The sequence below is a fragment of the Reyranella sp. genome (assembly GCF_004296935.1).
Classification (GTDB): domain Bacteria; phylum Pseudomonadota; class Alphaproteobacteria; order Reyranellales; family Reyranellaceae; genus Reyranella.
The window spans coordinates 1-43801 of sequence record NZ_SCVH01000001.1 but is presented as its reverse complement, the minus strand read 5'-3'; the positions used below and the strand labels follow the sequence as shown (position 1 = coordinate 43801).

The window sequence follows — 43801 nt, the reverse complement described above, 5'->3', positions numbered from 1 at the left end:
CCGCGAGGGGTCGTGCCAAAATGGAAAAGGCCCGCGCGGTCCTCGCGCCAGCCTATAGAAATTATAGGCATATTCTTGCTGAACTTGCAACTTTCATCCGAGAATTTCACCGACCGTCGTCACCGCGGCGTATTCTCCGTCCAGCAGCGCAAGCGTCAATTGATGGACGTCCTCCGCCGGCCACAGCCGGCCCGTGAGATCGCGCTTGTCGCAGGACCAGCAGGCATCGCCCGGCAGGCGGATCGAAAAACCGAGATTGGCGCCCACCCGCACGGTCGCCTCGACCGAGTTGGCCAGCAGCACGCCGCAGATCACCAGCTTCGGCCGGCCCATCGCCTCGAGACGCTGGGCGAGGTCGGTGCCGATGAAGGCACTGTGCACTTTCTTTGCGATCACGGTTTCACCGGGCAGCGGCGCGGTGAGCGGCAGGAAGTCGTTGCCCTCCTGGCCCGGCGCGAAGGGCGAGCCCGGGCTGGTCGAATCGTGCTTCACATGGATGATCGGCCGGCCGCCATTGCGCCAGGCCGCCAGGAGCCGGGCGATATTGGATTCCGCAGAGACATTGTTGCGCGGACCCCACTTCGGGTGCCGCATCGCCTTCTGCTGGTCGATGAGGATCAGAACGTCGTCAGCCATGCATTTTCGGCCCCTTGCGCCATCCGCCCGATGGTAGTGGACTTTCCCCAACAACCCAGGAGGAAACGATGCAATTCGGTTATTTCACCATGCCGTCGCATCCGCCGGAGCGTCCCCTCAAGGACGGCCACGAATGGGACCTTCAGGTGATCCGCTGGCTCGATGAACTCGGCTTCACCGAGGCCTGGATCGGCGAGCACCACACCGCACCCTGGGAGCCGCACCCCTCGCCTGACCTGCTGGTGGCACAGGCGTTGATGCAGACCAAGAATATCCGCCTCGGCCCCGGCGGCTTCCTGCTGCCCTACCATCACCCGGCCGAGCTCGCGAACCGCGTCGCCATGCTCGACCACATCTCGGGCGGCCGACTCAATTTCGGCATCGCCGCCTCGGGCCTGCCCAGCGACTGGGCGATGTTCAACGTCGACGGCATGTCGGGCGTCAACCGCGACATGACCCGCGAAGCGCTCGACATCATCCTGAAGCTGTGGAGCTCACCCGAGCCGTTCGACTACAAGGGCAAGTTCTGGCACGTGACCAAGCCCGACACGATGTTCGGGTTCCTGAAGCCGCACATCAAGCCGCTGCAGAGCCCGCACCCGCCGATCGGCGTCGCCGGCCTCTCCAAGGGTTCCGACACGCTGAAGCTCGCCGGCGAAAAGGGCTATATCCCGATGAGCCTCAACCTCAATCCGGCCTATGTGAGCAGCCACTGGGAGTCGGTCGAGATCGGCGCCGCCAAGTCCGGCCGCACGCCCGACCGCGGCCAGTGGCGCATGGTGCGCGAGGTCTTCGTGGCCGACACCGACGAGGAGGCGATGCGTCTCTCGGTCGGCAGCAGCATGGGCCGGATGATGCGGGAGTATTTCCTGCCGCTGCTCGCACAGTTCGGCTTCCTCGAATATCTCAAGGTCGACCAGAGCGTGGCCGATTCGGACGTGACGCCGGAATATTGCGCCAAGCACAACTGGATCGTGGGCTCGCCCAGGACCGTCATCGAGAAGATCGAGAAGATCTATCACGAGGTCGGCGGCTTCGGGCAGCTCCTGGTGTTCGGCTTCGATTACGTCGAGAATCCGAAAGCGTGGCGGCACTCGCTCGAGCTCTTGTCGAAGGAAGTGATGCCCAAGGTGCAGCACCTCAAACCCAAGGCCGCGCGGCTGGCGGCGGAGTAGCCATCGGCATGAAGGTCGCCCTGTCGACAGTGGTGTGGCCGCACAATCTCTTCGGCCGCGCCTATCTCTTCACCATCCTGCCGTTCCACCGCTTCGGGGCGAGGACGATCCTCGCCAACGCCTTATCAGCAGGCCGGATCTAGCGGCGCGACCAGCCATCAGTTCAGCTTCTTGAGATGATCGGCCAACCGCACGGTAAGGGCGATGATGGTCAGCGTCGGATTCGCCCAACCGCCGCGTGAAAACACCGATCCGCCCGCCAGATAAAGATTGTCGACGCTCAGCAGCCGGCTATCGGGATTGACGACGGCCCACTTGTCCTTGGCCGCCATTCGGGTCGTGCCCAGCGCATGCTGGCCGGACAGGATGGTCGGCGGATTCAGGATGAGTTTGAAGCTGCCCTTCTCGATGTATCCGGCGTCCTTATCTTCCAGCTCGCTGCCAACGAGCTTGAGGGCCATGTCCCTCATCTCAATGTCAAGTTGGGCGAGCTTCAGGTTCACTTCCGCCACTGGATCGAAAAGGATCGGATCCTTGACGGTGCTGCTCAAGCCGACATTGCTGTCATTGTCCCTACTGGGCGTTTGTTCCCACAGGAAATTGACGGTGCCTCGCCCTGGCTTCTCGGGGAACTGCATCCATGCCCGGAAGTTTGCCATTTGCCTGGCAGTCAGCGATGCCGGCGTGGGCTCGAGCACCGCAAGAATATTCGGGGGATGGTTCGTGCGGCCGATCCGGGTGAACTGCGTATAGTACTGCCGGATGGCCGTCGACACCTTGGCCGTCGAGGTGAACTCCGCCGCCTCGAAGATCAAGGGATGAGTGAAGAACGCTTTTCCCAGGGCCGGTGGCGCGTTGCAGGCGATATCGGGCGAATTGAGCAGCAACCTTGCATTCTCGACCGCGCCCGCCGCCAGGACGTATCGACGGGCATTGACGTAGAAATCGTGAGTCACCCTGCCATCAACGGTGTCGCTGGCGTCGCTGGTAATGGCCGTGGCCCAGACGCCCGTCACCGACTTGCCGTCCGGCGTGGTTTCAAATTTGCGGACGTTGGCGTTGCGGTAGATGGTGATGTTGGGGGAGGCCTCGATGTCAGGACCCCAAACGTGCTGGAAATCCAGCCGACCGTCGATCTCCCTGATATTGGCATTTTCGATCTGCAGGATCACGGAAGTCTGGAGCTCCGACTTCTCCTTCAGCTTCATGACTTCGATCGTGTAGTCGGCTCTGTTCTCCTTCGTCCAGTATGATGCGTCGCCATACTTGTCGACATCCCAGTCATAGTCAGGAAGCGTAGGACTGCCGATCGAGCAGTACCCCATGGCCCTCTTGAAGTATTTCTTCGCTGGGTCCTGGGTATCGAGCAGGTCTGCGGCGACCACGTCGGGCCAGGCGAATTCGGAAGGTCGCGTGAGATCGGTCCGCGTCAGCGGCGTCGTCCACCCTCCCCAGCAATTCGTCGTGCCGCCATAGCAGCGAATGCGCGAACTGGCGAAAAAGTCGTGCTCGTCCTCGGGAGCGGTCTTGAGGACGCCCGTGCAGATCTGCTGGACGATGGGATCCTCGTAGCGATGATGCGCCGGATTGGGAACGCCGGGTCCGCGGAGCTCGAGCGAAACGTTGTGCGGCAAGGCCGGCTGCCGCACGTTGATGCGACTGCTTTCGAGGACGATCACCCGGGCGCTCGTCTGCACGAATTCGTGGGCGAGCGTAAGACCCGCAGCTCCCGTCCCGATGATGCAGACATCGGCGTGCAGGACGGTGTTGGGCCGGACATCGACCCCGGCATCGTATTTCATGGCTTCATCCCCTAAGTGAGCCGCAGAGCCAGGCCGCAGCTGTATTGCCTGCGAACGCGACCGATCAGAGAAAGCCTCCGAGTCATACGCGGATAGCGTGCATCACCGAAGTCAAAAAGATGCAGATCTCAGAAGTGCAAAAGTCGGTTCGAGGGTTGGCGGCCCGGCTCAGCTCACTGGCTGGAGCGCCTTGCCCGTCACGATTGCCGCTTCGACAGCCGCGCTGCGGCGGCAAAGCCCAGCGCGGCGACCAGCATGATGCCGGCCAGGCCCCACAGCACCGGCGTGTAGCCGCCGAAGGCACCCCAGGCGAGCGAGGCCGCGAGCGGGCCGACGGCGCGCATGACGTTGGTCGGCATGGTCAGCGCGCCCGAGACCACGCCGTAGCCTTCGGGGCCGATGAACTCCGGCACCGACATGCCGCGCAGGATGGTGACGAGGCCGTTGGCGACGCCGTAGATGATGGCGAACAGGATCAGGCCGTAGACGTCGCTTACGCCCATCGCCAGCATCGTCATCGCGACGGGGAAGGCGAAATAGACCAGCGCCCCCAGCTGGATGGTAGTGATGTGGCGCTGCCCCGCCATCAACAGCACCCGGCCCACGACCTGCATCGGGCCGATCAAGGCAATGATGGCCATCACCACGGCGATCGGCACGCCGCGGTCGTCGAGCAGCGGGATCAGGTGGAAGCTCATGGCCGAAAAGGCGAGCCCGTAGCCGGCGAAGGCCACGACCAAGCCCCAGAAGGCGGGTACGCGCACCGCCGCGGCCAGCGGGTTTTTCTTCGTCGTTCCTTCGGCAGGCAGCGTCGGCGCGGCAATCGGCACGGCCTCCTCGCGCGGTCCCGGGACGAACAGCCAGTGCATGAGGGCGACGCCGAAATTGATCGCAGCCATCACCTCGAGCGTCGGCCGCCAGCCGATGCGTTCGATCAGCAGTTGGGCGAACGGGATGCCGAAGGTGCTGGCGAGGCCGCCGAGGAAGGTCATCAGTAGGATGGCCTGCTTGTAGCGCGGCCCATAGACCCGCGTGATCACCGCGAAGGCGGGCTCATAGAGGATGACCGCCTGGCTGACGCCGAGACCGATCCACAGCGTATAAAACACCGGCAGCGAGTCGACGCGCGCCCATACCAGCAGAAGCACGGCGGCAAGCAGCGAGCCGCCCGTCATCAGCTTGCGGCCATGCCCACGGTCGATCCAGGCGCCGACCGGGATCGAGCAGAGGCCGGCCACCAGCAGGCCGGCCGACAGGGCCCCGAACATCGAACTGCGCGACCAGCCAAGCTCCTGCGTCATCGGCACGACGAACAGCGGGAAGGTGTAGTAGATGAGGCCCCAGGAAATGAGCTGTCCGATCGAGAGCATCCAGAGGATGGTCGCCGGGCGCTTTCGCCACGGTCCGCCCGCTCCACTCTTCGCCATAATGACGCCGGTTCCCGCTTTAATTCAGGATGATGACTCTAGAGCCAATTTCAGCGTCGCGGAATGTCGTTCTCGGTGTCATCCCGAGCGAAGCGAGGGACCTTTCCTGTGGCCTGAAAGGCCCCTCGCTTCGCTCGGGGTGACAAGTGGCAGAGACCAAGCGCATCAATCTCGCCCTGCAGGGCGGCGGCTCACATGGCGCCTTCACCTGGGGCGTGCTCGACGCGCTGATCGAGGACGGAAGACTGGAATTCGAGGCGGTGAGCGGCACCAGCGCCGGCGCCATGAACGCTGCCATCCTGCTGCAGGGCTGGGCGAACGGCGGCCCTGAGGGCGCGCGCACGGCATTGCGCGCCTTCTGGAGCGAGCTCGGCTCGATGTCCGTCACAAGCCCGATCCAGCGCACGCCGCTCGACCGCCTGCAGGGCAACTGGAACCTCGACGATTCCCCCGGAGCGTTGTGGGCCGACCTGATCCAGCGCACGCTTTCGCCCTGGCAACGCAATCCGCTGAAGTACGATCCGTTGCGCGAGCTGCTGCGCCGGCACTTCGACGAAAAGTCCGTGCGCGCCTGCCACCAGGTCAAGGCCTTCATCGCCGCGACCAACGTACGAACGGGCAAGGTCAGGATCTTCACCCGCGACGAGCTGTCGATCGACGCGCTGCTCGCCTCGGCTTGCCTGCCCAACGTCCATGACGCCGTGGTGATCGAGGGCGAGGCCTACTGGGATGGCGGCTTCCGTGGCAATCCGCCGATCTGGCCGTTCATCTACAACAGCGACAGCGCCGACGTGGTGATCGTCGAGGTCGATCCGCCGAGCCGCGAGGTCGTGCCGCACTCCAATGCCGAGATCGCCGACCGGCTGAACGAGATCACCTTTGGCGGCGCGCTGATGGCCGAGATGCGCGCCATCGCCTTCGTGCAGGAGCTGATCGACAAGGGCGCCATCACCGGTGAGTTCGGCAACCGCCTGAAGAAGCTGCTCATCCACTCGATCGCGGATCCGGCGACGCTGTCACCGCTGGGTGCCGTCAGCAAGTTCAACATCGAACCGGAGTTCCTCGAATTCCTCTTCGCGGCCGGACGAAAAGCTGCGACGCGGTGGCTGGCCGCAACGTTCGACAGGATCGGCGTCGAGAACAGCATCGACATACGCGCGCGTTTCCTGTGAGATCGCCACCCTGACAGCAAAGGAGAAGACCATGACGCCGCATCGCTCGAAGCTGACGGCTCTCGCGCTCTCCGCCCTTCTGCTTTCCTCATCGGCGATTGGCGCGGCATTGGCCTGCACGCGCACGCTCTATGTCGGCGCCGACAATGTGGTGATCACCGGGCGCAACATGGACTGGCAGGAGGACATGTTCTCCAACCTCTGGATCTTTCCGGCCGGCATGAAGCGCAATGGTGCCACCGGGCCGAAATCCATCGAGTGGACGTCGAAGCATGGCAGTGTCGTGGTCTCGGGTTACGAAGTCGGCAGCACCGATGGCATGAACGAGAAGGGCCTGGTCGCCAACATGCTCTATCTCGCCGAATCCAATTACGGCAAGCCGGTCGAAAGCCGGCCCAATCTTTCCGTCGCCGCATGGCCGCAGTTCGTGCTCGACAACTACGCCACTGTCTCCGAGGCGGTCGAGGCGCTGCGCAAGGAGCCGTTCAACCTGCTGGCACCCACCCTGCCGAACGGCTCGCCCGCGGCGCTGCATCTCGCGATCTCCGATTCCTCCGGCGACTCGGCCATCTTCGAGTATGTCGGCGGCAAGCTGGTGATCCATCACGGCAAGCAATACGCGGTGATGACCAATTCGCCCGTCTACGACCAGCAACTGGCGCTCGACGAATACTGGAAGGGGATCGGCGGCACGACCTTCCTGCCCGGCACCGCACGCGCCGCCGACCGTTTCGTGCGCGCCTCGTTCCTGCTCGGTGCGATCCCCCGGAAGATCGACAAGAATTTCATCAAGAGCGTGCCGGAGCAATCCTTCGCCTACCAGGCGGTGGCGAGCGTGATGAGCGTGCAACGCGCCGTCAGCGTGCCGCTCGGCTTGACCACGCCCAACGAACCCAACATCTCCTCGACGCTGTGGCGCACCGTCTCTGACCAGAAGAACCTGGTCTACTATTTCGACTCGGCGACCCGCCCGAACACCTTCTGGGTGTCGCTGGCCAAGCTCAATCTGAAGCCGGGCGCGCCGGTCAGGAAACTCACCATCCAGAACGGCGAAGTATTCTCGGGCGAGGTCGCCGGCGCCTTCAAGGACGCCGAACCCTTCAAGTTCCTGCCGGCGACGCCGCAATAGGCCAATGCGGATCGGCATCGACCTCGGCGGCACGAAGATTGAAGGCATCGTGCTCGGCGACGGCGGCATCGAGCAGGCGCGCCTGCGCGTGCCGACGCCGCAGGAGAGCTACGCGGCCACGGTCGATGCAGTGGCTGGCGTGGTACACGCCCTCGAGGCGCAGGCCGGCGGGCGCTGCCGGGTCGGCGTCGGCCATCCCGGCGCGCTGTCGCCGGCCACGGGCCTGATCAAGAACGCCAATTCCACCCACCTGAACGGCCATTCGCTCGACCAAGACCTGAAAGGCGCGATCGGCCATGACGACGTGCGCCTGGCCAACGACGCCAATTGCCTCGCCGTGTCCGAGGCCTCCGACGGTGCGGCGGCGGGCTGCAAGGTCGTATTCGGCGTGATCCTGGGCACCGGCGTGGGCGGCGGCATCGTGATCGACGGCAGGCCGATCACCGGCGCCCAGGCGATCGCCGGCGAATGGGGCCACAATGCCCTGCCCCTGCCGCGCGACGACGAACGGCCGGGCGTGCGCTGCTACTGCGGCGCCACGGGCTGCATCGAAACCTGGCTGAGCGGCCCCGCGCTGCAACGCCGCTTCACAGAGCGCACCGGCCGGCCCCTGCGGGCCACCGAGATCGCCGAGGCGGCGCTGGCCGGCGACGCCGGCGCGGCGGCCGAGATCGAACTCTACTGTGACCGCTTCGCCCGCGCGTCCGCCACCGTCATCAACATTCTCGACCCCGACGCCATCGTGCTGGGTGGGGGCCTGTCCCGCATCGCGCAACTCTATGCCCGCGTGCCCGAGTTGTGGAAGTCCTACGTGTTCTCGGAGCGCAACAGCATCGTCACCCGCCTGCTGCCGCCCCGCTATGGCGACTCGAGCGGCGTGCGCGGCGCGGCTTGGCTGTGGCCGGAGAGCGTCTAGTTGCAGACGGGCTTGGGCAGCGCCTCGAGGCGGGTGATCCGGTATTCGATGCCGTTCTCACCTTGCTCGTGGGTGCCAAAGAGCTCGATGCCGTTGTCGAGAGTGATGCTGCTCATCTCGAAAGCGGGTTCGCCCTGCCCCTTCACCTGGGCATCGAAGAAGCCGGCGCGGTAGTAGATCCGCGCGCGGCCGTCGACCAGTGCCTCGGCTCCCTCGGGAATCTTCAACTCGGCCAGCCGCCTCGGCACCTTGCCGATCAGGGCATTGACGGTCTGCGGCGGCTTCACCTTGTCGCCGAAGAAGAACAGCGCATCAAGGTCGCCCTCGTTGGCCTTGGCCTGGCGGATCGCGGCGCGCGCAAGCGCGACCGGGAACAACGTACCGGCCGGCAAAGCCGCCGTCTGGCCCTCGGGATCGACGAAGCGGGCCTGGCCGCTGCCGTCGTCGCCGATCATGGCCTCGCCCTTGAACAGGCTGGTCTGCTTGCCGTTGGCGGTCGAGCGGTGCTCGAAGGAGAGCTTCTTGCCGTCCCGGCTCTCCGTAATCTGCGACTGCTGCTCGCTCACGATGGGCGAGCGGCCGCCGGCGATTTCCAGCTTCAGGCGCTGATTGACCACATAACCGTCGCACGTGAGCTTGAGTTCGAAGGCGTAGGTCCCGGGTGCACCGCCGTCGGGCTTGCCCTTTTCCAGGGTCGTGACCGCGTAGACGGCGCGGTGGGGCGCGAACTCCTGCGCCGCCGATGGCGAAGCCACAGCGACAAGGATTGCGAGGAGGACGGGCGTGACCTGGCGAATGTTCAACATTTGGGCCTCGGCAGCGCTTGAAGTTGGACGAGACGAGCATCGACTGCGAAATCGCCGTAGTCGAGCAGCATCGACCGGGCGACACCGTTGCCCAGCAGGTCGAGCGCCAGCTCGTACTCGGGATTGGCGCCGTGGTCACCGGTCGCGAAGAAGGCGAAGCGGACACCCCACGCCGGTTGATTGCGCAGCAGCCCGACGTCGCCGCGAACCGCCGGCGCTCCCGTGGCACGGGGCGGGCGGCCGATCACGGCATTGACCTGGAAGGCGCCGTCCAGCCGGGCGCCGTCGAACACGCTGTAGGACGCCGATTGGTCGCCGTCGCGGGCGTGCCGGATGATGAGCGCGAGATGGGTGGTCGGGAACAGGGTACCGGCCGGAAGCTCGAAGCTGCGCGCCTCGGGCAGGGTGAAGGTGGCGCGGCCCTTGCCGCCCGTGGCGACGAGATCGGCATGGCCGCGCAATTCCTCCTCGACCTCGTCGTCCTGGATGTTGCGGACGCTGAAGCGCAGGCCCAGCCCATCCTTGGTCTCGTAGCTCGTAAAACTCGAATCGGTGCTGAACTCCTCGCTGTCGTTGCGCAGGAACTTGAGCTTGATCCGCTGCTTGACCTCCCAGGCATCGCACGAATCGACGTTCTCGATGACCATGCGACCGCTGACTTCGATGATCCCGCTGTTGGGTCGGGCGACCGACAGCTTCATGTCGTAGGTGGCGCGATGAGGTACCAGCACGACATCCTGCTGCTGGGCGTCGGCGACGCTTATCCACAGGCCGAGCAGCAGCACGGCGCCGACGGCGGCAAGAAGGGCCGCTGTTTGGACGCGAGGACGGCGAAAACTATACGTGGTCAACGGACAATGGCTGGGGGCTAGGCCTTGTAGCCGGGCGGCCAAGCGTAATATCCATGCGCGCGGAATACCAGAATGATCGCCTGCGGCAGGGCTGCACAGGGAGGATAGCGACCATGACCAATCGCAAACCCAGGGTACTGGCCACCCGCCACTTCCCGCCCGACGTCGAAACCCGGCTCGCGGCCAGCTTCGACGCCGTCCTCAACCCCGAGGACCGGCTTTATGACGGTCCCGCGCTGGTCAAGGCATCGGCCGGCTGCGACGGCATCATGTGCGCCGCGGGCGACGCCCTCAACGCCGAGACGATCGCCGCCCTGCCGGCTTCGGTCCGCATCATCTCCACCTTCTCGGTGGGCTACGAGCATGTCGACGTCGCCGCGGCGACCAAGCGCAACATTGCCGTCAGCAACACGCCGGATGTGCTGACCGACGCCACCGCCGACATCACCCTGCTCTGCCTGCTGGGGGCTGCCCGCCGCGCCCACGAGGGCACGACCATGCTGCGCACCCACAACTGGGTCGGTTGGAACCCCAACCAGCTCACCGGCGTGCATGTCACCGGCAAGAGACTCGGTATCCTGGGCATGGGCCGCATCGGCCAGGCCGTCGCCGACCGGGCCCGCGCCTTTCGTATGCAGATCCACTACAGCAACCGCAGCCGTCTGCCGCCCGATCTCGAAAAGGGCGCCACCTTCCACGCCAATGCCGACGACATGCTGCCCTACTGCGACTTCCTGTCGATCAACGCGCCGATGACGCCGGCCACCCACAAATGGGTCAATGCCGAGCGCATCGGCAAGCTGCCCAAGGGCGCGGTCGTCGTGAACACCGCGCGCGGCGGCGTCGTCGACGACGATGCGCTGATCGCCGCGCTCAAGAGCGGCCGGATCGCCTCGGCGGGCCTCGACGTGTTCGACGGCGAACCCAAGATCCACCGGGGCTACTACGATCTCGAGAATGCATTCCTGCTGCCGCATATGGGCTCGGCCACGGTCGAGACGCGCAATGCGATGGGCTTCAAGGCGCTCGACAATCTCGAGGCCTTCCTGCTCAAGGGGCAGGCGCCGCCCGACCTCGTGAAGGCTTCTTAGCCGAGCGCGCGACCTTGGCCTTCCTGGCCTTGGGCGCGGCAGGGGCCGCGGCGACGGGCTGAGCCGGCGTCGCATCGGCGACGGCCGTCACCGGTTCGGCCGGCGCGGGCGACGGTGTCGGACTGGACTTGTAGGCGGCCGCATCCCAGCTGGCGGCCGGCGCGTCGGGCGCAGGGCGCAGCGGCGGCCCGTACGTCGTGCCATCCTCGCTTACCGACCGTTGGGGCTCGTTGTAGTCGACGGCGTAGGGATCCTTGGCGCCCTCTTCCCGCTCCTTGCAGACCTCGCGGCCGCGGAACACCCGCCACAGGGCGCAGTCCTTCTTGGACACCATCGAGGCGAGATGATCGGTGGAACTCTTGTCGCTGGCCACCATCAGGCCGCCGTCCGCAGCATAACTTCCCGCCGTGATGGCGAGCGGCGCACCACAGGCTCCGGTCAAAAGGGCCAAGCCCACGACCAGCGGCAGAAATGAAATGGGGAGCCGAAAAGAGCTCATAATCTTCTTTATAAAAAGACTATAACTCTTTGAATATAATTGATTTTGTTGATTCAGTCAATTTGCACGAACAACACCACCCCTAGTCCTTCCTGGGGGGCGGCAGCCGCAAGCCGATGTGCAGTTCACGCAGCTTTTCGGCCGGCAGTTCGGCCGGCGCATCCATCATCAGGTCGACCGCCTGCTGGTTCATCGGGAAGCAGATGACTTCGCGGATGTTGGGTTCGTCGGCCAGCAGCATGACGATACGGTCGACACCCGGCGCGGCGCCACCATGCGGCGGGGCGCCGAACTTGAAGGCGTTCAGCATGCCGCCGAAGCGCGCCTCGACCTCTTCGCGGCTGTAACCGGCAATCCCGAACGCCTTGTACATGATCTCAGGCTTGTGGTTGCGGATGGCGCCCGAGCAGAGCTCGATGCCGTTGCAGACGATGTCGTACTGCCAGGCATTGATGGTGAGCGGATCCTGCGTTTCCAGCGCCTCGAGCCCACCCTGGGGCATCGAGAACGGGTTGTGGCTGAAATCGATCTTCTTGGCCTTCTCGTCGTACTCGAACATCGGGAAGTCGACGATCCAGCAGAAGCGGAACTCGTCCTCGGCAATGACGCCCAGTTCCTGCGCAACCTTGGTGCGCGCCTGTCCGGCGAATTTCCACGCCTGCTCCGGCTTGTCGGCGACGAAGAACACCGCATCGCCATCCTCGGCCCCGGTCAGCGCCTTCAGCCTGTCGAGGCGCTCGCCGGCGACGAACTTGGCGATCGGACCCTTGCCCGCGCCGCCTTCGAGACCGATGTAGCCCAGGCCCGGCTTGCCCTCGCCCTGGGCCCAGGAATTGAGCTTGTCGAAGAAGCTGCGCGGCTGGCTGGCGGCCTTGGGCGCACGCAGCGCCCGCACGACTCCCCCCGCGGCCACGATGCCGGCGAAGACCTTGAAGTCGGATCCGGCAAAGACCTCGGCCACGTCGACGATGCGCAGCGGATTGCGCAGGTCGGGCTTGTCGGTGCCATAGGTCAGCAGCGCCTCGGCGTAGGGAATGCGCGGGAACGGGAACGGCGTCACCTTGCGCGGGGCTTCGCGGCCGAAGCCCGCGAATTCCTCGAACACGCCGCCCAGTACCGGCTCGATGGCGGCGAAGACGTCCTCCTGCGTGACGAAGCTCATCTCGAAGTCGAGCTGGTAGAACTCGCCCGGCGCGCGGTCGGCGCGCGCATCCTCGTCGCGGAAGCAGGGCGCGATCTGGAAGTAGCGGTCGAAGCCCGACACCATCAGGAGCTGCTTGAACATCTGCGGCGCCTGCGGCAGCGCGTAGAACTTGCCGGGATGGAGCCTGCTCGGCACGACGTAGGAACGCGCGCCTTCCGGGCTGTCGGCGGTCAGGATCGGCGTCTGGAATTCGATGAAGTCCTGCTCGATCATGCGCCGCCTAAGCGAGGAGATGACCTGGCTGCGCAGCACGATGTTCTTGTGCAGCTTGTCCTTGCGCAGGTCGAGGAAGCGGTATTTCAGCCGCAGTTCCTCGGGCGTCGTGTCGTTCTCGATGTGGACCGGAATCGGCAGGGGCTCGGCCATCGACTGCACGACCATCTCGGCGGCGTCGAGTTCGACCTGCCCGGTGGCCAGTCGCGGGTTGACAGTGGCGGCGTCGCGGGCGACCACCTTGCCGCTGACCGTGATCACGCTCTCGCTGCGCACCGCCTCGGCGGTCTTGAAGACCGGGCTGCTTGCGTCCACCACCACCTGGGTCACGCCATAGTGATCGCGCAGGTCGATGAACAGCAGATTGCCGTGGTCACGCTTCCGCTGGACCCAGCCCGACAGGCGGGCTTCCTGGCCGACATTCTGCGGCCGGAGTGCGCCGCACGTATGGGTTCGGTAGACTGAAGACATTACATATTTTCCGGGTTTTATCGGCCCGGCAAAAGGCACGGATTGTCGTGCCAAGTCAAGGGAACGGCCCCCCTCCCGTGGGGTTGGCTTTGCCGGCAGCGGCCCCGCCCGCTATAGATCGCCTCCAATGAAGCTCATCACCACGACCGCCGAACTCGCCGCCTTCTGCAAGCCCTTGGCCGAGGCCGAATTCATCGCCGTCGACACCGAATTCATGCGCGAGCGCACCTACTGGCCCAAACTCTGCCTGGCGCAGGTGGCGGGGCCCGAGGATGCGGCCGCGATCGACGCGCTGGCCGACGGCATCGACCTCGCGCCGCTCGACGAGTTGATGGCCAACCCCAGGGTGTTGAAGGTCTTTCACGCCGCCCGCCAGGATCTCGAAATCTTCTACCTGCGCATGACGCAGGTGCCGCAGCCTCTGTTCGACACCCAGGTCGCGGCCATGGTGTGCGGCCATGGCGAGGCCGCGTCCTACGAATCGCTCGCCACCAAGCTCGCCAAGGCCAAGATCGACAAGTCGAGCCGCTTCACCGACTGGAGCCGCCGGCCGCTGAGCGAACGGCAGATCACTTACGCGCTGTCGGACGTCACCCATCTGCGCGTGGTCTACGAGAAGCTGAAGCACCAGCTCGAGAAGTCTGGGCGGCTGCCGTGGATCACCGAGGAGATGGCCGTCCTCAACGACCCGGCGACCTACCGGGCCGATCCCGAGCAGGCCTGGCGCCGGCTCAAGCCGCGCGGCTCCTCGCCCCGGCTGCTGGCGATCCTGAAGGAGGCCGCGGCGTGGCGCGAACGCACCGCGCAGCGCATCGACATTCCACGCCAGCGCCTGCTGCGCGACGAACAGCTGCTCGAAATCTCAAGCCACGCCCCCAAGACGATCGAGGAACTCGGCCTGACCCGCGGGCTCGGTCGCGGCTTCGCCGAGGGGTGGCAGGGTCGCGAACTCATGGAGGCCATCGAGCGGGCCCGCAGCCTGCCCGAGTCCGACCTGCCGACGCGCGACAAGCCCACCGAACAGCTCCGCGCGCCGGGCGCCGTCGTCGACCTGCTGCGTACCCTGCTCCGGCTGAAGGCCGAGCAGGCCGGCGTCGCCGGGCGCCTGGTGGCCAGCGCCGACGAGCTCGATCGCCTGGCCGCTGGCAAGCGCGACCTGCCGGTACTCAAGGGTTGGCGACGTGAGGTATTTGGTGCCGACGCCGTCAACCTGATCGAGGGCCGCGTGTCGCTGGCGCTCGCGGGCGACCAGGCGCGGCTGATCCCAGTGACACCAGCGACCTAGGTCGCGCCCTAGGCCGAGACGATCGTCGACTTGAGATCGAACGCTTCGGCGGCTGTCTGCAGGCGCCGGGCCGTGACATCACCCAACGCACGCTTCAGTTCCGCCGGCACGATCAGCCTCAGATCGCGATCGGTGCGCCTAAGCGAGATCTGCGGCAGCAGCCCGGGCGCGCCGCCCGAGAGGTTGTAGGCGAGCCTGAGGCAGGCGCCCAGCCGGCGCGCAAAGGCCTTGCCCTTGTTGTCTGAAAGCCGGAGCGCGGTATCCATCGTGGCCGACTTGGGATCGCTCTTGTAGCGATATGTCAGCGCCATCGCGAGAACGGCGCGATCGCGGTGGCTCATGCCTGGCGCCGGAAGATGCAGCACCCGGACATAGGCCTGCTCGGCGCGATAGTCGGGATGGTCGTTCCACGAGATGTCGCTCAAATGGCAGGCAGCGGTTCGCAGGATGCGGTCGGCCGGGCTCTCGTCGGCAAAGGCCGGGCTCAGCCAGTCGAAGATCTCGGCCGGCGACAGGTCGAAGCGCCGCCAGCCGGCCCCCTGCTCCTCGGCGAAGGCAATCAGTGGATGACGCGCCCGCTCCGTCTCGCTCAGACGTTCGTGATAGAAGCCCTCGCGCAGACCGAATGCCGAGAAGACGACCGTCTTCGGCTTCAGCGCCACCAGCAAGCGATCAAGCGCGAGACAAGCGAGCGGCAGGGTGTCGACGCGGCGGCGCGACACGCCCGGCATCTTCTCCAGCGACTTGGCGCTCTGCACGGCGATCAGCCGGGCGACCGCGCGTGCCTCTTCGGCCGCGATCTCGTAATGGTGGATGATATGCAGCGGGTAACCCGCCTGCTCCATGTGCAGGCGCGCGAAGGAACGCCAGGCGCCGCCCACGGCGTAGAAAGTCTTGCCGGTTTCATCGCGCAGCCAGCGCACGCTCTCGACGGCATCGACCACGGCGCGCTTGGGGTCACCCTTGCCCGAGGACATCAGGCGTAACGGTCCGACCGGCAGCGTGCTCGACTCGCCCAATTTGCCGTCGGCCAGCGCCACCAGTTCGAGGCTGCCGCCGCCCAGGTCGCCCATCACGCCACTGGCGTCGGGCATGCCGCAGATCACGCCCAGGCCGGAAAAGCGCGCCTCGTCCCGGCCGCTCACGATGTGGGCCTTGATTCCCGGCCGCCGCTCCAGCTCGCGCATGAAGTCGGCGCCGTCGGCGGCGTCGCGAACGGCCGCCGTCGCCAGCAGGTCGAGCGACGTCACCTTCATGTTGTGCGCGAGCGTGGTGAATCGGTCGATGTTGGCCAGCGCCATCTCGACGCCTTCCGGGTTGAGCCGGCCGGTGGCGTCGAGACCACGGGCGAGGCCGCACAGCACCTTTTCATTGAACACCGGCAGCGGGGCACGGCTCGCCCGCTCGTAGACGACGAGACGGATCGAATTCGAGCCAACGTCGATGATTCCAACGCGGCCCTTTTCAGGCGGGTGAGGCTGAAGTGGCGCGCCCGCGGTCGGTTCACCGTCCATGCGCGCTCCCTCTACCCCAAACCGGACAGGATTGCAGCGGCGATACGGGCGCGACGCGGCGACGCGGACGGCGCCGGAGACGCCGCTGGCGGGATCAGGACTTGAGAACCAGTCGCGGGACCGCTCCGCTCAGCTTGAGGGCGCTGCCACGGCCCGACAGCGACGGATTGGTCATGAAATAATGGTGCGCGATGAACGGCTCCTTGCCCGGATGGGGCCGGATGTAGGTGCCGTCCGGCGTCATGATCCAACTCTGGCCGTCGTCCTTGAGGTTGGCGACCATGATCTGGTCGAGCACCTGTTCGTGGACCGTCGCGTTTTCAACCGGGCAGAGAAGCTCGACGCGGCGATCGAGGTTGCGCGGCATCCAGTCGGCCGATGAGAGAAAGACATTGGCTTTCGGCGATGGCAGCGCCTTGCCGTTGCCGAAGCACATGATGCGGGCGTGCTCCAGAAAGCGGCCGATCATGCTGCGCACGCGGATGTTGTCGCTCAGGCCCTTCACGCCGGGGCGCAGGCAGCAAATGCCACGGACTACCAGGTCGACCTGCACCCCCGCCTGCGAGGCCGCATAGAGGCGGTCGATCAGGCCGGAATCGACCAGCGAATTCAGCTTGATCCACATACCCGCGGGCTTGCCTGCCCGGGCGTTGGCGATCTCGGCGTCGATCTGGCTGTAGAGCTTGGGCCGGAGCGTCACCGGCGCGAAGGCGATCTTCTCCATCTGCTCGGGGCGGGCGTAGCCGGTCATGTAGTTGAACAGGCGCGCGGCGTCACGGCACATCGCCGGATCGCAAGTGAAGAACGACAGGTCGGTATAGATGCGCGCCGTGATCGGATGGTAATTGCCGGTACCGAAATGGACGTAGGTGCGAATCGCCTGGGCCTCGCGGCGCACCACCATCGACACCTTGGCGTGGGTCTTCAGGTCGATGAAGCCGTAGACCACCTGCACGCCGGCGCGCTCGAGATCGCGCGCCCAGCGGATGTTGGCCTCCTCGTCGAAGCGCGCCTTGAGCTCGACCAGCGCCGTCACGGTCTTGCCCGCCTCGGCCGCCGAGATCAGCTCCTTGACGATCGGCGAGTCGTGGCTGGTGCGGTAGAGCGTCTGCTTGATCGCCACCACCGCCGGATCGCGCGACGCCTGGCGCAGGAACTGCACCACGACGTCGAAACTTTCGTAGGGATGGTGCACGACAATGTCCTTGGCGCGGATGGCAGCGAAGCAATCGCCGCCAAAATCGCGGATGCGCTCGGGGAAGCGGGCATTGTAGGGCACGAACTTGAGGTCGGGCCGGTCGTCGACGATCACCGCCTTGACGTCGCCAATGTTCAGCATGCGATCGAGATGGAAGACGTGCACGGTCGGGGTCTGATCCGGAATCTCGAGCTGGTCGAACAGGAAGTCGCGCAGCTCGGCCGGCATGGCGCTGTTGATCGAGATCGAGATCAGGTCGCCACGTCGGCGACGCTTGAGTGCGCTCTCGTAGAGCAGGACGAGATCCTCGGCTTCCTCGTTGATCTCGACGTCGCTGTCACGGATCACGCGGAAGAAGGCCTGCTCGATGACCTCATAGCCGGGGAAGAGCCGCGGCAGGTAGATGTCGACCAGATCCTCAAGCGACAGGAACCGGATTGAAGTCCCCGGCAACCGAACAAACCGGTCGACCTGCGACGGCAACGGCAGCAGCGCCATCAGAGGTCGGCGGTCATCCTTGCGCTGCAGCTTGAGGATGGCGGAAAAACCGCCGTTGACGATGAACGGAAACGGGTGAGCCGGATCGATGGCAAGCGGCGTCAGGATCGGGAAGACCTGGTCGATGAAGTACTGGTCGAGCCAGGCGCGCTCGGTGGCGGACAGTTCGTCGGACCCGACGACCGCGATGCCGGCCTCCCGCAGTTCGTCCCGGAGGGTTGCCCAAACGTCCTGCTGGTGAGCCATCAGGTGCGAGGCCTGGTCGCGGATCGCCAGGAGCTGCTCGGCAGGCGTCATGCCATCATCGCTCAGCAGCGTCGACCTTGTCTGCAGCATGTCGACCAGACCGGCGACACGGACCATGTAGAATTCATCGAGATTGTCGGCCGAAATCGACAGAAACCGGACGCGCTCGAGCAATGGATGGCGCTTGTTGCTGGCCTCTTCGAGCACCCGCATGTTGAAGGCGAGCCACGACAGCTCCCGATTGATGAAGCGCCGCGGGCTGTCCGGGGTTATGTCCAGCGCCGAGACTGGCTCGGCTGTCGTTTCGAGGGCGTCCATCATTGCCCGGAGCGGGGCGTCTCCCAAAAATTGTTCACAGAAACGGTAACGCCTCTACATGACGGTGTCATGGCAATTCACTAAATACTTGTTTTCAAAGCGTTTTCCGGGACAAAGACAGTGAAGACAATTCTCCTCCTGCGACATGCAAAATCGGCCTGGAACGATGCCGGATTAAGCGACCATGAACGTCCGCTCAATCGCCGCGGCGAACGGGCCGCCAAGGCTGTCGCCGACCATCTGGCCCAGCACGGCCCGCGCCCCGATCTGGTCCTGTGTTCCACGGCCACACGAGCCCGCCAGACCCTCGCGCCTCTGGTCAAGCAGCTCGGCAGCCCGGCCCCGCCGCTGTCGCTGGAGGACGCGCTTTACCTGGCCTCCGAGGGCAGTCTGCTGGCGCGCCTGCAGGCGCTGGCCGACGACGTCGCCACCGTTCTGCTGGTGGGCCACAACGACGGCATCTGGCAGCTTGCCGAGACGCTGGCCGGACGCGGCGCCCCTGCCCGCCTTGCCGCCCTGCGTGAGAAATACCCGACCGGCACCCTCGCCATGATCCACGTCACGGTCGGGTCGTGGCGCGACCTCGCGGCCGGCTCAGGCGAACTCCTCGCCTTCGTCCGGCCGCGCGATCTCACGGGGCGGTGATACTAGTAGGTACCCGGATACTGACCGCCGTCCATCAGGACATTCTGGCCGGTCATGTAGCTCGCGTGCACACTGCAAAGGAACGCGCACATGGCGCCGAATTCCTCGGCCGTGCCGAAGCGGCCGGCGGGATGCGCCTTGGCCGCCGCCTTGTACTCGTCGTCGAAGCTGCGCCCGGCCTTGGCGGCACGCGCCTTCATGGTGCCGCGCAGGCGGTCGGTATCGAACGGCCCGGGCAGCAGACCGTTGATGGTGACACCATGCCTGATCGTCGTGCGCGAAACGCCGGCGACGAAGCCGGTAAGGCCGCTGCGCGCCCCGTTGCTGAGGCCCAGGATGTCGATCGGCGCCTTCACCGAGCTCGAAGTGATGTTCACGATGCGCCCGAAGCCGCGCTTCATCATGCCGTCGACCGATGCCTTGATGAATTCGATCGGCGTCAGCATGTTGGCATCGATCGCCTTGATCCAGTCGTCGCGCTTCCAGTCGCGGAAGTCGCCCGGCGGCGGCCCGCCGGCGTTGTTGACGATGATGTCCGGTTCGGGACAGGCGGCGAGGACGGCGTTGCGCCCCGCCTCGGTCGTGACGTCGACCGCGATCGCGGTCACCTTCACGCCGGTCGCCTTGCGGATCTCCTCCGCCGTCGCGTCCAGTTCGGACTTGGTGCGGGCATTGATGACGAGATCGACGCCCTCCCGCGCCAGAGCCATGGCGCAGCCCTTGCCCAAGCCCTTGCTTGCCGCGCAGACGATCGCCTTGCGACCCTTGATGCCCATATCCATTTTTCTGCTCCCTACTTCGCGCGTGTCCATATCTGGGTCTCGCCGAACATCGGCGAGCCGACGTAGCCACGCAGGCGGAGCGTGCCGTCCGGTTGCAGGCTGATGTTGGCCGAGTAAGTCTTGCCGTTCTCGCCGTTGTAGATCTGGCCGCTCTCAAAAGCGTTGGGATCCGACGTCTTCTTGAAACCCCAGATCAGCGGCATGCCCAGTACCTTGCGGCTGCGCAGCGCCGGGTTCTCGTTGCGATAGTCGGTCGCCACGTCGGGCGCGACCACGACGCCGTCCGGCCCCTTGGGATTGATCAGGCCAACGATGAAGCCGCAGAGCGCGCCGCTCGCAGGGTTCGCGCACGGTTCGATCTTGACCTGTGCCACACCCGAAGCCGTCAGCCATGTGCCCATGACAGACTGCGCTTGGGCGGAGGCCGCCGGAGCAATTGCCGCGAACAGCGCGGCCAGGAACAGCTTTCTCATACTTCCTCCCTACGTCGTCGGCGACATGCCGGACAATTCTCCCAGGACGTCGGCGGCCAACCGCCGATCGATCTCCCGCTGCTCGATCAATCCACGGCGATCGAGCGCCGCCACGACACGCCGCGCAGCTTCTGCCGACCGTTCCATGTGCGACACCAGATACTGCACGACGCCGGCACCAGCATGCAATTGCCTGTCGCCGAGCTGCTTCAGGATGATCGAACCCAGCAGTTCGTCGTCGGGAGGCGCCACAGCCACGGCCGGTGCGGCCCGCAGCCGGGACGCCAGATCGGGCAGCGCGATTGACCAATGAGCCGGCGGCAAGGCGGACGTCAGCAGCAGGTGGCCTCCGCGTTCGCGCAGCAGATTGTAGAGATGGAGCAGCCCCCGCTCCGGGGCGCGCTCCGCGCCCTCGACGACGATCGCGGGCGAGGCCGTTGCCATATCGGACAGGTCGGCCACGCTCTTGCCCTCGAGGGCGGTGCCATCGACCACGACGGCGCCTGAGCGCGCCGCCCAGATGCGGGCGAGATGGGTCTTGCCGCAGCCGGTCGGGCCGCTCAGCGCCAGCGCAGGCGCCGGCCAGTCGGGCCAGCGATCGATCCACGCCAGAGCCTCGCGATTGCCGCCGGCGACGACAAAGTCCTCGCGGGCATAGGTGGGCGGCGGCAACGCGAGTTCGAGGGTGAGTTGATTGGGCATCGGCCGATCAGCCGGATGAGTTGCCGCGATAGATCGCACTCTCGCGGTAGCGGCCGAGCAAGTGGCGCACGATCACGCCGATCACCGCCGCCGTCGGCACCGCGACCAGGATGCCGACGAATCCGAACAGCGAGCCACCCGCCAGCAGGGCGAACATGATCCACACCGGATGCAGCCCAACCCTGTCGCCGACGAGCTTGGGCGACAGCACATTGCCTTCCATGGTCTGGCCGAAAAGAAACACGGCCGCGACTTTCACAACGCCGATCCAATCCGGTGGAAACTGGACCAGCGCCATGCCGATCGCCATCACGGCGCCGACGAAGGTCCCGACGAACGGAATGAACGATATGGCGCCGGCGATCAGGCCGATGACCAAGCCGAACTGCAGCCCGGCCAGCGACAGGCCGATGGCGTAGATCGAGCCGAGGCAGAGGCAGACCAGCGCCTGGCCACGCACGTATCCCGCGATGGCGGCGTTCGACTCGCGGGCAAGCTTGCGGACGGTGTCGGCATGGTCGAGCGGCAAGCCACTGTCGATCGCGGCAACGACCTTCTCCCAGTCGCGCAGCATGTAGAACGTCACGACCGGCGTGATGAACAGCAGACCGAGAAGATTGATGAGTGCCACGCCCCGTTGCGCGACCTGGCCGGCAACGCCCCCCACCATGGCAAGCGCCCTGCCGGCCCACTGGCCGGCCTCTGCCTGCAGATCCTGGATGCTGAGAGGCTGCAACCCGAGCTTCTCGCGCAGAGGCTCGATCAGCGGCTGGATGCGCATGGATGCCTTCGCCACGTACTCGGGCGCCTTCACGATCAGCGCTTCCACCTGGCCGAGCAGCGGCGGCAGGATGGCCATGGCGATGCCGACGGTAAGCAACACGGCCACGATGGTCACGGCAGTCGTGGCCATCGTGCGCGAAAGGCCGAGCCGCTGCAGGCGCGCGACGACGGGGTCGAGGAAATAAGCGACGACCACGCCGACCACGAACGGCAGCAGGATGTCGTTCAGGAGCCAGAGGATGAGCAGGAAGACGGCCGCCGCCGCCAGCCAGAACCGCCAGCGGCCACCAATCGCCGGCTGAGTCACGTCGCTGCTGCCACTTTCGGTCGTCACCGCGGCTGCAGCCGCCACTGATCGGCTTCCTTGTCCAGCCGAAGGCCAGCCTGCGCCAGGGTGCGCTGGAGCTCGTCGGCCGTGCCATAGTATTCGAGATGCAGCTCGGCGCGGTCCGACTCCAGAGAACGCACGACCACGCTCTTGACCGCCGGCACGCCACCCAGCCGCTGCCGTACCTGCACCCAGTCCCCCAGCGCCCGGATTGGCACGACCACGTCGATCGCATCCTGCGAGTCGCGGCGGACGACTGCGATGCTGCGCCACTCGTCGTTCACCCGCGCATGTACCTTCTTGGCAGCCTCGGCGAGCTGGCCGGCGCTCTCGACCGGAACCTTGGCGATCTCGCTGCGGGCACCGGTTTGCGTGTCGTAGCGGATGCCACCGACACTGAGCGCGCCGGAGTCCTTGTCGCCCTCGACGATGGCCACGATGATGGTGGGGGCGCGATAGCGTTCATTCAGGCGCGACAGCGCGGCGACGTCGCCGACATAGGCCTGCTCGGACGTCAGCAGGTTCTGGTCGACGGGATCGGCGCGGATCACGGTCACGGGCACGGCGCTGCCCGCCGTATCGAGGGTCCGCCATGCCTCGCGCCAGGCATTGCGGTCGTCCAGCGGCTCGACTCCGGCCTTGCTCTTCCACAGCGGGATGAGCAGGGCCGGGCGCGCGACCGTCTCGACCACCTTCACGCCACTGTCGGCGAGCCAGGATTTGGCCATGTCGGCGGCGAATACGACGTTCAAAGTGGCGATGTAGCGGTTGGGTGCGGAGCGCTCGCGGACGAATTCGACACCGCGAACCATGCCGTCCAGCCGGGCATCGTCGAGCGGCGGCACGCGGCCGCGGTCCTCGGCCGCCACGAGGCGATCGACCAGCATGCGCGAGGCCCGGCGCTTGGCTTCCTGGATGCCCTGCTCCCGCGCCTTGACCGCATCGGTGGCATTCACGTCGACATCAATGCCGGTGATCGCATAGGAGTTACCGCCCCCTCCCTGCGCAGCGACGCTGCCGCACACGGCAAGGGTCGCCAGCAGAATTGCCACGATCGTGGAAAACCATCGGCCTATCGGCATTGCGGGGGTCCGGTTTTTGGCTATGTTCGCGCCAACTATCTAGCACGCCACCTGATCTAGCACGAATGAGCATGGCTTGAAGCCCGACGCCCCGAACGACAGCAAGGGAGGCCACAACAGGCCGCCCCTGACCTACAAGGACGCCGGCGTCGACATCGATGCCGGCGACGCGCTGGTCGAGCATATCAAGCCTTTGGCCCGCGCCACCGACAGACCGGGCGTCCTAGGCGGCCTGGGCGGCTTTGGCGGCCTGTTCGACCTCAAGGCGGCGGGCTTTCGCGATCCCATCCTGGTGTCGGGCACCGACGGCGTCGGCACCAAGCTTAAGGTGGCGATCGAGGCCGGCATTCCGGACACGGTGGGAATCGACCTGGTGGCGATGTGCGTCAACGACATCGTGGTCCAGGGCGCCGAGCCGCTGTTCTTCCTCGACTACTATGCGAGCGGCCGTCTCGACGTCGACGTCGGCCGGCGCGTCGTGGCCGGTATCGCCGAGGGTTGCCGGCGCGCAGGTTGCGCCCTGATCGGCGGCGAGACGGCGGAAATGCCCGGCATGTATGCCGACGGCGACTATGATCTGGCCGGTTTCACAGTCGGCGCCGCCGAGCGCGACGAACTGCTGCCACGGGCCGACATCGCGGCCGGCGACACGGTGCTGGGCATCGCCTCGAGCGGGCCCCATTCGAACGGATATTCGCTGGTCCGCAGCGTCGTCGCGCGAAGCGGTCTTGCCTACGACGCACCCGCACCCTTCGCCAAGACGTCGCTGGGCGTGGCCCTGCTCGAACCGACCCGCATCTACGTGAAGCAGGTTCTCGGCGTCGTGCGGGCGACCCGCGCCATCAAGGGGCTCGCCCATATCACCGGCGGCGGCCTGCCCGGCAACGTCCCGCGCTGCCTGCCTGCGGGAACGCGCGCGCGCCTCGATGCCCGGCAGTGGTCGGCGGCGCCGGTCTTCCGCTGGCTTCACGACGTCGGCCACGTGCCGACCGACGACATGCTGCGGACCTTCAACTGCGGCCTCGGCATGATCGCCGTGGTGGCCAGGGACGATGCCGCGCGAGTCACGAAGGCGTTGGCCGAAACCGGTGAGACCGTGCACGAGATCGGCATCGTCGAGCACGCGCCCGGCGACGAGGCCGACTGCGTCGTCGAGCATGCCGACAGCCTATGGCGAAGCTGAAGGTCGGAATCCTGATCTCGGGCCGCGGCAGCAACATGGCGGCGCTGATCCGGGCAGCCCAGGCCGCCGACTACCCGGCGGAGGTCGCCTGTGTCGTCAGCAATCAAGCGGGCGCGCCCGGCCTCAAGGTCGCGGCCGATGCCGGCATCGCGACGGCAGTAGTGTCCCATCGCGGCCACGCCGACCGCGAGACCTTCGATCGTGCCCTGTCGGCCGAGCTGGAACGGCACGGCGTGGAACTGGTCGTTCTCGCGGGCTTCATGCGGATTTTCAGCCCGTGGTTCCCGGTTCGCTGGGCCGACCGGGTGATCAACGTCCACCCGTCGCTGCTGCCCTGCTTCAAGGGCCTGCATGTCCAGCAGCAGGCACTCGATGCCGGTGTTCGGTTGAGTGGCTGCACGGTCCACTTTGTCATTCCGGACCTCGACGCCGGGCCGATCATCGCCCAGGCCGCCGTGCCGGTCCTGGCCGGCGACACCGAGGAAACACTGTCGGCCCGCATCCTGCGCCAGGAGCACCGGCTCTATCCGCTGGTCGTGCGCTGGTTCGCCGAGGGCCGCATCGCGGTTGCCGAAGGCCGGGTCACGGTCCGCGACATTCCGCCCGGCGCCACCCTCCTCTTCTCCCCCGAAACTTAGTTCGCTATAAGATCGCTACGAGATTTCAACGAGGATCGAGACATGGCCGACGCACAGGACGATTACCCCGCGCATCTGGAAACCTACACGTCCTTCAACAAGCTGGTCACGTTCACGCTGCTTTGGATCGTGCTGTTGCTGGTCAGCATGGCACTGGGACTGGTCGGCCACATGTCGATCTTCGCGGTGTTGCTCGGTATCGGCGGCACCGTGGCCCTGCTGGTGGCCTTCGCCGTCCTAGGCTGACGCAGCGGCCAAGCCCGTAAAAGAAAAGCGGCCCCGGGGGCCGCTTTTTTCGTCTCTACTTGGTGCCTCAGCCGACGATTTCAGCGCCGGCGAAGAAGTAGGAGATTTCGATCGCGGCATTCTCGGGCGAGTCCGAACCATGCACCGAGTTGGCCTCGATCGATTCCGCGAAATCCTTGCGGATCGTGCCGGCGGCGGCATTGGCGGGGTTGGTCGCACCCATGATCTCTCGGTTCGCGGCGATGGCGTTCTCACCCTCGAGCACCTGCACCACGACCGGGCCCGACATCATGAACTTGCAGAGGTCGGCGAAGAAGGGGCGCGCCTTGTGCACGCCGTAGAAGTGCTCCGCCTGCGTGGCTGTCATCCAGATCCGCTTCTGGGCCACGATCCGCAGGCCCTTTTCCTCGAAGCGGGCGTTGATCTTGCCGGTCAGGTTCCGGCGTGTCGCGTCCGGCTTGATGATCGAAAACGTGCGTTCGACGGCCATGGAATCCTCTTGAAGACAAACACTTAGCGAATGGGCGCGCCTTATAGACGCGAGGTTTCGGCCCGGCAAGTCGGCCGATCCGGCTTGGAATGGGCCAGCATCGCATGCTAAAGGCCGCCGCCCCATGCTCCATATCAGCGAGATTTCCTTCCGCCACGGCGAGCGCGTGCTCTTCGATCGCGCCTCAGCGGCCTTTTCCGATGGCTGGAAGGTCGGCTTGGTCGGCCGCAACGGCGCGGGCAAATCGACGCTGCTGCGCCTGATCCAGGGCCAGATCGAGGCCGACAGCGGCGAAATCAACCTGATGGGGCGCACTCGCGTCGGTTCGGTGCCCCAGGACCCGCCCGGGGGCGACATCACCGTCCTGGACGCCGTGCTGGCGGCCGACGTCGAGCGCAGCGCCCTGATGGCCGAGGATGCGACCTGCCACGACGGCCTGCGGCTGGCCGAGATCCATGCCCGCCTCGACGAGATCGGTGCCGCCTCGGCGCCTTCCCGCGCCGCCTCGATCCTGCATGGCCTCGGCTTCGACAACGAAAAGCAGGCCCGACCCTGCGGCGAGTTCTCCGGTGGCTGGCGCATGCGCGTGGCGCTGGCCGGCACGCTGTTCAGCGACCCCGATCTGCTGATCCTCGACGAGCCGTCGAACCATCTCGATCTCGAGGCCATGCTGTGGCTGACCGAACATCTGAAACGTTTCCGCAACACCGTTCTCATGGTCAGCCACGACCGCGACCTGCTGAACGACGTGTGCGACCACATCGTCCATATCGATAACGAGAAGCTGGTGCCCTACACCGGCAACTACGATTTCTTCGAGCGCACGCGTGCCGAGCGCCTGGCCAACGACGCCGCCCAGCAGGCCAAGGTCGCGGCACAGCGCAAGCACATGCAGGCCTTCGTCGACCGCTTCAAGGCCAAGGCCAGCAAGGCACGCCAGGCGCAGTCGCGCATGAAGATGATCGAAAAACTCGGTCCGGTGGCCAGCGTGCCGATCGAGGAACGCGTCTCTTTCAACTTCCCCTCGCCCGAGATCCTTGCCTCGCCAATCGAGACGCTCGACGAAGTTTCGGTCGGCTATCCCGATGGTCCCTTGGTGCTGCGCAATCTCGACCTGCGCATCGACATGGAAGACCGCATCGCGCTGCTCGGCCAGAACGGCAACGGCAAGTCGACCTTCATCCGCCTGATCTCACAGCGGCTGGAACCGCGCGAAGGCAAGCTGAAGAAGACTCCGCGGCTCCGGGTCGGCTATTTCTCGCAGGACCAGGAAGAGAGCCTCGACTACGAGGCGACGCCGTTCGACCACATGAACCGCGCCCTGCCGGGCTCCGGGGAGGCCAAGGTCCGCGCCCAGCTCGGCCGCTTCGGTTTCTCGCGCGACCGCGCCAACCTCAAGGTCGGCGTCCTCTCGGGCGGCGAGAAGACCCGCCTGCTGCTGGCGCTGGCCACCCGCAACGCGCCGCACATGCTGCTGCTCGACGAGCCGACCAACCATCTCGACATGGATGCCCGTGCCTCTCTGGTCGATGCCATCAACGATTTTGAGGGCGCCGTCGTGCTGGTGAGCCACGATACGCATCTGGTGAAGATGGTGGCCGACACGCTATGGCTGGTCGCCGACGGCACGGTGAAGCCGTTCGACGGCGACATCGACGAATACCAGGCAAAGCTCCTGAAGGAACGCGGCGCCAAGCCGGCCAAGCGCGACGAGCGCCCGGCCGATGCCGGCTCCAGGAAGGACCAGCGCAAGGCCGCGGCCGACAACCGGGCCCAGAAGGCGCCGCTCAAGAAGGCGGTCGACAGCGCTGAGAAGATGCTGGCGCGCCTCACGGCGCAACTGGAAGGGGTCATGGCCAAACTCGCCGATCCGGCGATCTATGCCGGCCCCGGCGCGATCGTCACGGACCTGCAGCGCGAGAAGGCTCGCCTCGAGCGCGAGGTCGCCAATGCCGAGCAGCGTTGGTTGTCGGCCCAGGAAGCCTTCGAAAAAGCGGCTTAGGTCACTCCGCGGCGACGGCCCGCGGCGCGCTCGCCTGACGGATGGTCAGCACCACGCCCGCGTTGACCACATAGAGCCCGATCGCGATCCAGAAGATCGCCGCCGGCAGATGCAGATCCATCAGATAGCCGAACAGCGGTGGCCCGACGAGCGAGCCGACATCGAGGCCGGAATAGACGAAGCCGAACACCTTGCCCGAGGCGCCAGGCGGCGTGGCATTGCGCACGATCATGTCGCGTGACGGGTTGGTGGCCCCTCCGGCAAACCCTGCCAGCGCCAGCAACGGCAACAGGGCCGCCGGCGTGACGGCCAGGGCGGCGACCGGCACCGTGAGTGCGGCGGCGACGAGAAGCCCGCCCGATGCCACGAGATCGTGGCGCTTCACACTGTCTGCGAAGAAGCCTCCAGCGAGCATGCCGGCGGCCGAGCCGACCATGAATACGATCAGGCAGAGCGCGGCGTAGCGTTCGGTAATGCCGAACATCTCCACCCAGGCCGGCACCGCCATCTGCTGGATTCCTACCGTGTTGACGGCGATCAGCGCGAAATAGGCGAAACAGAGCAGGATCGAGGCCTGCAGGAAGAGGCCGAGCCCTGCCTTCGCGCCGTCCGCGGCGGCGGCGGCGCGGACCTCGACGCGGTGGTCAACTAAGTACCGGCGATGGCTCAACACCAGGGCGGCCAGGATCAGGCCCGGCACGGCGCCGATCAGGGCCGCGCCCGTGCGCCCCACGAGGTCGTCTAGGAAGTAGATGATCGGCGCCGCGGCCCATCCCAGCGAACCGCCGAGGCCGTGAATGCTGTAGGCCCTCCCCAGCCGGCGGTGATTCACCGACGAATTCAGGACGGCGAAATCGGCCGGGTGGAAGACGCAGTTGCCGATGGCGCCAACGACCGAGATGGCGGAGAAGGTCAGGAACGAGTCGGCCAGGGCAGTGAGCGCGAGCCCGACGGCCGCCAGCGCCAACCCGCCGGCCAGGATCGGCCGTGCGCCGAACCGGTCGACGGCAAAGCCCGCGAGCGTCTGGCAGATGCCGGAAACCGCGTAATAGATCGCCCCCAGCGCCCCCACGTCGGTGAACGACAGCCCGGCCTTCTCGCGGACGATCAGCAGCATCGTGACAAAGGCCAGTTGGTAGTAGTGGCTGGCGCCATGGGCGACGCCGATCAGGCTGATGACCCGGACGTCACGCTCCAGGGGGGCTGCGGCGGTAGCGGACATGGAACCCTCGTTTGGAGGCCAATGATAGACGATCCGCAGCGCGGTCGTTTGCGGAATTGAGCGCAGGAGGCATGCGTGCGTGATGACGCACGATGGGGTCGCGCGCTACTGTCCCCGGCGAAAAGGGGGAGAAACGTCATGAAGCGCTGGAAGCACCGCCCCGAGGGTTCGACCTGGGGGGACTGGGGCGACGACGATCAACTTGGCCGCCTCAATCTCATCACCCCCAAGAAGGTTCTCGAGGGTATCGCCGAGGTCAAGGAAGGCCTGTCGTTCTGCCTCAGCCTGCCGCTCGATTTCCCCGGCGGCAACGTGCTCAACCCGCGTCGGCTGCCCCCCGTGCTGTCGCCGACCGGCGACGAGAACGGCTGGCGCTTCAACTTCCATACCAAGACCATCAACCCCTTGTTCATGGACGTGGCCAGCGACGACCGGGTCATCCTGACCCTGCAGTACTCGACGCAATGGGACACCCTCGCCCACGTCGGCGGCATGTTCGATGCCGACGGCGATGGCGTGGCCGAGCCGCTCTACTACAACGGCTTCAAGGCAGGCTCGGACGTCGTCGGCCCCCTGCCCGACGCCGGCCGGGACGGCTGTGGACACCTCAGCTACGCCCACAAGCTGGGGGTCGAGAACATGGCCGCCAAGGCGATTCAGGGCCGTGCGGTCATGGTCGACCTCGAGAAGCACTACGGCCGCGGCCATAAGTATGTGAACTACGACGATTTGCGCCGTGTGCTTGAGGCCGACAAGGTGGTAATCGAGCCGGGCGACATGTTGCTGCTCTATACTGGCTTCACTGACGAAATCGTCAAAATGAACAAGAAGGTTGACCCAGACCGTGCCCACGCCATGTGCTGTGTCCTGGATGGCCGCGACAAGCGGCTTCTGCAATGGATCACCGACAGCCAGATTTCTGCACTCATCGCCGACAATTACGGTGTCGAGGCCGTGCCCGCGAAACCAGGGCCGGATGATGCGGAGCATCCCTCGCTGCCAATTCACAATCACTGTCTTTTCAAGCTTGGACTGAACCTGGGGGAAATCTGGTGGTTGCAGGATTTGGCACTGTGGCTCCGCGCCAAGAAGCGCTCCCGCTTCCTTCTGACAGCCCCGCCGTTGCGCCTGCCGGGCGCCGTCGGATCGCCCGCAACGCCGGTAGCCACGGTGTGACCCTCGGCATGGGCGGCACATTCCCGGCGCTCGTCGCCGACGGCCTGCGGACGGAGCGATTTACCCTGCTGGATGTCGGCTGCTCCGGCGGCATCGAGCAGCAGTGGCGGGTCTTCGAGCCGCGGTTGCGCGCGCTCGGCATCGACGCCAGCGAGGCCGAATGCCGCCGCCTCGCGGCCTGCGAGGCCAATCCCGATATCGAGTATCTGGCCGCCTTCGTCGGCCGACGGGCCGACAAGATCGTCGACCTTTCTGCCGGTCCGGCCGCCCCCTTGATCATGCGGATGCGTGATCGCCTGAGCTTCATGCGCACGCGGGAAATCCGCGAGGCGCGTCTCAAGGGAGCCTCCGCCGAGGAGCAATTCCGCAACAATGCCTGGGAGATGACGGGCCTTGCGGACCCGGCGAAGCCGGTCGTCGTTCCCGGCCTGCTCGCGGCGCGCGGCCTGACCGACGTCGATTATCTCAAGATCGACATCGACGGTGTCGATTACGAGATCCTCCGTTCGTTCGATGGGCGCTTCGAGCCGCTCGGCCTGCTGGCGGTCCAGCTCGAGGTCAACTTCATCGGCTCAGGCGCTACCGACGAACATACGTTTCACAATACCGACCGCTTCATGCGTCGCCAGGGCTTCGACCTCTTCCGCCTCGATGTGCGCACCTATTCCACGCGCGCACTGCCGTCACGCTACGTCTGGCCGACGCCGGCCGAGACCCTGTCGGGACGCCCGTTCCAGGGCGAGGCCTACTATGCCCGCGACATTCTGGGTCCCAAGGGGGCGGAATGGGCCAAGCAGCTCAGCGCCGAAAAACTCGCCAAGCTCGTGGCGGTGTTCTCGGCCTGGGAGAACCCCGATGCCGCGGCCGAGTTGCTGCTAGGGCTGCGCAACCGGCTCTCGACGGTATTCGACGTCGACGCTGGCCTCGATCTTTTGGCGGCGCAGACCCAGGTGGGGGTGAAGCGGCCGCTCAGCTATCGCGAATATATGGCCAAGTTCGAGGCCGACTCACCGGACTTCTATCGGCCCGAGGGCGATATCCCGATGCGCGAGCGATGGAAAGCCGCCTGGAACGGCTTCTGGAAACCCCGCCTGCAGCGCTAGGCCTTTTTCTCCCAGCCGCCGCTGTCGGTCTGCTGCCAATACGCCATGACGTGGCCGGCAGTCTTGTAGATCTTCCAGCGATCGCGGGCATCGGCTACCGCCGCGTCGTCGCGGCCGTCGAACAACTCGAAGCACCGCTTGTAATCGGCCACATGCACGGATCGAGCGTGGTCTGCAACGAAGAGGTAGCCCGCTCCATTCGGATTCTCGTCGAGATGGGTCAGCCACACCGGCTGGCGGTCGGGGTCGCCGTCGCGGGCTGCGCCGTGCGGCAGGAAGCCGTTGGGATCGAAGGTCCAGAGATGGGTGTTGAGAGCGTCCACCCGCTCCGGCGAACCCAGCATCACGACAGCCCGTTCCCCTGCCTGCAGGGTCTTGGCCAGCAGGCGGGGCAAGGTGTCCTCGAGCGACGATCGGGTCAGGTGGTAGAAATTGACCTCGGTCGCCATCTGCTTGTCAGCGCTCGTAATTGTCGGCGATCAGCCGGTCGAGCAGGCGCACGCCATACGCCGTGGCACCCTTGGGCGTCGTGTCGTCGCCCTTGGTCGACCAGGCCATGCCAGCGATGTCGAGATGCGCCCAGGCGACACCATCCTGCACGAAGCGCTGGAGGAACTGCGCGGCCGTGATCGAGCCGCCATCGCGGCCGTTGCTGACGTTCTTCATGTCGGCGATCTCGGAGTCGATCAACTTGTCGTATTTTGGCCCGAGCGGCATCCGCCAGAGCTTCTCGCCGATCTGCGAGCCCGCGACGCGCAGCCGCGTGGAGAGCTGCGTGTTGTTCGAGAAAAGCCCGGCGCGTTCGTGACCGAGCGAGACGATGATGGCGCCGGTCAAGGTCGACAGTTCGACCATGGCCTGCGGCTTGAACTTCTCCTGCGCGTACCACATGGCATCGCACAGGATCAGCCGCCCCTCGGCATCGGTGTTGATGATCTCAACCGTCTGACCCGACATCGATTTCACGACATCACCGGGCCGCGTGGCATTGCCGTCCGGCATGTTCTCTACGAGGGCGCAGACGGCGACGACATTCGCCTTCGCCTTGCGGCCGGCGATCAGGCGCATGGCGCCGGTGACGGCACCGGCACCGCCCATGTCCCACTTCATGTCCTCCATGCCGCCGGCCGGCTTCAGCGAGATGCCGCCGGTGTCGAAGGTGACGCCCTTGCCGATCAGCGCGACCGGTGCCTGGTTCTTCGGTCCGTTCATCCAGCGCATGACCAGGAGTTGCGATTCGCGCTCGCTGCCCTGGCCTACTGCCAGCAGGACGTTCATGCCGAGCTTCTTCAACTCCGCTTCGCCCAGGATCTCGACCTTCACGCCGAGCTTCGTGAGTTCCTTCGCACGGCGGGCAAACTCGACGGGGTAAAGCATATTCGCCGGCTCGCTCACGAGGTCCCGGGCGAAGAAGACGGCGTCGACAGTGGGTTCGAGCTGGGCATAGGCCTTGCGCGCCTCAGCAGGGCCCGCGACGACGACGGTGAGGTGCTCGAGGGAAAGTTTCTGCTCGGGCTTGTCCTTGGTCTTGTACTTGTTGAATCGGTAGTTGCGCAGGCGCGCGCCCAACGCGATGTGGGCCGCGATCTGGCCCGGCGACAGCCGGCTGCCTTTTACCGGGTCCACGACCACCGTGACCGCCGCGTGGCCCGCCGCGTTTGCCGCCGCCGCAACCACGCCGCCCAAGCCTTCCGCAGTGCGAGCGTCGAGCTCGCGCCCCTTGCCCACCCCCAGCAGCATCAGCCGGGCGATATCGCCAGATTGGCCCAGGATTGTGAGGGTCTGGTTCTTGGCACCCGTGAAGCGTCCTGCGCCAAGAGCCCGCGTGAGGCCGCCTCCAGCCTTCGAATCGGCAGCCTGGGCCGTCGCCAGGAGCTGCTTGTCAGCGGCCACGAACATCGCAACGTTGCCCGAAAAGGCCTTCGGAAAGGCCGAAAACTCAACTTTCATTCGATTCCCTCGCTCTTAGCGGGCAATTCTTCGCCCCTGCGGCGCTACCGCGCAAGGCGCGAATTGCGCCCAACCGATGCCAAATTCGGGGTGGCGTCCCGTCGTTCCCGACAGTATCAGTACCGGCCCTCAAAACGGGAATGGAAATGACAGCAACTCTGCCTCGCGTCTCGGTCGTCGGTCTCGGCAAGCTCGGAGCTCCTCTCGCGGCGGTGCTCGCCAGCCGCGGTTTCAATGTCATCGGCCTCGATGTGAACAAGACGTTCGTGGACGCCATGAATGCCGGCAAGATGCCGATCGTCGAGCCGCAGCTCAACGAACTGATCGCCGCCAACCGGGAGCGCCTGTCGGCCACGATGGACGCCAACGAGGCGATCCAGAAGAGCGACGCCAGCTTCGTGATCGTGCCGACCCCGTCGGACAGTACCGGCTTCTTCTCCAACCGCTTCGTCCTGCAGGCGATGGAGACGCTGGGCAAGGCGCTCAAGGCCAAGAAGGGCTATCACATGGTGGTCATCACCAGCACGGTGATGCCCGGCACGACCGACACCGAAATCAAGGCGGCCCTGGAGAAGGCCTCGGGCCGCAAGGTCGGACCGGATCTCGGCCTCTGCTACAATCCCGAATTCATCGCGCTCGGCAGCGTTGTGCGCGACATGCTGTTTCCCGACTCGATCCTGATCGGCGAGAGCGATTCCAAGGCGGGCGACATGCTGCAGACCATCTACCTGCAGATGTGCGAGAAGAAGCCGCCGGTGCAGCGCATGAACTTCGTCAACGCCGAGCTGACCAAGATCTCTGTGAACACCTACGTCACCACCAAGATCTCCTATGCCAACATGCTGGCCGACATCTGCGACCGCATTCCCGGCGCCGACGTCGATGCCGTGACCAAAGCACTGGGCGCCGACACCCGGATCGGCGCGAAGTACCTCAAGGGCGCGATGGGCTACGGCGGCCCCTGCTTCCCGCGCGACAACGTGGCCTTCGCCGCCTTCGCCCGCAAGATCGGCGCCCGCGCCGATGTGGCCGAGGCGACCGACCGGATCAACAACTACCAGATCGACCGGCTCTCGGGCCTGGTCGCCAAGTTCGCCAAGGCCGGCACGCGCATCGCCATCCTGGGCCTCTCCTACAAGCCGCAGACCCCGGTGGTCGAGGAAAGCCACAGCGTGAAGCTGGCGGCCAAGCTCGCCGACCAGGGCTACGTCGTGGTCGTGCATGATCCACTGGCCCAGGACGCGGCCATCGGGGTGCTGGGCGACAAGGTCGTGGGCGCCTCCTCGATCGAGGGCGCGGTCCGCGACTGCGACCTGCTGATCGTCGCCACCGGCTGGCCGCAGTACAGGGACATCGACCCGTCCTGGTGCAAGCGGAGCAACGGCCACCGCCTCACCGTGCTCGACCTCTGGCGAACCCTGCCGGCCGACAGATTCGCCGACGTGGCAGACGTGCTCTATCTCGGCTCCGGGCGGTAAACACCGTCGCGGCACCAGCGTAAATGATGGAAATGCCCAAATCTAAGGGCTTTCCGGTGCTTCTCCGGAGACACCAGGACGTTACGTTTTTGTCTACTTTGTCTCCGGGCGCATGTGGGGCCGACGCTGGTTCGTCGGTCTGATTTGGCTTTCATGTCGTTCAGGGGACGCCCAGGGCGCCCCGGGGACACCTCCGGACCTTGCTATCGGCGGGGAGGCTCGCGCGGTCGGCTGGTTCCGCCGTCGTCGGATTTCGAGGCACGGTCAGGACCGTGCAGGGCAAATGCCCGATTGCTGGACTGGCCAGGTGGCGACGCAAAGCGCGTCAGGATATCGAACTTCTACCCATAAACCTGCTGATCTTGCAACTATTTCATCAAGAGAATCTGCAAACCTCCCTTGTCGAATTCACATCGCTTGAACCGAACGCCTTGTGTGTTGAAAGGGCTGATTTACTTCGGTCCGCCCACGATGTCGCGGATCATGAACAACGGCCGGCCCTTGCTCTGATCGTAGAGCCGTCCGAGATAGGCACCGATGATGCCCAGCATCAGGAACTGCATGCCGCCCAGCAGGCCGAGCGCCGCCATGAGCGACGTCCAGCCGGGCAGGTTCGAATGCATCACCCAGCCGACCATGGAATAGATGAAAAAACCTAACCCGACCCCCGCCATCACCCAGCCGATCGTCATCGATGCCATGAGCGGCACCACCGAGAAGGCGGTGATGGCGTCGGCCGCGAAACGGATCATCTTGCTCAGCGGATACTTGCTCTCGCCGGCCACCCGGGCGTGGCGGTCGTAAATCAGGGGCACCTGTCGTCCGCCGATCCAGGCCACCATGCCGCGAATGAAGCGGTGACGCTCGGGCATGGCGAGCAGCAGGTCGAGGACGCGGCGGGTCACGAGCCGGAAGTCGCCGGCATCGGCGGGAATGTCGACATCGGTCAGCCGGTTGATCAGGCGGTAGAAGCCAGCGGCCGTCGCGCGCTTGAACAGGCTCTCGCCGTCGCGCTGCCGGCGTTGGCCGTAGACCACGTCGGCGCCCTGATCCATCAGGGCCATCATGTCGGGCAGCAGCTCGGGCGGATCCTGCAGGTCGGCATCGATGATCAGGATGCGTTCGCCTCGGCAGACCGACAGCCCGGCCGTCAGCGCGAGCTGGTGGCCGTGATTGCGCATCAGGCGCACGGCCACGATCCTCGGATCGGCGGCGGCAGCGGCCGTCATGACTTCCCAGGTCCGGTCGCGCGAGCCGTCGTCGACCAGCACGACCTCTGCAATTCCGCCGGCGGCGTCCAGCACCGCGCCGACACGGCGCAGGAATTCGGGCAGGACCTCCTGCTCGTTGTAGCAGGGAGCCACCACCGAAAGCGCCGGACGGGGAAGTTCACTCATGGCCGCGACCAATTGCCTTCACGATCTTGCCCCTTTAGACCGATGCTGCAAACAAGCTTGAGACCAACCCGAAGCCCGCCGGTCGTGCCCTACTGATCCGCCGCCGAGAAGCGCCTGACATCGTCGCGCTCATCGCGTGTGGCTTGCACATAGGACCGAATAACGCGTTGCGGTTCACCCTGCTCGCGGATACGCCCATTATCGATCCAGATCGTGTGATTGCAGAGGCGACGCACCTGATCCACGGAATGACTGACGAAAAGAAGCGTGCCCTGCTTCTTGAAGCTGTCGATCCAATCGAGGCATTTCCGCTGGAACGCAGCATCTCCGACGGACAGCGCCTCGTCGACGATCAGAACATCCGCCTCGACATGGGCGCAAATAGCAAAGGCAAGCCGTGTGCGCATGCCGGTTGAATAGTGCTTCAGCTGCTGGTCCATGAACGCGCCGATCCCGGCGAACTCCGCGATCGAATCGAATTTTGCGATGACCTCGGCGCGCTTCAAGCCCATCACCGCACCGGCGATCAGGACATTCTGCCGGCCGGTCGAATCCTGATCGAAAGTCGCCCCCAGCGCGAGAACCGGGGCAACCCGTCCCCTCACCCAGATCTCGCCTTTTGTCGGACGGGTCATGCCGCAGACGATCTGCAGCAGCGTGGATTTCCCGCAGCCGTTCCTTCCCAGGATTCCGATGCTATCTCCCCGCCGCACTTCAAGATCAATGTCGCGCAGCGCCCAGAAGGGTCTCGAGTACGTCTTGAATCTGCCAAACAATGCCTGCTTCACCCAGGCGCCCTGATCCTTGTAGAGCGGATAGGCCTTGGCCAGATGGCGTGCATGAATGACGACAGGAGCCTCAGAGGACATCGGCGATATTGGCCCTATTCTGATTGAAGAACCAATAGCCGAACCAGAACATCGCCAGTGAAATGAAGAACGTCCATGCCGTCACTGCGAGTCCTGGCAGTCGACCGAAGAAGACGAGGTCTCTCACGATCTCCACGAAGCCCGTCAGAACATTGGCGTAGATCAAAACGTCCATCGGCGGAGGCAGGACTTCCTGGGAGAAAAAAACCGGCGTCGCAAACAGCAGCAAGGGCGCGATCGTCATCATCAAGTACGAGACATCCCGCGTGAACGCCCCCAAAGCCGACAGGAACCAGGTCAGCCCGACCAGGAAGGCCATGAACGAGATCGCCCAGAGCGGCAGGAAAATGACGGTCCAGCTCAGGGAGCCTGTAAAGGCGAGTTGAGCAACAAGCATCAACGCCAGGCCGATCCCGGCATAGGCAGAGGCCCGCAGGGTCGAGATGACGGCGAGCATTTCTGCCGGGAACAGGGTCTGCTTTATGAAATGCGCGTATTCCTGAAGCAGCGACGGTGCCCTGTAGGTCATCTCGGCAAAGAAATTGAAGGCGATCAGGCCGCCGAACACAAAGAGCGAGTAGTCATAGGCCGACTTGGCAGCGGTCTTGTTGGGCAATACGGCGGAGCCGCCAAATGCGAAAGTGTATGTCAACAAAGCCAGCAGCGGCGCCAGGAGCGCCCAGACCCAGCCAGCCTGAGAGCCTTTGAAGCGTTCGTCGAGTTCGCGCTTGAGGATCACCCTGATCAGGTCGCGGTGACGGTACGCCGACACAAACGGCGCGCGCAAAAATCGGATGAAAAGGCCCCACGGGCCAAGGTTTCCGTCGATGACCGATTCGCCATCGACGACATGCAGCAACAGCGCGTCGCTGTGACCGGTCTGATGTTCTGGTTTCTCGATCATGGATTTTGCGACAAGATTCCAGAGGTGGCTCGGTTTGTTTGGACAGATTTCCGAGCTTCCTAAGTGGAGCCTCTGCCGGTTGGTATCGCCGTGATGCTCTCGCCGCGCAGGGAGGGCGTAGCCCGACCGAAGTGGCGAGAGCATCACGGCGGCAAAAAGTCATGCCGCCCGCGCCAGGATCGCGGCGCCGCCGAAGTAGGCGCGATCGGGCGTGCGGGCGTCAAGGCTCGAGTGCGGGCGCTTGCTGTTGTAGAAGTCCAGATAGCGACCCAGCGAGGCGCGTGCCTGGCTGACGCTGTCGTAGGCCCTCAGATAGACCTCCTCGTATTTGACCGACCGCCACAGCCGCTCGACGAAGACGTTGTCGCGCCAGGCTCCCCGGCCATCCATGCTGATGGCGATGCCGTTGTCGGCCAGCAGGCCGGTGAAGGCCGCGCCGGTGAACTGCGAGCCCTGGTCGGTGTTGAAGATGCCCGGCTTGCCGTGCCGGGCCAGCGCCTCCTCGACGGCTTCGAGGCAGAAGCCCACCGCCATGTCGATCGAGACCCGCCAGGCCAGAACCCGGCGGCTGAACCAGTCGACCACCGCGGCCAGGTAGACGAAGCCGCGCGCCATCGGGATGTAGGTGATGTCCATCGCCCATGCCTGGTTCGGCCGGTCGATCGCGAGGCCACGCAGCAGATACGGGTAAATCCTGTGCCCGGGCGCGGCCTTGGAGGTGTTGGGCCGCCGGTAGATCGCCTCGATCCCCATCCGCTTCATCATCGTGCGAATGCGGCAACGACCGATCTCGACGCCCTCGCCGCGCAGCAGATCGCGCAGCATCCGGCTGCCCGCGAACGGGTAATCCAGATGCAGCTCGTCGATCCGCCGCATGATCGCCAAATCGGCCGGTGACACCGGCCGAGACCGATAATAGAGGCTGCTCCGGCTCAGCTTCAGAACCTTCGCCTGACGCGTCAACGGCAGGTCGTGCGTACGGTCGATCATCGCTTGGCGCTCAGCATGCCGGCCTTGGTGAGCGCGCCTTCTAAAAAATCGTTCTCCAGCGTCAGCTCACCGATCTTGGCATGCAGCGTCTTCACGTCGACCGCCGGCCCAGGTCGAGCCCCGTCCGGGCCGAACACGCCCGTCGCCCCTTCGAGCAACCGGCCCTTCCAATCGGTGATCTGGTTCGGGTGGACATCGAAATACTGCGCCAGCTCCGCCAGCGTCTTGTCGCCCCTCAAGGCCGCCAATGCCACCTTCGCCTTGAAGGCCGCCGTGTGGTTCCGTCTCGTCCGTCTGCTCATGGTCTCTCCCGATCTGCGGCATCCTCGCCGCGTTCAGGCAGAAACTCCACTTACCCGACTGTCCAGATTCCCCAGGCCACCTCTCCCTAACGCCATCCGGCACCGCAAACCAACTGTCGCAAAGACTTCCATTGCGGCGTCATCCAGCAAACACTCATATTGAGACTGTCCTGCGCCGTTGAGCAGCAAAAGGCTTTAGCCGATGTCCAGCCCGCTTTCGTACGGGATACCCGGCGAGTCGAGGCGATCTTCTACTTGAGAATCCCCAGATATCCAACCTTTGGCGCTTCCGAAGTATTGGCAAGATTCGCTCGTCAGTGGTTAGAATCACGCAACTTCAGGAGTCATTGGAGCGTGGAAAGTCCGGAATACGAATTGATGCATGCGGTCGAAGACCGCATGTGGTGGTACCGCGGCTTGCGGAAGCTGGCGGCCGGGCAGCTCGCCCACGCCCTTTCCAGCGCGCCGGCCAGCGGCCCCGTGATGGACGCCGGCTGCGGCACTGGCGGCATGCTGCGCGTTCTTGGCGCCAACGTGGCAGGCCGGGTCACCCTCGGGCTCGATTTCAACCCCGTGGCCGCCGCCATGGCGCTGGCCAAGGCCGGCCGGCCGGTCATGTCAGGTTCGGTCAACGAAATGCCCGTCGGCGACGGCATGCTGGGCGGATACGTGTCACTCGATGTTCTCTGCCATGCCGGCGTCCAACCGGAACGCGCGCTCAGCGAGGCCCGCCGCTGCCTCCAGCCTGGGGCGGTCGCGGTTCTCAACCTGCCGGCCTATGCCTGGATGTTCTCGGCGCACGACAGGCGCACGCAAAATGCCCGGCGCTTCACCCGTGGCGAGGCGCGCGCGCTGATGGCACGGCACGGCTTTCGCACCCTCCGGGCGAGCTACTGGAACATGTTCCTCTTCCCTCTGATGCTGCTTCATCGCCTGATCGAGCGCGACGACGCGAAGAGCGATGTGCGCGAATATCCGCGCTGGCAGAATGTCATTTTCTCGGCGGCGCTGACCGTCGAGCGCGCCATCATCGCAACCGGCATCAGCCTGCCGTTCGGCGGTTCCTTGCTCATCGTGGCGGTACGCCAAGGCTGATCAGCGATGGCATTCTCCTCAGGCTGCTTCTCGCAACGTAACCCGGCGCACCGTGAAGATGCTCTGGCGGTCTTCGTGGCGGTTCCTGAAGACGAGATGTTTGGGCCGCCCGGAAAACCGCAAGGCTAGCGTCTGAATGTCCGGCCCGCTGTCAACTACGAGTTCCGAATCGGGCAGGTGGGCGTTGTGATCGTCGGTCAACCCCAGCCCGACCACCCCTTGCCTGACATCGACGGTCACCTCTATTTCATAAGGGCCGGTCAAAGCATCCAAGAACGGCGCAAGGTCAATCCGGGCAATTGGATGGAACGCGCCCTTCGATCCGGCAAAAGTCCAACCGTCGCGCTCGCCGGCTTCGAAAATCACCGGACCGGGGATGTCGATGAACTTTCGGCTGTCCCGGCCCATCCCCAGAAATTCGAGATCTACCCAACGCTGATCGCGCGAGCGCAGGTCGAAATCCAGAATGATCTTGAACGTCGCCGGGTGAAGGCGCCGCCGAATTTTCTCCATATCGTACCATTCTACCCAAGGCGTACGCTCGCCATCAGTACGCTGTCCCCATTTGTCGAACGACAGCGCTCCTTCGCGGAGCCACCGCTCGCGCGGATAGACGAGTTCGATCCACCGCCCTCCGACCTTCAGCAAACGCAGGGCATTGAGGGCTTCCAGACGGGTGATGTCGTAGAGGACGTGGTGAATGGAGCCAACCACAAGGATCGCATCGTAACCCGGAGTCAGGGCCTCGAAGGACAGATTGTCGTCGATCAGATGGAACTTGGCCTCGAGCCCCTTGAGGGCTGCCACACGCCGGATGGTCGCGAGGTTGTTCGGCACGATATCAGCAAAGGTCCAGTGCGCGCCGAACGCCGCCATCGGGATGCCATCCACCCCCGCCCCGGAACCAATCTCCAGGACTCGTTTTCCAGCAAAATAGTCGCGATACAAAGGGCGGAACCAAGCCATCGCCCCAGAGGCCCGCCGCTCGGCCATCCGCCCCCAGGACGCCAGGAACTCCCCATCCGGGAGATCCAGCAACCCCGCCGAGAAGACGCGCCCATCCACGTCGTCGCCCGCGGGAACTTCACGCCACTTGTTACGGTACTTGTCCAACGTTTCCATGAAGCCTCCGGACGCTTAGTAGTTCATCTTCCGCGCGCAGTTAAGATGCCGAAGATGTCCGGTCCGGCGACTTTCTCAACGGGGAATCCAGCAGCGTGGCCCGGCTGCAAATTTGGCCGCGCTTGTCGGAAAGGCGGTAACCCTTTGCCACTAACGGCGTTTTGTCGTGCGAATCAAAATCTTTCCGAGCGCTGTGAGTCTAGGAGTAAGCGCTACGTGGCGTCATCAAAGCCCCGAGCCTGACCTGCCCTGATTCTTCGGACCACGGTTAACTTGGAAGAACCGGCGTCTCCTGGTCGTTCGATTGTCCCTTCAAGGACGATGTTGCAACGGGCCGGGGCGCGAAGCCCCCATGTCGCGCAGCGTCCCGGCCCGTTGCGGAAGCGGGAGCTGCGTTGGTGTTTTGAAGCTTTGCGGCGAACTCGGCCGGCGTCAAATATCCGAGGCTCGAATGCGGGCGAACTTCGTTGAAGTGTCTGCGCCAGGCTTCGATCACGACCTTGGCCTGTGCGCGCGACAAGAACCACTCCATGCCCAGGCACTCGTCGCGGAACTTGCCGTTGAAGCTCTCCAGCGCGCCGTTCTGCCAGGGCTTGCCGGGATCGATCAGCGCGGTCTCGATCCCCTGATCGACGATCCACTTCAGGAGCGCCCGCGAGACGAACTCGGGCCCATTGTCGGAACGAAGATAGAGCGGCGCACCGCGCTCGCTGACCAACCGCGACAGCACCTCGATCACACGGCCCGAGCGAATGCGGCCATCGACCTCGATCGCCAGGCCTTCTCTGGTCCACTCGTCGGTGACGGTCAGGCACTTGAGCTGCTGGCCGTTGGCACACCAGTCGAAGACGAAGTCGTACGACCACACCTGGTTCGCGCCGGTTGGCGCCTTTGGCCGTGGCCGGCCGGTCGCGATCCGTTTGCGCGGGCGCTTGCGTGGCACCTGCAGCCTGGCCCGTCGCCACAGTCGATAGCAGCGGCCCCAGCTCATGGCATGGCCCTCGCGATCGAGGAAGATGCGGATACGACGGTAGCCGAAACGCGGGTACTGCGCGCCCAGCGCCGCCATGCGCGCCAGCACAGCGGCATCCTTCTCGACCTTCGTCGATCGGTAGCCCAGAGCCGAACGGGCCACTCCCAGCAGCGTGCAAGACCGTCGTTGCGACAGGCCGCGGCGCCCTGCATACGCCACCTGCTCGCGACGGGCCGGCACGCCTACCATTAATAGGATGACCTGCCCCACCTTCCATCGCACGCTAAGGTCTCCACAACAAAGGGAAGGAGTGACAAATGGTCCGCAATGCCCCTCGAGATGCCGCCGTCTATGGCGTCGATCTCGGCAAGAACGTGTTCCATGTCGTGGGTCTCGACGGCTCTGGCGCGGTGGTCCAACGGGTGAAGTTCAAGCGTGACACGTTGCTCACGTTCTTCGAGCGTGCGCGATGCACCCTCGTGGGTATGGAGGCCTGTCCTGGCTCGCAGTGGCTGGCGCGCAAGCTGCTGGCAATGGGCCACCAGGTCCGCATCGTCGCGGCGCAGTTCGTGAAGCCCTATGTCAAATCGCAGAAGAACGACACCATTGACGCCGAGGCGATTGCGGAAGCCGTGACACGCCCGACGATGCGCTTTACTCAAGTTCGAACGGCCGAACAGATCGATCTCCAGGCCCTCCATCGTATACGAGATCAGCTTGTCTCCAGCCGCACCCGGCTCATCAACCAGATGCGCGCCTTCTGTCTCGAATACGGGGCTGCCATCGGGCAAGGCGCAGGCCTGTTCCGGCGTGATCTGCCTGGTGTCCTGGCCGATGACGGCAACGATCTCACGCCGGCGATGCGGCGGATGCTGGGCGAACTCTTCGAAGACGTTGCCCACCTCGACCGGCGCATCGCCGCTGCAACGCGGGAGATCGAAGGGCTGGCGGCCCGCGATGATCGCACCCGACGTCTCATGACCATCCCTGGCTTCGGCCCACTCGCGGCGACGGCTCTGCTCGCCGCAGCGGGCGACGGCCGCCAGTTCCGCCGCGGCCGCGATCTCGCCGCGTGGCTTGGTCTCGTGCCTCGGGAATACTCGACCGGCGGCAAGACAACATTGCTCGGCATCAGCAAGCGCGGGAACCGCTACTTGCGACGTCTTCTGATCCACGGCGCTCGATCGTGCGTGACGCACCTCGACCGGACGCGCGACCGTCTCGGCAAATGGCTCGACGCGCTGCAAGCGAGAATGCACGTGAATAAAGTCGTCGTTGCGCTTGCGGCAAAGATCGCCCGCATAGCTTGGGTGATCGTCACGAAGCCAGGCGCGCTCTACGAAAGGCGAGACCCGGCCGTCGCCTGATCGCGACGCCCAGGCAGAAAGCGAGGCTCGGTGAAGTGATGACGAAAC

40 protein-coding genes and 1 pseudogene are annotated in these 43801 nt (G+C 65.2%); 17 read left to right on the top strand and 24 right to left on the bottom strand.

The genetic code is table 11. The annotated features are described in order from the left end of the window. Window positions 1-93: 93 nt before the first annotated feature. The gene (locus tag EPO55_RS00205; RefSeq protein ID WP_296334342.1) at window positions 94-636 is read right to left on the bottom strand and encodes a cysteine hydrolase family protein; all 543 of its coding nucleotides are present in this window, start codon (window positions 634-636) and stop codon (window positions 94-96) included. A gap of 68 nt (window positions 637-704) precedes the next feature. On the opposite strand from EPO55_RS00205, the gene EPO55_RS00200 reads away from it, so the two are divergent. Further along, a complete protein-coding gene (locus tag EPO55_RS00200) occupies window positions 705-1811 on the top strand; it encodes an LLM class flavin-dependent oxidoreductase (RefSeq protein WP_296334340.1) in 1107 nt (368 codons plus the stop codon). An 8-nt stretch (window positions 1812-1819) separates the two neighbouring features. After that, window positions 1820-1954, top strand: a complete 135-nt coding sequence (locus tag EPO55_RS00195; RefSeq protein ID WP_296334339.1) for a DUF2867 domain-containing protein — start codon at window positions 1820-1822, stop codon at window positions 1952-1954. 15 nt (window positions 1955-1969) lie between these two features. On the opposite strand, the gene EPO55_RS00190 is transcribed toward EPO55_RS00195, so the two are convergent. Together EPO55_RS00190 and EPO55_RS00185 are read right to left on the bottom strand one after the other, a co-directional pair. Beyond that, window positions 1970-3613 (bottom strand): GMC oxidoreductase, encoded by a 1644-nt coding sequence (locus EPO55_RS00190; protein ID WP_296334337.1) that lies wholly within the window; start codon window positions 3611-3613, stop codon window positions 1970-1972. A gap of 197 nt (window positions 3614-3810) precedes the next feature. Then, complete coding sequence (locus EPO55_RS00185) at window positions 3811-5040, bottom strand: MFS transporter (protein ID WP_296334335.1); 1230 nt, start codon at window positions 5038-5040, stop codon at window positions 3811-3813. A 146-nt stretch (window positions 5041-5186) separates the two neighbouring features. Between EPO55_RS00185 and EPO55_RS00180 the strand changes: the two genes are divergently transcribed. The 3 genes from EPO55_RS00180 to EPO55_RS00170 are packed head-to-tail and all read left to right on the top strand — an operon-like array spanning window position 5187 to window position 8257. Then, window positions 5187-6212, top strand: coding sequence for a patatin-like phospholipase family protein (locus EPO55_RS00180; protein ID WP_296334334.1), 1026 nt, complete (start codon window positions 5187-5189; stop codon window positions 6210-6212). Window positions 6213-6243: 31 nt separating this feature from the next. After that, a complete protein-coding gene (locus tag EPO55_RS00175; protein ID WP_296334332.1) occupies window positions 6244-7341 on the top strand; it encodes a linear amide C-N hydrolase in 1098 nt (365 codons plus the stop codon). Window positions 7342-7345: 4 nt separating this feature from the next. Next, window positions 7346-8257, top strand: coding sequence for an ROK family protein (locus tag EPO55_RS00170; RefSeq protein ID WP_296334330.1), 912 nt, complete (start codon window positions 7346-7348; stop codon window positions 8255-8257). Here the strand turns inward: EPO55_RS00170 and EPO55_RS00165 are convergent. Both EPO55_RS00165 and EPO55_RS00160 read right to left on the bottom strand, forming a co-directional pair. Next, complete coding sequence (locus EPO55_RS00165) at window positions 8254-9063, bottom strand: DUF1849 family protein (RefSeq protein WP_296334329.1); 810 nt, start codon at window positions 9061-9063, stop codon at window positions 8254-8256. The genes EPO55_RS00170 and EPO55_RS00165 overlap by 4 nt on opposite strands. Next, the gene (locus EPO55_RS00160) at window positions 9057-9848 is read right to left on the bottom strand and encodes a DUF1849 family protein (protein ID WP_296334326.1); all 792 of its coding nucleotides are present in this window, start codon (window positions 9846-9848) and stop codon (window positions 9057-9059) included. The genes EPO55_RS00165 and EPO55_RS00160 overlap by 7 nt, the downstream gene beginning before the upstream one ends. 179 nt (window positions 9849-10027) lie before the next feature. Here EPO55_RS00160 and EPO55_RS00155 point away from each other — a divergent pair, with 179 nt between their 5' ends. Then, entirely contained in the window at window positions 10028-11005 is a 978-nt protein-coding gene (locus EPO55_RS00155; protein WP_296334324.1) for a D-glycerate dehydrogenase, read from the top strand. Here EPO55_RS00155 and EPO55_RS00150 read toward each other — a convergent pair. Next, window positions 10965-11504 carry a hypothetical protein gene (locus EPO55_RS00150; RefSeq protein ID WP_296334322.1) on the bottom strand — a complete coding sequence of 180 codons (540 nt, stop codon included), beginning with the start codon at window positions 11502-11504 and terminating at the stop codon, window positions 10965-10967. The two genes, EPO55_RS00155 and EPO55_RS00150, sit on opposite strands and share 41 nt — an antisense overlap. 82 nt (window positions 11505-11586) lie before the next feature. Continuing rightward, the gene (gene aspS, locus EPO55_RS00145; protein WP_296334321.1) at window positions 11587-13392 is read right to left on the bottom strand and encodes an aspartate--tRNA ligase; all 1806 of its coding nucleotides are present in this window, start codon (window positions 13390-13392) and stop codon (window positions 11587-11589) included. Between the two features lie 127 nt (window positions 13393-13519). Between aspS and rnd the strand changes: the two genes are divergently transcribed. Then, on the top strand, window positions 13520-14677 hold the full coding sequence (gene rnd / locus EPO55_RS00140) for a ribonuclease D (protein ID WP_296334319.1): 1158 nt from the start codon (window positions 13520-13522) through the stop codon (window positions 14675-14677). Between the two features lie 8 nt (window positions 14678-14685). Here rnd and EPO55_RS00135 read toward each other — a convergent pair whose 3' ends face one another. Continuing rightward, complete coding sequence (locus EPO55_RS00135) at window positions 14686-16191, bottom strand: Ppx/GppA family phosphatase (protein WP_296334318.1); 1506 nt, start codon at window positions 16189-16191, stop codon at window positions 14686-14688. Between the two features lie 94 nt (window positions 16192-16285). Beyond that, window positions 16286-18451: an RNA degradosome polyphosphate kinase gene (locus EPO55_RS00130; protein ID WP_296334344.1), complete on the bottom strand. Its 2166-nt coding sequence runs from the start codon at window positions 18449-18451 to the stop codon at window positions 16286-16288. A gap of 120 nt (window positions 18452-18571) precedes the next feature. Between EPO55_RS00130 and EPO55_RS00125 the strand changes: the two genes are divergently transcribed. Continuing rightward, a complete protein-coding gene (locus EPO55_RS00125) occupies window positions 18572-19096 on the top strand; it encodes a histidine phosphatase family protein (RefSeq protein ID WP_296334317.1) in 525 nt (174 codons plus the stop codon). 2 nt (window positions 19097-19098) lie between these two features. Here the strand turns inward: EPO55_RS00125 and EPO55_RS00120 are convergent, their stop codons facing one another. Genes EPO55_RS00120 through EPO55_RS00100 form a run of 5 tightly spaced genes read right to left on the bottom strand, consistent with a single transcriptional unit; the run spans window position 19099 to window position 23216 of the window. Beyond that, window positions 19099-19878, bottom strand: coding sequence for an SDR family oxidoreductase (locus EPO55_RS00120; RefSeq protein ID WP_296334316.1), 780 nt, complete (start codon window positions 19876-19878; stop codon window positions 19099-19101). An 11-nt stretch (window positions 19879-19889) separates the two neighbouring features. Continuing rightward, window positions 19890-20351, bottom strand: a complete 462-nt coding sequence (locus EPO55_RS00115; RefSeq protein WP_296334314.1) for a DUF2147 domain-containing protein — start codon at window positions 20349-20351, stop codon at window positions 19890-19892. 9 nt (window positions 20352-20360) lie between these two features. After that, window positions 20361-21053: a DnaA/Hda family protein gene (locus EPO55_RS00110; RefSeq protein ID WP_296334312.1), complete on the bottom strand. Its 693-nt coding sequence runs from the start codon at window positions 21051-21053 to the stop codon at window positions 20361-20363. A 7-nt stretch (window positions 21054-21060) separates the two neighbouring features. Continuing rightward, window positions 21061-22188 carry an AI-2E family transporter gene (locus tag EPO55_RS00105; protein ID WP_296334311.1) on the bottom strand — a complete coding sequence of 376 codons (1128 nt, stop codon included), beginning with the start codon at window positions 22186-22188 and terminating at the stop codon, window positions 21061-21063. Further along, entirely contained in the window at window positions 22167-23216 is a 1050-nt protein-coding gene (locus EPO55_RS00100) for a DUF2066 domain-containing protein (RefSeq protein ID WP_296334310.1), read from the bottom strand. Before EPO55_RS00100 ends, EPO55_RS00105 begins: the two co-directional genes overlap by 22 nt. Before the next feature lie 157 nt (window positions 23217-23373). On the opposite strand from EPO55_RS00100, the gene purM reads away from it, so the two are divergent. Genes purM through EPO55_RS00085 form a run of 3 tightly spaced genes read left to right on the top strand, consistent with a single transcriptional unit; the run spans window position 23374 to window position 25313 of the window. After that, complete coding sequence (gene purM, locus EPO55_RS00095; RefSeq protein WP_296334343.1) at window positions 23374-24429, top strand: phosphoribosylformylglycinamidine cyclo-ligase; 1056 nt, start codon at window positions 23374-23376, stop codon at window positions 24427-24429. After that, entirely contained in the window at window positions 24417-25067 is a 651-nt protein-coding gene (purN, locus tag EPO55_RS00090) for a phosphoribosylglycinamide formyltransferase (RefSeq protein WP_296334308.1), read from the top strand. The genes purM and purN overlap by 13 nt, the downstream gene beginning before the upstream one ends. 42 nt (window positions 25068-25109) lie before the next feature. Further along, on the top strand, window positions 25110-25313 hold the full coding sequence (locus EPO55_RS00085) for an aa3-type cytochrome c oxidase subunit IV (protein ID WP_296334306.1): 204 nt from the start codon (window positions 25110-25112) through the stop codon (window positions 25311-25313). Between the two features lie 67 nt (window positions 25314-25380). On the opposite strand, the gene ndk is transcribed toward EPO55_RS00085, so the two are convergent. Next, window positions 25381-25803: a nucleoside-diphosphate kinase gene (gene ndk / locus EPO55_RS00080; protein WP_296334304.1), complete on the bottom strand. Its 423-nt coding sequence runs from the start codon at window positions 25801-25803 to the stop codon at window positions 25381-25383. A gap of 124 nt (window positions 25804-25927) precedes the next feature. Here ndk and EPO55_RS00075 point away from each other — a divergent pair, with 124 nt between their 5' ends. Next, window positions 25928-27805: an ATP-binding cassette domain-containing protein gene (locus EPO55_RS00075; protein WP_296334302.1), complete on the top strand. Its 1878-nt coding sequence runs from the start codon at window positions 25928-25930 to the stop codon at window positions 27803-27805. A 1-nt stretch (window position 27806) separates the two neighbouring features. On the opposite strand, the gene EPO55_RS00070 is transcribed toward EPO55_RS00075, so the two are convergent. Then, on the bottom strand, window positions 27807-29027 hold the full coding sequence (locus EPO55_RS00070; RefSeq protein WP_296334300.1) for an MFS transporter: 1221 nt from the start codon (window positions 29025-29027) through the stop codon (window positions 27807-27809). A gap of 138 nt (window positions 29028-29165) precedes the next feature. Here EPO55_RS00070 and EPO55_RS00065 point away from each other — a divergent pair, with 138 nt between their 5' ends. After that, a complete protein-coding gene (locus tag EPO55_RS00065; RefSeq protein WP_296334298.1) occupies window positions 29166-30203 on the top strand; it encodes a cyclase family protein in 1038 nt (345 codons plus the stop codon). After that, window positions 30200-31306, top strand: coding sequence for an FkbM family methyltransferase (locus EPO55_RS00060; RefSeq protein ID WP_296334296.1), 1107 nt, complete (start codon window positions 30200-30202; stop codon window positions 31304-31306). Before EPO55_RS00065 ends, EPO55_RS00060 begins: the two co-directional genes overlap by 4 nt. Here EPO55_RS00060 and EPO55_RS00055 read toward each other — a convergent pair. Together EPO55_RS00055 and EPO55_RS00050 are read right to left on the bottom strand one after the other, a co-directional pair. After that, a complete protein-coding gene (locus tag EPO55_RS00055; protein ID WP_296334294.1) occupies window positions 31303-31755 on the bottom strand; it encodes a DNA polymerase III subunit chi in 453 nt (150 codons plus the stop codon). The two genes, EPO55_RS00060 and EPO55_RS00055, sit on opposite strands and share 4 nt — an antisense overlap. A gap of 7 nt (window positions 31756-31762) precedes the next feature. After that, window positions 31763-33256 (bottom strand): leucyl aminopeptidase, encoded by a 1494-nt coding sequence (locus tag EPO55_RS00050; protein ID WP_296334292.1) that lies wholly within the window; start codon window positions 33254-33256, stop codon window positions 31763-31765. Window positions 33257-33402: 146 nt separating this feature from the next. Here EPO55_RS00050 and EPO55_RS00045 point away from each other — a divergent pair, with 146 nt between their 5' ends. Next, window positions 33403-34734 (top strand): nucleotide sugar dehydrogenase, encoded by a 1332-nt coding sequence (locus tag EPO55_RS00045; RefSeq protein WP_296334290.1) that lies wholly within the window; start codon window positions 33403-33405, stop codon window positions 34732-34734. A gap of 452 nt (window positions 34735-35186) precedes the next feature. On the opposite strand, the gene EPO55_RS00040 is transcribed toward EPO55_RS00045, so the two are convergent. The 4 genes from EPO55_RS00040 to EPO55_RS00025 all read right to left on the bottom strand — a co-directional run bounded on the left by EPO55_RS00040 (window position 35187) and on the right by EPO55_RS00025 (window position 39196). After that, window positions 35187-36131, bottom strand: coding sequence for a glycosyltransferase family 2 protein (locus tag EPO55_RS00040; RefSeq protein WP_296334288.1), 945 nt, complete (start codon window positions 36129-36131; stop codon window positions 35187-35189). Window positions 36132-36220: 89 nt separating this feature from the next. After that, window positions 36221-37000 (bottom strand): ABC transporter ATP-binding protein, encoded by a 780-nt coding sequence (locus EPO55_RS00035; RefSeq protein WP_296334287.1) that lies wholly within the window; start codon window positions 36998-37000, stop codon window positions 36221-36223. Continuing rightward, window positions 36990-37904, bottom strand: a complete 915-nt coding sequence (locus tag EPO55_RS00030; RefSeq protein ID WP_296334285.1) for an ABC transporter permease — start codon at window positions 37902-37904, stop codon at window positions 36990-36992. The genes EPO55_RS00035 and EPO55_RS00030 overlap by 11 nt, the downstream gene beginning before the upstream one ends. Window positions 37905-38063: 159 nt before the next feature. After that, window positions 38064-39196 (bottom strand): IS3 family transposase gene (locus EPO55_RS00025; protein WP_296334284.1). Its coding sequence is split into 2 segments (ribosomal slippage): window positions 38064-38935 and window positions 38935-39196, totalling 1134 coding nucleotides; the frame shifts between segments, so codons are not numbered across the junction. 354 nt (window positions 39197-39550) lie between these two features. Here EPO55_RS00025 and EPO55_RS00020 point away from each other — a divergent pair. After that, on the top strand, window positions 39551-40291 hold the full coding sequence (locus EPO55_RS00020; protein WP_296334282.1) for a class I SAM-dependent methyltransferase: 741 nt from the start codon (window positions 39551-39553) through the stop codon (window positions 40289-40291). Window positions 40292-40309: 18 nt separating this feature from the next. Here the strand turns inward: EPO55_RS00020 and EPO55_RS00015 are convergent, their stop codons facing one another. Both EPO55_RS00015 and EPO55_RS00010 read right to left on the bottom strand, forming a co-directional pair. Further along, window positions 40310-41413, bottom strand: a complete 1104-nt coding sequence (locus tag EPO55_RS00015) for a class I SAM-dependent methyltransferase (protein WP_296334280.1) — start codon at window positions 41411-41413, stop codon at window positions 40310-40312. A 418-nt stretch (window positions 41414-41831) separates the two neighbouring features. Further along, a pseudogene (locus EPO55_RS00010) lies at window positions 41832-42635 on the bottom strand (IS3 family transposase); the annotation flags it as partial. A gap of 68 nt (window positions 42636-42703) precedes the next feature. On the opposite strand from EPO55_RS00010, the gene EPO55_RS00005 reads away from it, so the two are divergent. After that, on the top strand, window positions 42704-43753 hold the full coding sequence (locus EPO55_RS00005; RefSeq protein WP_296334279.1) for an IS110 family transposase: 1050 nt from the start codon (window positions 42704-42706) through the stop codon (window positions 43751-43753). Window positions 43754-43801 lie beyond the last annotated feature (48 nt).

What these genes read in the sequence shown, in the direction of transcription:
- EPO55_RS00205 (WP_296334342.1), bottom strand. Translation starts at nt 636, where the DNA reads ATGGCTGACGACGTTCTGATCCTCATCGACCAGCAGAAGGCGATGCGG.
- EPO55_RS00200 (WP_296334340.1), top strand. Translation starts at nt 705, where the DNA reads ATGCAATTCGGTTATTTCACCATGCCGTCGCATCCGCCGGAGCGTCCC.
- EPO55_RS00195 (WP_296334339.1), top strand. Translation starts at nt 1,820, where the DNA reads ATGAAGGTCGCCCTGTCGACAGTGGTGTGGCCGCACAATCTCTTCGGC.
- EPO55_RS00190 (WP_296334337.1), bottom strand. Translation starts at nt 3,613, where the DNA reads ATGAAATACGATGCCGGGGTCGATGTCCGGCCCAACACCGTCCTGCAC.
- EPO55_RS00185 (WP_296334335.1), bottom strand. Translation starts at nt 5,040, where the DNA reads ATGGCGAAGAGTGGAGCGGGCGGACCGTGGCGAAAGCGCCCGGCGACC.
- EPO55_RS00175 (WP_296334332.1), top strand. Translation starts at nt 6,244, where the DNA reads ATGACGCCGCATCGCTCGAAGCTGACGGCTCTCGCGCTCTCCGCCCTT.
- EPO55_RS00170 (WP_296334330.1), top strand. Translation starts at nt 7,346, where the DNA reads ATGCGGATCGGCATCGACCTCGGCGGCACGAAGATTGAAGGCATCGTG.
- EPO55_RS00165 (WP_296334329.1), bottom strand. Translation starts at nt 9,063, where the DNA reads ATGTTGAACATTCGCCAGGTCACGCCCGTCCTCCTCGCAATCCTTGTC.
- EPO55_RS00155 (WP_296334324.1), top strand. Translation starts at nt 10,028, where the DNA reads ATGACCAATCGCAAACCCAGGGTACTGGCCACCCGCCACTTCCCGCCC.
- EPO55_RS00150 (WP_296334322.1), bottom strand. Translation starts at nt 11,504, where the DNA reads ATGAGCTCTTTTCGGCTCCCCATTTCATTTCTGCCGCTGGTCGTGGGC.
- aspS (WP_296334321.1), bottom strand. Translation starts at nt 13,392, where the DNA reads ATGTCTTCAGTCTACCGAACCCATACGTGCGGCGCACTCCGGCCGCAG.
- rnd (WP_296334319.1), top strand. Translation starts at nt 13,520, where the DNA reads ATGAAGCTCATCACCACGACCGCCGAACTCGCCGCCTTCTGCAAGCCC.
- EPO55_RS00135 (WP_296334318.1), bottom strand. Translation starts at nt 16,191, where the DNA reads ATGGACGGTGAACCGACCGCGGGCGCGCCACTTCAGCCTCACCCGCCT.
- EPO55_RS00130 (WP_296334344.1), bottom strand. Translation starts at nt 18,451, where the DNA reads ATGGACGCCCTCGAAACGACAGCCGAGCCAGTCTCGGCGCTGGACATA.
- EPO55_RS00120 (WP_296334316.1), bottom strand. Translation starts at nt 19,878, where the DNA reads ATGGATATGGGCATCAAGGGTCGCAAGGCGATCGTCTGCGCGGCAAGC.
- EPO55_RS00115 (WP_296334314.1), bottom strand. Translation starts at nt 20,351, where the DNA reads ATGAGAAAGCTGTTCCTGGCCGCGCTGTTCGCGGCAATTGCTCCGGCG.
- EPO55_RS00110 (WP_296334312.1), bottom strand. Translation starts at nt 21,053, where the DNA reads ATGCCCAATCAACTCACCCTCGAACTCGCGTTGCCGCCGCCCACCTAT.
- purN (WP_296334308.1), top strand. Translation starts at nt 24,417, where the DNA reads ATGGCGAAGCTGAAGGTCGGAATCCTGATCTCGGGCCGCGGCAGCAAC.
- EPO55_RS00085 (WP_296334306.1), top strand. Translation starts at nt 25,110, where the DNA reads ATGGCCGACGCACAGGACGATTACCCCGCGCATCTGGAAACCTACACG.
- ndk (WP_296334304.1), bottom strand. Translation starts at nt 25,803, where the DNA reads ATGGCCGTCGAACGCACGTTTTCGATCATCAAGCCGGACGCGACACGC.
- EPO55_RS00075 (WP_296334302.1), top strand. Translation starts at nt 25,928, where the DNA reads ATGCTCCATATCAGCGAGATTTCCTTCCGCCACGGCGAGCGCGTGCTC.
- EPO55_RS00070 (WP_296334300.1), bottom strand. Translation starts at nt 29,027, where the DNA reads ATGTCCGCTACCGCCGCAGCCCCCCTGGAGCGTGACGTCCGGGTCATC.
- EPO55_RS00065 (WP_296334298.1), top strand. Translation starts at nt 29,166, where the DNA reads ATGAAGCGCTGGAAGCACCGCCCCGAGGGTTCGACCTGGGGGGACTGG.
- EPO55_RS00055 (WP_296334294.1), bottom strand. Translation starts at nt 31,755, where the DNA reads ATGGCGACCGAGGTCAATTTCTACCACCTGACCCGATCGTCGCTCGAG.
- EPO55_RS00050 (WP_296334292.1), bottom strand. Translation starts at nt 33,256, where the DNA reads ATGAAAGTTGAGTTTTCGGCCTTTCCGAAGGCCTTTTCGGGCAACGTT.
- EPO55_RS00045 (WP_296334290.1), top strand. Translation starts at nt 33,403, where the DNA reads ATGACAGCAACTCTGCCTCGCGTCTCGGTCGTCGGTCTCGGCAAGCTC.
- EPO55_RS00040 (WP_296334288.1), bottom strand. Translation starts at nt 36,131, where the DNA reads ATGAGTGAACTTCCCCGTCCGGCGCTTTCGGTGGTGGCTCCCTGCTAC.
- EPO55_RS00035 (WP_296334287.1), bottom strand. Translation starts at nt 37,000, where the DNA reads ATGTCCTCTGAGGCTCCTGTCGTCATTCATGCACGCCATCTGGCCAAG.
- EPO55_RS00030 (WP_296334285.1), bottom strand. Translation starts at nt 37,904, where the DNA reads ATGATCGAGAAACCAGAACATCAGACCGGTCACAGCGACGCGCTGTTG.
- EPO55_RS00015 (WP_296334280.1), bottom strand. Translation starts at nt 41,413, where the DNA reads ATGGAAACGTTGGACAAGTACCGTAACAAGTGGCGTGAAGTTCCCGCG.
- EPO55_RS00005 (WP_296334279.1), top strand. Translation starts at nt 42,704, where the DNA reads ATGGTCCGCAATGCCCCTCGAGATGCCGCCGTCTATGGCGTCGATCTC.